This is a genomic window from Lentimicrobium sp. S6 (assembly GCF_013166635.1).
In the GTDB taxonomy this organism is placed as follows: domain Bacteria; phylum Bacteroidota; class Bacteroidia; order Bacteroidales; family UBA12170; genus UBA12170.
On the sequence record NZ_JABKBZ010000010.1, the window covers coordinates 1 to 57,671 of the forward strand.

The following is a 57,671-nucleotide window of genomic DNA, read 5'->3' on the forward strand; positions in this document are numbered from 1 at the left end:
TAAAAAAGGCTATAATTTCAATCTACACTAAATATTATGCCTTGTGAAGCAAAACATCAATTCATATTTGCTACTCTTTAATCCGAACTCTTTATTCTGATTCTCCCCATAAAAATTAACATGAGCCAGAATTAGCTCATATGACACGAATTTATGAAGAGCTATCGGGATAACTCAATGAAATTTGGGGAAAAAGAGGGGCGAATTATCGAAATCTACTAGTAGAAATGCCAATAATACATCATCTTTTACTTAATAATCCTTTGATATTGTACCCTGTAACTGCATGATTATTAACAGAAACCTAATGCGTTATAGGCTTTTGTGGCAATTGTTAATAATCGAACAAAGGTTAAAAAGTAAATATATGCTTATTTATAAATATAGTAGCGTAAAATGTATTCTTGGGCTAAAGGTATTATCAATCAAAAAAATGCCGACTAAGAACTAAATAGCAAATATCAATATCTAATTCCAATGAAGAAATGTATTAAGCTTAAAGATAAGCAATACAATATCATTTATTATCGGCATAAACCAATGTATCATGAAAAATGGCCTTTAAGGCATTTTGATGAACATTTGATAATAGGAACGGAGGTTTTATCCTTTCACCATGGCTTTTACTTCAGAAACAGCTTTGTCTAAACCTTCTGGGTTTTTACCACCAGCTGTAGCAAAGTGGTCTTGTCCGCCACCGCCACCTTGAATATGTTGTGCTGCTGTACGAATCATCTGACCGGCTTTTAATCCTGATTTTTCTAAAGCATGTTCACCTAAAGCAATAGTTAAACTTGCTTTTCCGCCTTGCCTATTACCAAAAGCTAATATTAACTCTGGATATTTCTTTGTCAACTGGAAAGCTAGGTTTTTAACGCTGCCTGCGTCTAGATCCAGCACTTGTCCCAACCATTTAACTTCCCCAAATTCCTCTATTTTATTCTCTAATTCTTTTTTCTCGTTCTGAGCTTTTTCATTCAAGAGCTCCTCCACTTGTTTTTGCATTTTCTTCTGATCATCTAAAATCATTTGAATGCCTTTAACAACGTCTTTCTGATTTTTCAACAGACCTTTTACTGCATCCACAGTTTCTACATGGCTATTCATATAGTCGAAGGCTTTTTGTCCGGTATAGGCCTCTATTCGTCTAACTCCAGATGCAATAGCGCTTTCATGAATAATCTTGAATAAACCAATCTGTCCAGTGGCTTCCACATGAGTTCCTCCACAAAGCTCAACAGAATCTCCAAATTTGACAACTCTAACCAAGTCGCCATATTTCTCACCAAACAACATCATGGCGCCTTTTTCTTCTGCTTCTTCTATGGGAACTTGTCCATTAATATCTGCTGCTGTGTTGGCTTGTATAGCTACATTTACTAATGCTTCTACCTTTGCAATCTCTTCTTTTTCCATCCTCTGAAAATGAGAAAAGTCAAAACGCAGATGAGAATCGTTTACCAAAGAGCCTTTTTGCTCCACATGAGTTCCAAGAATTTCTCTCAAAGCTTTATGCATGAGGTGAGTGGCTGTATGATTTTTAGTGATTGCTGCACGTTTGCTTGAAGAAACTACTGCTTTAAATGGCAACTTCGGATTTTTAGGTAATTGCTTTGCAATATGAATAATAAGGTTATTCTCTTTCTTGGTATCGATAATGCTAATCTTTTCAGTTTCACTCTCAATATATCCTGTATCACCCACTTGTCCACCAGCTTCAGCATAAAATGGAGTGATGTTAAATGCCAATTGGAAAAGCTCCTTATTTTTAGTGATGACTTTGCGGTATTTAGTAATATGAATAGTAGATTGTAAATGATCGTAACCAATAAACTCTTCCACATCATCCTCTTTTAAAACCACCCAATCGTCAGTTTCTGAGGTGGCAGCTTTTTTAGAACGTTGTTTTTGAGCTTCCATTTCTTCGTCAAACTCACGCTTGCTTACTACCAGTCCTTTTTCTTTAAGAATAAGTTCGGTGAGGTCGAATGGAAATCCAAAAGTATCGTATAATTCAAAAGCTTCTTGACCTTTTATGACTTTATAACCTTGCATGGTTACATTGTCAATAATTTTATCGAGCATCTGAATACCAGTACTCAAAGTTCTTAGGAAAGAATTTTCTTCTTCCATCATCACTTTTTCTATCAATTGCTTTTGTTTCGCCAATTCGGGGAAGAAATCACCCATTTCGGATACCAATATATCTACTAATTTATAGATAAAAGCATCTTTAAAACCAAGGAAACTATAACCATATCTAACGGCTCTGCGCAGTATTCTTCTAATGACATATCCAGCTCCTGTATTAGAAGGCAACTGACCATCGGCAATAGCAAAAGCAATAGCTCTAAGATGGTCAGCAATCACACGCATGGCAATATCGTGCTCTTCGTTCTGACCATAATCTTTGCCACACATATTAGCAATTTCTTGCAGTAGTGGCTGAAAGATATCAGTATCGTAATTAGACCTTTTTCCTTGAATAGCCATAGTTAACCGCTCAAATCCCATTCCTGTATCGATATGCTTGGCAGGAAGGTTTTCTAATTGCCCGCTTGCTTTTCTATTGTATTGAATAAATACTAAGTTCCAAATTTCAACAACTTGAGGATGGTCTTCATTCACCAATTTGTCTCCGCTAATTTTAGCTCGTTCTTCGTCGCTTCTCAAGTCAATGTGAATTTCAGAGCAAGGACCACATGGTCCACTATCACCCATTTCCCAGAAATTGTCTTTCTTATTTCCGTTGAGGATTCTTTCTGCGGGAACAAATTTCTTCCAAAATTCTAAAGCTTCAGTATCAAGTTCTGTTCCATCCGCTTCATCACCTTCAAAGACAGTTACATATAATCTGTCTTTATCTAGTTTTAATAGCTCAGTTAATAATTCCCAAGCCCAAGAAATGGCTTCTTCCTTGAAGTAATCACCAAAAGACCAGTTTCCTAACATCTCGAACATGGTATGGTGATAGGTATCATGACCTACTTCTTCCAAATCGTTATGTTTACCCGAAACGCGTAAACACTTTTGTGAGTTGGCAACTCTGGAACTTACGGATTTACCATGGCCCAAGAATACATCCTTAAATTGGTTCATTCCCGCATTAACAAACATTAATGTAGGGTCATTTTTCATCACCATAGGTGAGGAGGGAACAATACTATGTTGTTTTGATTCGAAAAATTCGATAAAATTTCTTCTTATTTCTGCAGCTTTCATTTTTCTAGTTTTTATTCTAAGCTAAAATAGTCCTTGATTTCAAACCAATAATGCTGGCTTTTACTCAATCGGATTTAGCTTGCAAATTTAGTTTATTTCGTTAATTTTGTGCGATAAATGCGAAAAGGATTTTTTAGCTAAAAATGGGGAAGAAATTATACTTTTTTAATCAGCAAACTTTACAATACGAAAAGGTGAAACCGACCATCAAAAATCGTTTGATGCGGTTGCTATCTGTAGTGTTTACTGGAGTTCTGTTTTCGGGAGTTGTAATTCTTATTGCTTATACTTTTTTTAATTCTCCAAAGGAATTGATGCAACAACGTGAAATAGAACAATTCAAGCTTCAAACTAAAATATTGGATGAGAAGTTGGAAATTTTGGAAAAGGTTGCTGATAATTTACAGGATAGAGACGATAATATCTACCGAGTTATTTTTGAAACTGAGCCTGTTGCTAGCGAAATTCGTCAAGCTGGTATAGGAGGAAGTGATAGATACGAAAAACTAAAAGGTTATAAGAATAGTGACTTGCTGATAAATACCACCAAGAAATTGGACAGGTTGAGTAATAGACTTTATGTACAGTCTACCTCCTATGATGAAGTTTTCGATATGGCTAAGAATATGGATCAAATGACAGCCTGTATTCCAGCTATTCAACCTATAAGTGATAAATATAAAAGGAGGATCTCTTCGTTCTATGGCTACCGTATACATCCGATTTACAAGCGTAGGATTTTTCATGATGGTTTAGATTTTTCAGCACCAACCGGAACTGAAATTTATGCTACAGGTGATGGTGTCGTAGAGTCGGCTAGCCGTTCTAGTTATGGTTACGGAAATAAAATTACCATTGATCATGGTTATGGCTATAAGACCGTATATGCTCACATGCACAAGTTTAAGGTTAGAAAAGGACAGAAGGTGAGTAGGGGGCAAGTGATTGGTTCTGTTGGGAATAGTGGTTTGTCAACTAGTCCACATTTACATTATGAAGTTCTTCGCAATGATAGGAAAGTAAATCCTATATATTATTTCTTTAACGATTTAAGCCCTCAAGAATATGAAGAGATTATTAGTTCGGCTAATAGTTCTCTTGGAGGAGGAGCATTATAATTCAATTCTTTTTCTATGGAAATAAAACATCATCAAAAGCTTTATTATAGCATAGGCGAAGTAGCAAAAATGTTCGACGTCAATACCTCGCTCATTCGTTTTTGGGAAAAGGAATTTGAAGTGATCAAGCCCAAAAAGAATAAAAAAGGTAATCGCATGTTCACCCCTAAGGATGTGGACAATTTTCACCTCATCTTTCATCTAGTTAAAGAGAAAGGCTACACTTTAAAAGGGGCTAAAGAAACCCTCATTCTAGAGAATAGAAAAGTAAAAGTAGATACTGAGGTGGAAGTGCTGAAGACCTTGAAAGACACCAAAGCCTTTTTATTAAAGCTCCGCGAACAATTATAAGCTTTAAATCAAATAAGGATTATAAGGTCAGATAATGCTTTAAGCTTTCTTAAATTCTCTTAAATGATTTATATGGTTCAATCTTGTCAAAAATAATTATTTCCCCAATTTCCATTCAATCAAAGGAGAAACATAATAACTAACATCCATACTCTTTAAATAAGGGGCTTGATTCCCCAGACGCTTCTTATAATCCTCCCAATTTCTATTTTCCTGAGTAGTCCAGCCAAGTTCAGCATATCCAATAGCTCTCGGAAAAGCCAAATATTCCAGCTCCAAAATATTACTGATGGTTTCACTCCATAGCGGTGCTTCAATTCCAAATATATTTTCCTGGGGGATGTCTTCGTAGTTTTCAGGAGACCAATTATAAGCCACATCAGTCGGGATATAGGCAGCCCAATGTAATCCATGTTTAGATAGTGAATCATATTGCATATCTAAATAGGCTTTCTTCGCAGGAGACATAATAATTTTCATGCCTTTTTTTACAGCCAATTTCGCATTGTCATTGCTACGCCAGAATTGAGAGATAGAAGAAGCATCAACATCTGTGGTAGCAATTTCATCCCATCCTATCATTTGCTTGCCGTATTTTTGGACTATCTTTTCTACTTTATTTACAAAATAGATATAATCATCTTTTTTAGTGACATGGCTTTCGTCGCCACCGATATGGAAATAAGGACTAGGAGAAAGGGCTGCAATCTCACGAATCACATCATCGATAAAAACATAAACGGTGTCTTTTCTGGTGTCGAAGGTACTGAATCCAACTCTAGTTCCAGTATAAAGCTTTAACTCTTTGCCATTACCATTTAAAAAGGGGTAAGAGACCGATGCGGCATTGGTATGGCCAGGCATATCTATTTCTGGAATAATCATCATATGATGAGCTAAAGCATAATTCACAATTTCAGTATATTGTTCTTGGGTATAGAATCCTCCTGCCTCTCCACCTACTTCTGTACTTCCACCAACTTCTGTTAGCTTGGGCCACGATTTGATCTCGATTCGCCAGCCTTGATCATCACTCAAATGCAGGTGTAAAGCATTATATTTATAATAAGCCAAGACCTCAATGAATTTTTTAACATCCTCCACACTAAAGAAATGACGTGCTACATCGAGCATGGCTCCACGATATTCGAACTGGGGATAGTCGGTAATAGTTCCTGTAGGAATGGTCCATATTTTAGTATTCGTGAGTGTGTCGTTACTTTCTCTAGGGATAATTTGACGTAAAGTCTGAATGCCTCTAAAAGCACCAGCTGCAGAATTTGATGAAAGAATCACCGAATCTGTAGTAATATGTAATTGATAAGCTTCCGGATTCTCTGGATGAAGACTAGCTTCCTTTTTTATAAAGATGACACTTTCTTGATTAAGGATAGGTGAATTGACAAGTGTTTTTAATCCAGTTATATCATTGATTCTATCGGCTAGAATCTGTGCTATTTCTTTATAATCATGGTCTTCAATGCTAACAATAGCGCTAAACTCATCCAAGGCAAAACCACCATTCGTGGAAATTATATTTAGGGGCTTAGGAATGATATTCTCTGTTGCTAGATTTGTTTTCGGGAATTTAATAATTCTTTTCTTTTCTCCTTGGCAAGAGATTAAAGTAGTGAGACTTAATAGTATTAACAGGGTCTTTAGTGCTATTGATTTTATCATGATTTTGTGTTTATGCATTTTTGATTCAAAATGAAGCTACCATTGGTTTTTAATACCTCATTATTCTCTCCAAATATAAGAGGATTTAGTTTTCAAATTTCAAACTTTTTATCATTAAAAAATCAGACTAATTATGACTAGTTTTGCACCCTATTTAAAACATAAACACATGTCAATAACAAGAATAGATTCAACTCCGCGTATGAGTAGAATTGTTGAGCATAATGGGACTATTTATCTTTGTGGACAAGTGGCAAAAGATGCTACTAAAGATATTAAAGAACAAACGATTACTACTTTAGAAAAAGTAGAAGAGCTACTTGATAAAGCAGGTTCTGATAAGAAACATATTCTTTCTGTTACCATCTATATCCGCGACATGAAAGATTTTGCAGCTATGAATGAGGTTTGGGATGCTTGGGTAGCGAATGGTTATCAACCCGCTCGCGCTTGTGTTGAAGCTCTAATGGCTCGTCCAGAACTATTGGTGGAAATGTCTGTTGTAGCTGCTAAAAAATAATGAGTAAAATGGAGGAGTTTTAATATATGAGATTCCTCTAATTTTGAGTTTTAAGTTCAACAAGAAAATCTAGTTTACTGAAGATCTATAGACAAAAATGTGGTATCGCTGGGGTTCATTTGAACCACAACTGTTGTGTCATCATGTTTTTTATTATATCTTGACCATGTCACATAAACATTATGATTGTCCTTGGATAAATAGGATTCTTTGAGCACTGTTACCGTATCATCGTTGTCTATATAATATTCGCATGTATTGTAATCTGCAGTAGGATCAAATAATTCTGATGGTATATTCTTATTTAAATCTATTATAAAACCTTTATTCCCAGTAAAGTTGTTCAAGACAACATTAAGATATGTAGCTTTTCCTAGTAGTATTGTGTCATTGTTTAGTTCTGATAGAGAACAATTGTCTAGAGGGTTTTTATAGCCGCTATTCTTTTGGATATAATCATTTTTATAGGCGAAAATAGGATGAAGCATATCCTTATCTTTATAGGGAAATGTAAGTACATATTCTCCATTATTATTAGTTATTGATCTTATGGGTTCAATATAATAATAGTAATCGATGTCATCATGATCTTCCATATATTTTGATTTTAACATAAGGATCTCCGTATTAGGAAAAACCTCATTATTGTCGCAATTCAGTACGATACCTTTAATGGTTATCATTCTTTCTTCAGGTTCTGATTTCTTACAAGAAGTCAATCCAAAAAGAATAATAAAGATTGATAAGAGGACTTTAGTTTTCATAATGATAATTATTGGTTTGTCGAGAAGGTTTATACAAAAGCTTCCATAAATTCATCCAAAGTTACATTGGCTAAATAATTACCGAGTTCTATTTGCTGTAATTGAGCTTTGATTTTCCCCAAATCGTGAGGCATTCCAATGATAAGCTTTTCTAATTCATCAATGTCATTGGTATTGAAAAAATCCCCAAATATTTTGGCATTAACGATTTCACCTTTTCTCACTTCTAGGTTTAATTCTATATGACCACCAGTGGTTTTTATACCCTTCTGGAAGTTGTATTTAGGGGAGGAGCCAAAGTTCCAATTCCAGGTGCTGTATTTCTCGTCAACGAGTTGATTGATAGCAGCAATATCAGTTTCTGTGAGTTCATATAACTCTGTGTCGTCATATATACTTCTTACATGATTGATAATATGATCTTCAAAAGCTTCTAAACTAATGTGGGTGCTTAAGTGCTCTGATATATTCGTCACCCTACTTCGAACCGATTTCACTGCTTTGTCTTGGTATTTGAGTGGGTTTATCTTTAAAGCTTGCGATAAATCAGGAAGTTTGGAACTGAAAAGCAAGGTGCCATGTTGCAGAATTTTGTTCTGATATATATGTTTGGCATTGCCCGAGAATTTTTTTCCTTTTATGGTGAGGTCGTTTCTGCCTTCAAATTTAGCATCCACACCCAAAGCATTTAATACATCTAATATAGGCTGAGTATATTTACGGAAATCAATAGGCTCATTTTTCTCTTTGGTTTTGATAAAGCTAAAATTCAAATTCCCTGGGTCATGAAAAACGGCTCCACCACCAGAAAGTCTTCTCACTACGGTGATTTCATTTTCTTTCACATAATCCACATTAATCTCCGCCAGTGAATTCTGGTGCTTACCGATTATGATAGAAGGGTTATTAATATAAAGATAAAAGCAATCTTCGTCTTTATGCTTGAGCAGGTATTCTTCAGTGGCAATGTTGAAAACTGGATTATTTGTTTTAGATCTGAGACACAGCATAGTTTAAATCTTAAATAATGGAATGATTTGGACTTATTCTGTGATGGAAGAGTAAACCATCTCACCACCAACAACAGTCATTTTAACTTTAATATAAGGGATTTCTGTGGCAGGAACTTCCAATAGGTCCTCCTTTAGAACAATGAAGTCTGCAAATTTACCGGTTTCTAAACTACCTTTTTTATGCTCGTCAAAACCAGCTTTGGCTGCCCAAATGGTAATTCCTTTTAGCGCATCTTTCCTACTTAGTGCATTCTCCATTTGAAAACCATCCTCAGGATAGTATTTATTGTCCATTCTCGCCACTGCAGCATAGAAAGTAAGGAGTGGGTCAATTTTTTCAATAGGAAAATCAGTTCCCAAAGGAATCCAATTGTTTTGTTGACGGAGTTCTTCAAAAGCATAAGCGCTTTTTATTCTTTCTGGCCCTAATCTTTCGTCGGCCCAATACATATCGCTGGTGGCATGAGTAGGCTGAACGGATGGTATAATGCTTTTATCACCAAATCTGTGAAAGTCATCTGGATGAACCACTTGTGCATGCTCAATTCTCCAACGCTTGTCATTACTATCTTCTAAATATTTAGCATAGGTTTTTAAGATGACACGGTTGGCTGAATCACCAATAGCATGTGTATTCACTTGGTAATTATATTTGTCAGCCATCATACATAAAGAATCGAAATAGGCTTGTGGGCTTAACATCATTCCTTTCCAATGGGCTTTGTCGTGATAATCGTGAAGAAGACAAGCTCCGCGGCTTCCCAAGGCACCATCGGCATATAATTTAACTGATCTTACCGTCAATCGATCAGTGATAATTTGTCCCTTGGTCATTATTTCTTCCAAAGTTTCAGTTGTTGGAGTAAGCATGGCATAAACTCTCATTTTCAATTGGCCACTATTGTGTAATTCTTGAAGCAGATTAATATCGTAATATTCTAAACCTGCATCGCATACAGTGGTTAGTCCAACAGCAAAACATCCTTTTTCAGATTCTTTAATTGCCCTGATTCTGAGTTCTTTACTGGTGCTTGGCATCACTTCTCTTACCATCTCCATAGCATTATCTATCAATACTCCAGTGAGCTCACCATCCTTTATAATGAATTCACCACCATGAATTTGAGTTTCATTATTTATGCCCGCTAATTCCAATGCCTTTGAATTGGCAATAGCTGCATGACCATCAATTCGAGTTAAATAAACTGCTTTATTGGGCCAGAGCTCGTCCAACTTTTCTTTGCTAGGAAATTCTTGTACTTCCCAATCATTCTGGTCCCAACCTCTGCCGATTAACCATTCAGCAGGAAATTCTTTCTCAAAAACCTGAAGATTTTCAATAGCCTCCTCAAAACTTTTTGTTCCCACCAAATTAGCTCTTGAAACTAAGCTTTGTCCATAAGAGATAAAATGGGAATGTGCATCAATAAATCCAGGGTATACATATTGATTATTGAGGTTTAAAGATTCTTCTGCCCAATAGTGTGATTGTATTTCTTCATTGCTTCCGATAGCGATGATTTTGCCATCTTTAATAGCCATGGCTTCAGCCATCTCGAAATTTTCGTTTATGGTATAGATTTTAGCATCTTGAACCATCATATCCACTTCGATAGGGGTTTGACAGGAGCTTAAAAAGAGGATAAAACTGAATAAATAGAGGATGTTTTTCATGCGATCTTATTGTATTTTTAAAAAATGGAGTAATTCTTGAATATTCTGAGTAGAATGGGTTTTTTGCTTTCCTTCAAAGATATGATATCCATCATCACAAACAATATGTTTATCGGATGGTCCAGTTGGGGATACTTCATTTCTAATCAGGGCTTTTCTAAGCCAAGTGGCTTTCGTGCTTTTTCCTATTACTTCAATACTGAATTTAGGTTTAAATTGCTTTTCAAAATGACCAGATTCAATATTAAAAGCCATCTCATTGTTTTTGAACACATTGAGGATTTGTCCTTCAATCACTAAGTCTTCTGGTATTCCGCTAATCATTTTCTGGTGTTCCGGAAATAACCATATTTGATCCGCAGTTTTTAAAGCCAGTTCAATATCATGAGTGGAAAGGATGATGCCCATTTGTTTCTGACGGGCTAGTTTCCTAAGCATGATTAAAAGACTCGACTTGGTAGGGAAATCAAGAAAAGCGGTAGGCTCATCTAGAAGCATCAATGGAGTTTGTTGAGCAAGAGCTTTGGCTATCATTACTTTTTGCTTCTCACCATCACTCAATTCTACATAGCTACGATTTAAAAGATGTGCTATTCCAACATTTTGAGCTGTTTCAATAACGATATTCAAATCTTTTTTCTGTAGATTCCCCCAAAAGCCAGTATATGGATATCTTCCCAAGGAAATCACATCCTGGGCACTCATTTGTGGAATGTCTAATTGCTCTGTAAGTACCAGAGCTAATTTCCTTGAAAATTCTTGCTGATTGAATTTAGAGATTGGAGTGTCGCCAATGATCATTTCGCCAGAAAGCTCAGCTTGGATTCTACCCAATGTTTTTAAAAAAGTTGATTTTCCGACTCCATTAGGACCAATTAAGCAAATTAATTCTCCAGCATATAGGCTTAGATTCAGATGGCTTTGTATGACTTTCTTTTGGTCCTTTATTTGATAGCCGATCTCCAGATCTTTTATTTCCAAGAGTTTCTTTTTCATGAAGTCGACATGTTAATTCTGTTATTTTTTATCAAAAACCATATTACCAATGGCGCTCCAAATAAGGAGGTTACCGTGTTTATCGGAATGGCTTGTTCAAGCGATGGTAGTCGAGCAATTAGGTTGCAAGATAGGGCTATGGCCATTCCTGTGAGGATAATTCCAGGTAATAATATTTTATGTTCTGAAGTTTTAAAAAGCATTCTACTCAAATGTGGAACTGCCAGCCCAATAAAAGCAATGGGTCCGGTATAAGCGGTAGCTACCGCCGTTAACAATCCTGCAATTACGATCAGGCTGACTCTTAGTTTTTTTACATTTACGCCTAGATTTGTGGCGTAATGTTCCCCTAGTAGCATGAGGTTTAATGGCTTAACAAAGAAGAAGCTTGCCACAATTCCCGACAATATCAAACTAGCAAATAATGTCATTTGATGCATGCTCACTTGACTAAAACTTCCCAATCCCCAAATCACAAAAGAGTGAACTTCTTGTTCATGGCTAATGAATTGAAGGAACCCAATGAATGAAGATGCCGCATAACCTATCATGAGTCCTATTATAAGTAGTGAGACGTTGCTTTTAACAAATCGTGCAAAGAGAAGCACGAGCCCGAGAGTTAAAAAAGCACCCACAAAGGCTGCAATCACTATGCTGAATTGTTGCAAATAACTAGAAATAAGAACTAAACTACCAGCTCCACCCAATAATGTTAAAATAGCAACACCCATACTGGCTCCTGCACTAATTCCTAATATGCCTGGCCCTGCCAAAGGGTTTCTAAATAATGTTTGCATTAAAAGCCCAGCCACCGATAAAGCTGCTCCTGTTAGAAGTGCTGTAATAGCCTGTGGTAATCGAGAAGTTAATATAATTAATTGGGAAATTCTCTCGGTTTCTGCTGATGGGAAGAGTAGTGTTTCTAAAATCTCAGAAAAAGGAATATGAATAGATCCAAATACCAGATTAGCAAAGAAGAGTATCAGGTTTAGTACAATTAGGGCAATGATAAGCCGAATTGATTTGCCTTTAAAAGTTTTTACACTTTGATTATTAGGATTATCCCGTAATGTCATTGTCTTTTTGATACCTTTAAATTGTTTTCGTTCAAATTTTGTGCTAAATTAGCTTAAAATATTTAATATGATACTCATTGCAGATAGCGGATCAACAAAAACTGATTGGGTACTTTGGATACCAAAGACTAATGAAGTTTTCAAATATAAAACCAAAGGGCTCAATCCATACTTTACCAAATCATCAGAAATTACAGAGGAGATGCGAGAACATTTTGCCTCTGATGATTTAATTCAGCTTAAAGAAATTTTCTTCTATGGTTCTGGTTGTGGAAGCATAGATTCAAAATCAATTGTTTTTGAGGGTCTTACTAATGCTTGTAAGAATGCGAAAATTCATATTGAGCATGATTTAATGGCGTCGGCGCGCTCTTTACTCGGAAACGAAAAAGGCATAGCTTGTATTCTTGGAACGGGCTCTAATGCTTGTTTGTATGATGGTAAGGTAATTATAGGTGAAGCGGTTTCGTTTGGTTACATCATGGGTGATGAAGGCTCTGGTAATCATATAGGTAGAATGCTGTTGAAAGCCATTTTCAATGGTAAAGCTCCAAAAGAATTGGTAATGGACTTTAATGATAAATATCCTCATCTTGATCTATCTCGTTTACTGGACCAACTTTATAACCTTCCAAATCCAAATCGTTTTTTAGCAAGCTTTAGCCCTTTTGTTCTTTCAAATCAGGACAAGAAATTTGTCAGGGCTCTGATAGAATCCTCCTTTAATCAGTTTCTTGATGAATTTGTTGTTGATTTAAGTATGGATAAATCTTTACCTGTTAGTTTTCAGGGTTCTATAGCATGGTCTTATAAAGCTATTTTGAAAAAGGTTTTGGGGGATAGAGGATTTAAAATGGGTAATATTATAAAGCAACCAATAGATACTCTTTTAGAATTTCATAAGAACAATAAAATTTAAGATGATTTAATAGGGGAGGCTAAAATAGAATTCAGATCCTTTTCCTTCTTCTGACTTCATCCAAATATCGCCTTTTAGATGTTCTATTAAACCTTTGGAAATACTCAAACCTAATCCAGTCCCACCATAATCGGTATGTGTCATGGTATGTGCTTGACGGAACCTGTCGAATACAAATTCTTGTTCTGCTTTGGGAATACCTATTCCTGAGTCTTTAACATAAAACATAACATGTTTCTTTTGAGGAACATGTTTACAGCCGAACTCAATTACGCCATTTTTAGGAGTGAATTTTAAAGCATTGCTTAAAAAATTAACCATCACTTGATTCAAGCGATAAGTGTCTGATTTAAGCGAGTTCATTTCTTTATCTTCACTATAATTGAATATTAAGTGAATACTTTTCTTTTTAGCTTCTATTTCGAAAGAATCATAAAGGTTTGATAGGAATTTCTTTATGTTTATGGTCTCCGAAATAAACCGTATTTGGTTGGCTTCTATTTTAGAAATATCTATAATATCATTAATCAGGTTTAATAAGTTTTGTCCATTATTTTTAATTCTACTGATAAATCCTGATTTTTCATTCTGATCAATATCGTCTTCTTCCAATAGGCTAGAAAAACCAATAATAGCATTCATGGGTGTTCTTATTTCATGAGACATATTGGCTAAGAATGATGATTTTAGTTGGTCACTTTCTTCAGCTTTTTGTTTTGCATCTATCAGTTGTTTTTCAGCTCTTTTTATGTCAGTGATATCTCTTATGATGACTAAAATATGCTTTTCATGATTATAAGTAATGTATCGCAGTTTGGCGTTAATATTAAAAGGTGAACCATCTTTTCTAATATCCTCAGATTCCGCAATTAGGATTTTGTTAGTTTCTAAGAAATCTTTAACAAAATAGATGTTAATATCACTAGCGATTTTTATTTTATTAGAGTCCCTATGCATCAATTCCTGATAGGTGTATCCATACATATTACAGGTGACTTCATTGACTTCGACAATATCCCCTTGTTCATTTAATATGATCAGGCCATCCAAATTAGAATTGAAAATAGTTCTATATCTTTCTTCGCTTTCTTTGATGAGTTCAATAGATTTCTTTTTTTCTGAAACATCTATCAATAAACCATTTAGATGCGTTATTTCACCTTGGATATTTCGAATGATTTCAGTTTGATCTTCCACCCAAGCATAATCTCCATTTTTGCTTTTCAACCTATAGTATTCATGACTATAGTTTTTAAAAGCAGAATTATTGACATAATAATTTACTTCATTGAGTACTCGGGGTAAATCGTCTGGGTGAATCAAATCCGGATATTCAACTTGATTCTCAATAAGTTCTTCTGGTGTATAGCCAATTAATTTACTAATGTTAGGGGATACATATTCAATGGGATGTACGTGTTTGTCTTTTTGATACTTCCATAGTATGGCGACCACTTTTGTTTGATTTAAGATTTTTAGGGTATTCATCCTATCGGTGATGTCTTCTCCTGAGCTCAATAAACCTTTTATGACTCCCAATTGATCAATAATTGGAGAGCTTTGCCAATGAACTCGTCTTATTTTCTTGTCATTAGTGATGATATCATTTTCTGAAGATGAAATTAATTGAGCACCATTTAATATTTGTTTAAACTCTTGTTTGGTTTTAATAATGATTTCTGTGGGTAAGAAATTCTCAAACCAATTTTTTCCAATAATTTCTTTTTCTTTATAACCAAGTATTTCGCAAGCCCTTTCATTAACCATTTCCACATTCCCATTTATATCTAAAGCAATGAGAATATGAGGAGCTATGTTTAAATACTGCTGTAGTTTTTGTTGCTCATTAAATGCTTTATCTATAGCCTCTTTTCTCTTGGTAATATCCAAAAGTTGTGCAATAGTAAAAATACGACCTGCTTTGTCTTTATGGATGGATGAGCTGATTTCTATATCTTTGATGGTTCCATTGCTTTGAAGAAGCTTAAATTCATAATTATATGGAACTTTAATTCCCTTTTGTCTTTTTGAATAACGTTCTTTAACTAAATTGATACTTGATGGGTGTATCCATTTCTCGAACTTTTGGCCTATTAATTCTTCAGCTGTATCACCAAAAATTTCTTCAGATTTTGGATTTGCATAATTGAAAACTTCATTATTATCTATGATAACTATAGCAGCATGAGAGTTTTCTACTATACTTCTAAACTTATTTTCGCTCTCAATGATGTCACGTTTCATATTTGCTATATCTTCAATATTTTTGCTAATATTGATAATATGTGGTACCTCATTGAACTCTATAATTGCGGCTGATAATAAAGTTTGAATAAGCTGTCCATCTTTAACTTGAATGGTAGTTTCTAAATTGAAGATTTCTCCTTTTTGTTTTAATTGTTGGATATAAAATTCGGCATCTTTATCATTAGTCCAAAAATTAAAATCAAGTAAAGATTTTCCAATGAGTTCTTCTTTTTTATATTGTGTGATAGTTTGAAAAGATTGATTTACATCTACAAAATTATAATTATCAGCTTTGATAATATTTATAGCATCGGGGCTGGCGTTAAAAATCATTCTAAATTTCTCTTCACTGATCTTGATTGATTTTTTAAGCTTTATAAAATGGTCAAGGTTTTTTTGTAAAACCAATAAATGAGGAACATTATCTACTTCTATGGTCTTAGCAGAAACTAAACCTTCGATAATATTGCCATTGGGATGGCGATATTTGGCTTGATAATTTTCTATATATCCTTGCTTTTTTATGGTTTCAATATAGGTTTGCCTTTGGTCTTTATCGGCCCATAAATTCAATTCAAAACCACTTTTGCCAATGTAGTCAGAATAGGATGCACCGAGGTTTTTTATAAAAGCATCATTGATATCGGTAAACGCATATGTTTCATCAAGTTTATTAATACTTGTGGGATCTGGTAAGGCATTAAAAATAGTTCGGAATTTTTTCTCACTTGATTGCAATGCTCTTTGAGTTTGTGTTAATGAACTGGTATCACCAATAATGACCAAAATATAATCTGTGTCGTTATAATTAAATACCTTAGCAGAAATAATTGCTGTATAAACTTTCCCTTTACTGTTTGTGAAATGTGCAGAAAATTCATTTACATAACCTTGGCTCTGCAGTAGTTTGGTATATTCTGAATGTTCCTCTTTATGATACCAAAAACCGAGATCTTCTACGGTCTTGTTGATGATCTCACTTTCTTGCAAGCCGGCGTATTTCTCGAATTTATTATTGACAGCAATAAACCTTTCGGTGTTTAGATCATGTATGCTAATGGCTTCAGAAACAGATTGAAATATTAATTCAAAAAGCGGATGATGTGATCTTCTTTTCGACAAATGTGAAATAGATTCTTGTTGTTGCAATAGAAGTGTAAAGTTTTCTATGCTCAGACTTAAGATGATTTTTTGTGTAGCGTCTAAAATCATGGTGTCTACACTAAACAAGCCAAAAAAAATGGGATCAGTTGTATTTGGAATTCGTTGTATATATGAAGAATAAAGAGGGTGGGTGGGTATGATGCTATATTTATCTAAATCAGAAAACAGTTGAGAGTCTTTGTCCTCTTCTATCATTCTTTGCATAAGTTCAAACATCAAATTATCAAAGTGATGATTCGTATCGTGCTGAAAATGTGATTTTAAGATTGTTGGCTTGTCTTGTAGAAAGCTAACGATATATACTGAATGTCCATGTAATTGTTCAGATATTACTCTTAATCCTTCTTGAAGATGTTGGTTAATCTTTGCTTGGTTAGTTATCGGTTTCATAAAATATTAATATTCATTTTGGCTGTCCACCAAAATCCCCCTAGAAATAAAATATACTAAAACAGGATAAAATCCCTTAATACTGCAATTTACACATTTTTTAGGTTCTACAATCAAATAATTTTCATATTTATGATCACTAATATTTAATAAGATAAGCTGGTATATTTTTCATAAATTTGCCATCAATTTTTCAATGAAATGGCACTACCTTCAGTATATATTAAGAATAAAAGAGCATCTTACGAATACTTTTTAGAAGAGAAATTTGTTGCTGGAATTCAATTAACAGGAACAGAAATTAAATCGATAAGATATGGGAAAGCAACGCTAACAGATGCATATTGTAGCTTTTTTGGTTTGGAACTTTTTGTAAGAGCCATGCACATTAGTGAGTATAAATTAGGCACGCATTATAATCACGAACCTAAGCGTGACCGTAAACTTTTGTTAACAAAGCGTGAATTAAAGAAGCTAAAGGTGAAAATTAATGAAAAAGGATATACTTTAGTGCCTGTATCTCTTTTTATAAATGATAAAGGCTTAGCCAAACTCCAATTTGCCTTGGCAAAAGGAAAACATACCTACGATAAAAGAGCTAGTCTAAAAGAAAAGGATATTAAAAGAGATATTGAAAGAGAAAAGTATTAGCCTAAATAAAAAAAACAAAAGAATGAGAAAACAACTATTTTTACTTGCCTTAATTATTGGAATGAGTACAAGTATATTACAAGCTCAAGACAAGGAAGAAATAACATGGTATACTTTTGAGGAAGCCATAGCTTTAAATACTGAAAATCCGAAACTGGTTTTCATTGATGTATATACAGATTGGTGTGGATGGTGTAAAAAAATGGATGCCTCAACTTTTGTAGATCCCATCATTGTGAAATATATGAATGAGCATTATTATTGTGTGAAATTAGATGCCGAACAAACTGAGGCTATACAATTTATGGGGAAAGAATTTGTAAATCCTAATCCTGAAGGAAGACGATCCACACATCAATTAGCAGCCTTATTATTGAATAATAAAATGAGCTATCCCAGTTATGCTTTCATGAATGGAGAGAATAAAATGTTGACGGTTGTTAATGGATATATGAACACAGAGAAGTTTAATCCCATCATCCATTGGTTTGGAGAAGGAGCCTATATAAATCAATCTTATCAAGATTATTCTGCTTCATTTTCTACTGAAAAATAGAACTATAAAAACAGCGAGCTTAGAAGGATTACTGTACCTAAGAATAATAGTAGATTAATTATTGTTTTATTTTCTATATAATAAGTCATGGCACGAATAAACCTATATTCGTGCCATGATTTTAATTGTTTGTTATATAGTATCTTACCTTAAGTTTTTGACTTAGGGGATTCTCATTCTGACAAACCTTTCTCTTTCAGAAGAGATTATTTTTTATTGTCAAAATCTGTTCGACTACTGAGTGTTATAATTGAAAGATTCTTCTTTTTCAATTTCTTGTTGAGCTTGTTTAGCTCATTATTCTCGTAATCCTCAAGTTCTTCTTGCATAATTTGAATATCCATTTTCAAATCAGCTAGACGAGAAATCTGAGTAGCGGAGGGTTTTCCTTGAAAAGACATTACTCCACTATAAATATCGGCAATTCGATCTCTTAATCTGACCTCCCCAGTAATTCTTCCATATTTTGTTGCGGAAATACTTTGATGCCAACTGTCCATTTCTTTTTCGAGTTCGGTTAATTCCTCTTTCAGTTTGCCTTGACTTTCACTTTGGTTTATTGCAGCTTGGTCTCTAATCTCTAAAATATGATGGTCCATAAAGGCTAAGTCTTCTAATAGGTCATAAGCTTCTATTAGTGTTTTATACCTTAAGTCTCTGTCTGCTGGGCTGTGATTAGAATTGGGATCGTATTTAATCTCAAATTGATGTTCGTAGATTTTATCTTTTTTATAAAGCTTTACATGGTATGTGCCCGGAGGATAGCTAGGTCCTACGAATGCTGCATTAAGCATCTGTGATGACTTGGGTACCTTGGGGGCTTTCATGCGCATATTCCACGGGACTCTATTGATTCCTTTTCCTTTACCTGCAGCCAATTCGCTTAGTAGTTCTCCATTCTCATCGAATATTTCCATATACATATCGCCAAACATATGCCGTTTCTTGAGGTAATAGGTTATCATAGGACTGCTCGAAGGATTAGAAGCCGAATAATCATTGTCTCCTTGTTGATCTATAGACCAACCCAGATAAGATATTAATGTAGGACGTGAATCTAGAAAAACAAGATCTTCGTTTAGTTTTTCTTTTTTCATACTTTGAAGAGGAGTGAGGTCGTCAATAATAAATATACCTCTACCATGAGTAGCGATAACTAAATCATTTTCTCTTTTTTGAAAAACCATGTCACGGACGGAAGCTTTAGGAATTCCACCATTAAACGGAACCCATTGCTTTCCTGCATCAATACTGATATACATTCCAAATTCAGTTCCAAGAAATAGTAAGTTTGGATTGCTAAAATCTTCCTTTATAATATGACAATAAATAGGGAGGTCATTAGTGATTAGACTAGTCCATGATTTCCCATAATCCGTGGTTTTAAACACATAAGCTTTTGAGTCACCACTTTTATGACCATCAAAAGTAGCATAGGCAGTACCAGGAAAATGAGAGGAGGCTTCCACATGAGAAACCCAAGTATGTTTTGGAAGTTCAGCAATATTATTACTTAAGTTTTCCCAGGTTTTTCCAGCATCACGAGTCAATTGGAGTTGGCCATCATCGCTGCCTACCCAAATTTCGTTTTTATCTAAAGGAGATTCTGTAATACAGAAAAGGGTACAATGGTTTTCTGCAGATGAATTGTCCACAGTGAGTCCTCCGGTTTCTTCTTGTTGTAATTTCTTCGGGTCATTAGTGCTCAAATCAGGACTAATGCTCGTCCAGCTCTCTCCTTGATCTGTGCTCAAATGCAAATACTGTGAACCCACATACATTCTTTTTCCATCTGGACTAAAACTCATCGGAGCATTCCAATTGAACCTTAATTCTTCTTGGCCCTCCTCAGCTTGCGGCTTAATGGTTTTCTGTTCTCCAGAATTCAAATATTTCTTAGAATAATTTCCACCTTGATATTGCCAATATACCAAATTAGGATCCACTTGATCTCTAAATACATTAAAGCCATCTCCATAGCCTAAAAATTGCCAATCTTTATTAGAAATCCCACCAGGACTTTTAGAGGGCGCATACCAAGAGCCATTGTCTTGTAAACCTCCATATACATGATAGGGGATGTCATTATCAACCGATACATGATAGAATTGTGATAAGGGTAAGTTACGAACCATCCGCCAAGTATTTCCTTTATCTACAGAGATATACATTCCTCCATCGCTACCTAAATATAGTATTCTATTGTCTTGCGGGCTGATCCATAAGGCATGTATATCACTATGTACATTTCCTCCACCAACAAATGGACTTTCAAAATTCTCACCTGCATTATCACTAACCACCATACTAAAACCGGGTTTATAAATTCTAGCGCTGTCTACAGGATCTGCCTTCATATATTGAAAGTAGAAAGGTCGTTCTCCCATTTGTGAATTAGAATTGACCATTTTCCAAGATTTACCAGAATCATCAGAACGATATAAAGCCGATTTCTTGGATTCTACTAGACCGTATATTCTCTGAGGATAAGCAGGGGAGACTTCAAGTGCAATTCTTCCTAGTTTACCTTCAGGAAGTCCTTTCGAGATTTTTTTCCATGATTCACCACCGTCGAAACTTTCAAATACTCCACTACTTTCTCCTCCTGAATGGAAGAAATAGGCTGTTCGTCTGAAATTCCACATACCTGCTATGAGGTGCTTGGAATCCAAAGGATCAATAATTAAACTACTACAACCAGTATTCTCGTCAACGAAAAGAACCTGATTCCAAGTTTTACCACCATCATTGGTTTTATAGACTCCTCTAGCGCTATCGGCTCTCCAAAGAGGACCCAAAGCTGCAGCATAAACAATATTACCATCTTCAGGATCAATCTGGATTTGACCTATTCGCTCTGTATCTTTTAATCCTAGGTTTTTCCATTTTTCACCACCATCGGTTGATTTATAAATTCCATCTCCAACAGAAGTACTATTTCTTACCCATACTTCGCCAGTTCCTACCCAAATGGTTTCTGGATTTTTTTGGTCTATAGTAATACAACCAATACTTTGGATGTGTTTGTCGAAAATAGATTTAAATGAAGTTCCTCCATTAGTACTTTTCCACACTCCTCCAGAGGCTGCTCCAACATATATTATATTGTGATTGGACTCTAAAGCATCGATAGCCGAAATCCTCCCACTCATGACAGCTGGACCGATTTCGCGTGCTTTATATTCTCCAAATGTATATTTACTTAATTTGATTTCTTTTTTTTGAGAGAAAGCAGAAAAACTCATGGATATGGCAAGAAAGAGGTAGAAAAATCTTTTCATGATAAGCTTTTTAGTGATCTAATGGTTGAATGATTGAATGGTTGAATGATTGAATGATTGAATGATTGAATGGTTTTTGAGTGATTAGTGAAAAATTCATAGTTAATTTTCAAGACTAAGGATTTATCTAACACTCAAAAACCACCTTATTAAAAATAGTCCTTTGAATTGTAAATTGCTCTATGCATGATATTTATTTGCCCGATTCAGGCTTGGTAAACATCTTATCGTCTATTTTTTTATCAAACTCCATACTTTCAATAGTAACAGAATTAGCCACTTGTCCATTCATCCTATTTTCGATATAAAAAGGCATCACCATACCATCTACTTCGTCGTAATTGCTAAAGAAAGACTCACTTAATACCTCAGCACCTTGCATTTGTATCTTTGCTGTCATTTTTATCATCAAGAATGAATCTGCGTCTAAATAAAATATTTTTTCGTTTCCTTCTTTATTGATGAGCTTTAAAAGTATGACTTCTGTTCCTTCAAAATCTTCTGTTCCTTCTAAGCTTAATTGAGAGCCTTTTTCTTTCCAATTCCATAATTCTCCATCCATGTCGGCTTGTTCTGCCATTTGCTGAGCTTCAGTTTCGCCTACTTCTTGCGCTTCAACTGAACCTGTCCATGGAGCCACGATATAACCTTTTTCACCATCATAAACTTGAATCATTTTTTGTCCTTGTATATCTACTTCCATGCGACTTTTCCCAGGTCTAACTTGCCATAATTCAAAATTAAAACTTTGACCCATTCTACCAGATTTTCCAATCATATGAATGGTTTTAATATTAGAAACAGCTTCTTGATTAATCGCTTCAAAGTGAGAATCTAGGACTTCTTGTAAATCTTGAGCGCTAGTTTGGCCTATAAAAGCAGCCATAATAGTAAGTAAAATAATTTTCATTGATTTCATTTTGTGAGGGTATTAGTTTATAATTATTGGTCTAAATTACTGATATTCTAAAATCTGTAATCATTTTATTCTTTAACAAAAATATAATATCGATTTTATGAATCAAATATTTCTTTTAATAATCTTAAAAAAAGAGTGTTTAAAACTCTGATATTGATTGAGAAAATCTAGCATCTATATGATGCTATTTTAATAAATGGTTACAATGATTCAATGATAAAAAACCTAATTGCTATATTAAGTGATTCTTGTGTCCTGTATTGTTTTGGATATTTGCTTATTATGGGGGGTGAGCTCCTTTTGGGATAGAGCTATATGTTCTAATACCTAAATAAGCATACTATTTAGGGAATAGCTCAATAGAAGAGCTATGATATTAGCAATATAATGCTTTTAGAATGATGGAAAACCTAATGATTAAGGCGAGAGGATGAATGAACTATAATCTTGTAAAAATACATCTAACTACAATAATATTAACCAAATACTCTTTTGAGGATGGCATCGATTCTAGCTGCGGGGTCTTTTCTTATTTTAGCCTCCTCTTTTTTTACTTCATCAAATAAAGCAGAAAGAGCTTTTTGAGTCACATAGTCTTCCAAGTCTGTATTTACAGCATTCCAAGCAGGTACAAACTGGGCCACTTGGTTATAAGCACCTGTTAATTCATTCCAACTCTTTTGAGTGCTAACTCCTTGATAAATAGGTTGGTTTAGGGTGTTGCCTACTTCTGGTTTAAACTGAGTGTATAATTGCTGATAGGTTTTTTTACGAAGATAGTTGGTGGCAGCAGTATCTCCACCATTTAATATACCAAAAGCATCTTGAATACTCATATTAGTAATGGCATTTACAAAAATAGGCTTGGCTTTTATCACTGCTTTTTCAGCTGCTTTATTCATGCTCTTTTCGGCATCTGTAATCAACTTGTCAATTCCAACAGCTTTTAGCATGGGATTGTCTTTATGTTGTGTGATGGCTTGTGCTTCTTTAGGAAGTAGGATTTTATAAGCAGCATTACCATAAAAGGCATTTGTAATACCAAGGTCTTTTACAGCAGACTCTGCTCCAATACTTAAGGCTCTTTTAAGACCTTTTACCACTTCACTTTCTGTTAATGCACTTGTGCCTGAATTGCTATTTTCATAGTCGGTCATTACTTGTTGCGCCACATCGCAAGAATTTAAAAAGAATATGAAGCTGATGCTTATAATGAGGTATTTTATTGTTTTCATTTATTTTGTTTTTGATTCGTGCAAAATTAGGCTTTTAATTTCAGAATTGAAATACCACTTTCTGTTTTGAGCTATTAATAGGATTTTTTAAGAGTTTTATTTAGAATGATGTTAAATTAAGAAGATTAACAAAATTCTATATTGATTATCAATTATATTTCAGACTTTTGTATTTATATATGAAACAATCGAATAGACATATCGGAATTTACCTCATCATCGCATTTTCTATTGCGTGGGTAAGTTTTGCATCCATCTTGAGTTTTCATATGCACAAAATCTATGGAGAAGATTTAATCGGTCAGCTTCATTACCTTAAAAGTGATCAAAAGCTTTCTCTAAAAAAAGATAATTCGACCACTTTTAAGATAGATTTTAATAATGGAAATTTGATTATTCAACAGAGTGAGTTAAGTTTCAATCATTATTTTCAAGTTGTTTCTTTGAGCCCTCAGCTCATTCAAAATGTTTTACAGGATTGTTATTTAACTCCGGTTCTTAGAGGACCTCCCTCGATTTCTTAGACTAATTCTTGTTTTTATTTTAAAAATAGATCGTTGATCTAAATAATTGGTATTGAACCAGTTTTTAAGGTATTGTTTTTATAAACACATTATTATAATAATTAGTTTTTCTAAGTTTTATTTTCTCCAAATTTAATTCAAATAGACAACAATTATTACCAATATAAAAGCAAGTTTTTTTAAGTTTAAATTCTCCAGGCGAAGTCAATGACTTCGCCTAACTTGTTTTAGATAAAACCTGAATTCTATTTATAAAGCTTAAGTAAATAATTTAAACTGGCTGAAGCATCAAAATAGAAGCCTTCTACTTGGAATTCATTGGGCAAAATCAACAAGTAATCATATTTCTCTTCCACTAAGCTTTGTTCTCCACTAAACTTAAATCCTAGGAAGTCAATCAAATCGTACTCGTGAGCGATATAAAGAATTTGGAAGGCACTTTCTTTGGCCAATCCATCGCCACTACTTAAAATGGCATCGTAAATCATCATGATTTGGTTTTGCACCTTGAGCTCATTTTCTTTATCAAAAAGGCTATAGTATGCAAACGCTTTAGCTTGCAAACTCTTGATCTCAAAAGGAAGAGTAATCAATATGGAATCTGAATATTGTATGATTTTTAAAAAATCATCTTTGACAAGTTCACTTTTACTATAATACTGTGAAATGCTATCCATATAGATGGGATGGGAATAGGGATTGTAGGATTCTTGAAAGATAAATCCATAATAAAGATGCCGTTTTTCTTGTAGGCTCAAATTGCTATCCCCCTCTAAAAATGCTGACCAAAGTTTAGGATAATAAAATGAGGAGTCTGCAAATTTTATTTGTGCTTCAATTTCTTGATAATGGACTCCTCTAAATAAATTATTTTGGGCATTAATAGTAGGTTTGAGAAGAAATAAGTTGACGAGTACGAAATAGGTTATTAGCTTGAATATCATTGTTTTCTTCTTTGTTTTTTTAGAAAGTATGCCTTAATTCTCTTTTGAGCATTCTTTTCTAAATTCCTATAAAAGAACTGATAATCGTTGGCATGATAAACGCCTTTAGGAAAAAAAGATTTTCCTTCCGTATAAAAATCATCAGGGTTAGGAGTGGATACAACTAGTGCTCCTGTTGATAGGTCAATTTGAGCATTGGTATACTCAACTTGATCAGGTAGTGCTTTATGGTTTGTATCGAAGAATACTGCTCCTAGGTTTTTACTTGACGGCGCTAGGGAATTATCAGTTGTCCACGTTAAAGGGTTCACACAAGCTGCTGTTGCCAATAAGACAGGAGAACCTGTAGTATTTGGAGCTTGCGTATTATAAGTGATGATTACCCCATTATCTGTTTCCCCTTGAGCGATTTTGAGTTGAGGATAATTTGCTAAATCTTCTGCTGTAATTGAATATCCAATTAAATATGCCGCAATGAGTTGTTCTTGTAATTCCTGATCATTGAATAATTCTTTCATTAAATCGATGCCTAAAATGCTTCCTTGGCTATGACCAGCCAGAATAAAAGGTCTGCCGTGATTGAGGTTTTTTAGATAATACAATAGGGCTTTCTTTATTTCAGAATAGGCGATGCTATAATATTTATCATGTTCTTCTTTAGGCAAAGTAAGGCAAGCAATGCTCATCTGAGGATAATAAGGAGCAAACATATTGGCTGAGTTAAAAAATACGCTAGCTTGCTCTAGATATACTCCTTTAGCTTTTTCTCTCAGTTCGACATCGTTAAGTTTCATGTTATCTGGTGTAGATGAGAAATATACGGTGGGATAGATATAAAAAACATCTGCTTGATATTGTAGTTTTTGTTCTGCTTTTACAATCCAGTTTTTGTCTTGCTCATAAACGCAAGTTTCTTGGGCATTTGAATTGTAGAGGATGGATAATAATATGCTTAGGGCGAGAATAGATTTGGATGATTTTGTAGAAAAGGATTTCATTTTATATGCTGTTAATTGATTATAGTCAAATTATTCTTTTGAGAACTAAATGGAAATTAATTGATTTCCCTAAAGCGCTAATACGATAAAGGTAAGAAATCTGTTAAAACAGAGGACCCTTTTGGTTTAAAAAATATAAAATTATGGTTTAAGAGAGCAATAATGAAAATTTGTTAAGTTAGACTCAATTTTTTAAGTTTTGAAGCATGGTATCTAGTTCGATGCTGTTTAGTTGAAGGTTTAAATGAGCGATGATAGCTTCATTAGTGGAGCAGTATTTGTAATTGGGGTTATTAAGTCTATCTATATAAAGGTGAATAACAACTATAGTTTGAGGATATTCAACTAAATAGCCTAGCTTATAATCATGCAGCTTTTCATTATTTCGGGCTTTCATTAACTCGTCTACCAGGCTGCTTCCTCTAGGATGTGAAAGGTTTCTGATGTCGATTAGAATTTTTGAACATCCAGACCATTTAGGATGGTTTTGAATTATTTCTTGGCTATCCAAGTATTCCTGTATTGTAAATTCATCTTTATACTGTATAATTAGAAGTTGTGGGTCTTCAAAGTATTGATAATTATATTCCATGATGTGGGAGTTTTTATTGAGCGTTAAACAATTTCACAATTGTTTGTCTTGAGAATAAAACACAAAACAGGTAAAATATTTGATGGTTACTACAAAAGTAATCAAACTTATTAAAAGACTAGTTTGTAATTAGTTAATAGATTGTTATTAACAAGGCTGATTAAAATGTTTCTCCAATTTTAAAATAGACTCCCCAATCACCATCGCCAATAGCGATGTCCATACCCACATTCATCTTGTTTTTTGGGAAAACCATATAGCGGAAACCCAAACCTGCACCAGGTAGTATTTTACCCTCGTCTGACTCATTGACAGCATTAAAAACCGTAGCTAAACCTGCAAAACCAACAAAGCCTAATTTCTTCCAGGGGTTTAATCTGTATTCTCCCTGTAAGGCTAACATTTGATTTCCTCTATATTTTCCTTGGGTGTATCCTCTAATATCATTTCTGCCCACCACAAATTGTTGGTTGAAGTTTAAATCGCCTATTCCAAAACCACCATAGAGGCGTAATCCAATCACATCTTTTTCATTTTTCATGGAAATAAAATGGTTATAATCAAATTCTATCTTATCAGAAACGAATTTGTTATCTAATAAAGAAGGAAAGGTGGAGTATTTGATATTTACAATCAGACCCTTAAGTGGATAATATACATTGTCTCTTCTGTCATAGGAAATAATTCCTCCTAAGCCATTAAAAAAGGTGGTTTCTTTGATGCCTTCACCAATATCAAAATTAGTTTCCATTTTCATATAGGTATAATTAAAACCCAAATAAAGGCCATGAACTATTTTTCTTTGCAATTCTACCTTGAAAATATCTGCAACAGTATTGTAATCAATATATCCAGGGGATAAGGGATTATCCCAGAAGAATTGAAAATTGATATTACCTCTACCACCAAAAAGAGAAGCTCTCCATCTATCTTGATTAAAATAGAACTTATTGAAGACCATGGCAAACCAAGTCTTTTCAGTGGAATAAATTCCAATAGCACCACTTATGGAAGAAGGAGAAATAGTATCTTTCTTATTAAGCTTATACATCATCATGGGTAGGGCTCCAAAAGAGAAGCCCATGCTACGATCGTAGTTGAGATAGGGGATGGGAACAAAATTAATATTCTTTTCTGTGGAGTCTGCAACTATGATATCAGTCTGAGCCTTTGAAATTGGAATCTCAATAAGGATTAAAAGAAGAACGAGTAAACAGAGTAATTTTGAATTCATTTTTGCGTTTTGGGTTCATGAAATAAAATTAAGAAAAAAAATTCTATTTCAAAGAATAATTATCCTTTAGCAAGGTTTTTTGATGAGTATTGCCTTCAAAATCAATAAATTCAAGTTCTATAGTATCCTCTTTTTTGGTGTAGTGTATGTATTGACAGAAATCAGATTCTTCATTAAAACTGATTTCTCCAATTTTCAAAATCTTCATTTTAGGTTCTATTCCCGCCGCTTCAGCAGGACTTCCTTGTATAATGGTTTGGACATAAGCGCCTAGCTTCTCTGAATATCCAATGCCAAGTCCAAATGTGTACTGATCAATCTTTTGTTCTTCTTGGGCTCGAAAATAAAGTAGCTGATCTTCCCAATCAATGGTAACTATCCAATTGGAGAATATCTTACTTCCTAAAAGTCCATTTCCACCCGATTCCAATAAAACATTTCTAAATTTCAAATTTTCATGATATAGGCTGTCCACAATGGTGATTTCATCTTTCTTTACTAAAGTCTTACCCACAATACCCGATTGTGAAAATCCAGTTTCAAAAGTGGTTTTCTCTATGAGTTCGTATTCTTTTAGTTTTTCAAAAGCACTATTAGGTATTGATAAAGAACCATTTGAACCATAATCAACTTTGATGTGATTGATACTCTTGTCACCGATTTTTAAATCGATAAATTGACTGTATTGCTTATCTGTTTCAAATGGAATGGTAAAAGTTTCTTTATCAGCCTCCTCTATTTTTTCATTACTTAAGGTGATTTCTTCTTTTTTATAATCGATGGTCCAATTGCAAAAATGCATCACATTACTTCCTAAGATTCCATCAAGTTTCATACATCTTAATACTGGATTGGCATTAAAATCACCTACAAAGCTGGTTTGATTATAAAACTCAATTCCGTTTATGGAAAGGGTATCCACATTCACATATTTTACTTTGGTTCTATTATTATCAGAATCTTTGAGGTGACCCGTACTCACTTGTTTGAAATCCAATTCTTCTTGCATTTCTTCGGAGATGCTATTAATGGCTCCAGTATCAAATAAAAAGCGATAGGTTTTTCCATTTATTTCTACGGGAATGATGATAACGCCCTTTATCAATTCCATATTAATGGTCTCTGTAAAGTCTTGCTTTGTGATACTTCCTGATTGAAAAGTCTCCGACCAAGAAGGTGCACAGGAGTTAAGAACGGATAAACCTAAGACAATAGAAATTAAAAATGATAAAGATTGTAATGATTTCATATGGAGTTATTTATTAAGATTACTTGAATAAATACTTTTAGCTTTGTCCCTAAGGTTATAAAAAGAAGATAGTACTTCTCCATAAGCTCCAGTACTTCGAATAGCCATCAGATCACCTCGTTTAGTTTTTGGCAAAACAATGGCTTTACCGAAGCAATCAGATGATTCACAAATGGGACCGACTACATCATACTTTTCTGTTTCGGTTTCAAAAGTTGTGATATTTTCCACTTTATGATAAGCCTGATAAAGTGCAGGTCGAATGAGTTCTGTCATACCTGCATCAATAATTGCGAAGTTGGTTTTTATGCCTTTCTTAATGTAGAGTACTTTAGAAATGAGTGTTCCACACTGTGCAGTGATTGCTCTACCTAATTCAAAGTGTAATTCTTGCTTTGGGCGAAGTTCTAGCAGTTCGTGAAAGAGTTGGAAAAAGCTCTGGAAATCAGGAATGGCATTTTCATCAGGATTCTCATAATCAATTCCCAATCCTCCTCCTACATTGATGTGGTCCACTATAATGTGATTAGAGTAAAACCATTGCTGAATCTCATTAACCCGTAAACACAAGCTTCTAAAGGCACTTAGATCTCTGATTTGAGATCCTATGTGAAAATGCAAGCCAATTAGCTTTAAATGCTTCAAGTCTTTTAATCTTAAAATAACATCCTCTAATTCCCAACGATTGATTCCGAATTTATTTTCCTCTAAACCAGTGGTGATATAATGATGGGTCTTGGCATTTACATTTGGGTTGATTCTTAGGGCTATAGATGCAATTTTGTTTTTCTTCTCAGCCAATTCATTAATCACTTCCATTTCGGGTAAAGATTCACAATTGAAGCAAAATATATCATGATCGAGAGCAGTATTGATCTCTGCATCCGATTTTCCAACTCCAGCAAAAGCAATTTTAGAGGAGGGGAAGTTTGTAGCAATAGCCTTTGAAACCTCATTTCCACTCACACAATCAGCTCCAAAACCATAACTTTGTATGAGTTCTAAGATTTCATTATTGGTATTTGCTTTAAAAGCATAATGCACATGATAATTATGTTTTTGAGAAGCTTCTTTTAGGGATTCCAAGGTTTGTTTGAGCAATTCCATGTCATAATAGTAAAATGGAGTAGCTTGGTCTTTAAATAATTGTAGTTCTTGTATAGTAAACATCTTAGAATAATTTTTGGTGGAGTGAGACCAATGAATCTGTTTTATGAGTAGTTTGTACCAATAGCGATACATTATGACGACTTCCACCATAGGAAATCATACGGATAGGGATATGTCTTAGGGCATCGAAGATTCTGACGGCATATCCTTTGCTTTCAGCTATAAAATCGCCTACTACACAAATAATACTTAGGTCGGTTTCTACTTCTACCATTCCATATTTCTCTAACTCTTTTACTATTTCTTTTATTTTTGAGATATCATCAATGGTTACGGAAACAGCTACTTCCGAAGTGGTAATCATATCGATAGGTGTCTTGTAAGTCTCAAAAATCTCAAATACTTTTCTTAGGAAACCATAAGCCAAAAGCATTCTGCCACTTTTGATCTTAATGGCTGTAATACCATCTTTAGCAGCTATTGATTTAATGCCCTCCCCAGTGATATTGCTGGAGATTAGAGTGCCATGAGCTTTGGGTTCCATGGTGTTTTTTAGTCGGACGGGAATATTCGCTTTCTTAGCTGGAAGTACAGACGATGGGTGTAATATTTTAGCTCCAAAATAAGCCAATTCCGCTGCTTCATCAAAGGATAAGTGGGTGAGGGCTTGTGTGTTTTCAACATATCTAGGATCGTTATTGTGCATGCCATCAATATCGGTCCAAATTTGAATCTCATCGGCACCTATAGCAGCTCCAATTAAGGATGCTGAATAATCGCTTCCTCCTCTTTTTAGATTATCAATTTCTCCATAGGTATTTCTACAGATATATCCTTGGGTGATGATAATATCATGATGACCATAGCTGTTTAACATCTGTTGAAGGTTTTCTTTTATATAATTCAAATCTGGTTCACCTTCTTTATTAATGCGCATGAAATCTAAAGCAGACAACAAGTGACTACCTATATTTTGTTCTTTTAAGTAGAAGTATAAAAGAGAAGTAGATAATAATTCCCCTTGGGCTAAAACGGATTTTTCTTCAAAGAGGGTAAACATATCTTCAGTAAACGAACGAAGGTGCTTAAAATGAGATTTTAATAGTTCTTGACCAATTTCATGGTATTCTTTACTAGAAAAGAGTTCTATTACATGTTTCTTGTATTGATCTTCAAGAGCAGAAATCTGTTTATTTGCCTGTTTATGGTCCTTTTTATACAAGGATTTAATAATTTCGACTAAGCTATTAGTTGTGCCCGACATGGCAGACAAAACAATGATTTTCTTTCCAGGAATCTGAATTAAAGAAGCAAGCTCTTTTATTCGTTCTGGTGAACCTACAGAGGTTCCTCCAAATTTTAATACAATCATGTTTATGTTGTTTTTTGTTGTTTTAGTTCTGACAGAAATCTGATTTAGCATGAAGCAAGAAGATAAATTCTCCTAAATTTAAGTTTCAGGCTTCTCAAAATAGATTTTTGAATTAATGAACTTCATTATACATCAGGCCATTGTCATACATGTTCACTAATAATGGATAGATGAATTTGCAAAGATAATTTTTTAAGAATTTTGAGAAAGAAACCGAGGTTAATATTATGTTATAATTGTCATTGTGAAACAAAAACAAGGTCTATCTCCTCGGTTTTCGTTTTTTGTTATACTTTGTGTTAACGCATGGCATATATTTAGTCATGGGAAGTTTCAGTAGTTCTGAAAGTTTTTTGATTTCTCTACTGGCTTGTTCGCGTTCTGTAATTCTTTTAATGGTAAGCCTTTCTCTATGGTTGCCATTTAATAAACAGATATCGTAATAGGTGGTGGAGCCCGTAATAGATCTTCTATTGGACCTACTTAAAGTGGCGCTTTCCTCATGGTTTTGCATTAATGTAATATAGGAGTAGGGTTCTAGCGATTTCCATTTTCCTTGACGGATACCAAAGAAACAATTATAATCCCGGTAAGTGTTTTCTTCAAGGTTGATTTGGACCCCACTTCTTGTAAAGGCAATAAATATTCCAGCCAAAATAAACAAAGCACCTATGTATATATTACTATATGCTCCAACAATACCAACAAATAGAAACACATAACCTGAGAAGCTAAGACTAGGAGGGAATGATTTCCCAAAGGAGTGTGTGAGAATCTGCGACATCATTGGTGTTGTTTTTACACCTCAAAGATAAGCATTATTCTCCTCGTAAGAATTTAAAATATTCTTTTAAAACGATGTCGTTCAGTTCTCTTGGAGTGAAGATTTCGAGCAATTGTGAATTGGGTGAGTTAACGAGCTCTACCAAAGAAGGAGATAAATCGTCTTTTTCAGTGCAAAGTCGATATTCCAATCCTGATTCCATTGCTAGTGTTCGGGCTACTCGACCATGAGGAGTCTCAAATAAATCAATTTGGCCACTTTTCAAGGGTCCATCTATAAAACGGAAGATACCACCGCCTCCATTATTGATGAGGATGATTTTGAAATTGGAATTAAGGTAATTATTCCAGAGGGCGTTATTGTCGTAGAAGAAGCTAAGGTCACCAGTGATGAGTATCGTTTGCCCTTTGTATTTTTGACTCTGTCCTAAAGCGGTAGAAACGCTACCATCTATTCCACTTACGCCTCGATTACAGTCTATTACCATCTCTTTAGTGAATTTGAAGAATTGAGAATAACGAATAGGAGTGCTGTTGGCAAAGTGTAAATAAGCTTTCTTTGGTAATGACTTTTGTAACTCAGCATAAACTAATAAATCGGAGAATGGTATATTGCTCAAGTAATACCTATGTAATTTTTGGGCTTGTTTTACTATTTTGCTCCAAGAGGTCTGATATTTTGAAGCCTTTTCATCCTCATTTAAGAAAAGGCTTAAAACGGTGGCCTCCTCAGATTGAATATGTTCCTTTAAATGAAAAAAGGTATTTGGAGCTTTTGTATCTAAGCTGATATGCCAATGTTCGTATTCCGTTTCTTTGCGGAGCCAAGCTTTTATCTTTTTACTCACGATATGTCCACCTATACTAATCGCTAAATCTGGAAAAAAGCGTGATTCGTTTTTATTGTTTATTTGAGTGAGTACCTGATCTATATGACTAACAAAATCGGAGGAATGCATGTTTGAAGTGCTCTCTGTCATGATAACAGCACCTTGTGAAGCTAGTTTCTTTAGTAGTTGCTTGAGCTCTGGATCAGGGAGGTGTTGTCCGATAATGATTAATTTCTTTTCAGCTTGATTCCATTTGTTGAGAAGATTTAGTTTTTTATCATTTGATAATGCTGTATCTATCTTTGATTTCTTAAATGGGATAAGAGCATGCTTCTCTTTTTCTTTTAAATCGTAAATGGGTTCATCAAGAGGAACGTTAATATGTACCGGCCCTTGAACTGGATTTTGACCCGCTTCTATGGTTTCAAAAACTAATCTTTGAAAGTCTTCTTCATCCTTTTTAGATTGAATATCTTCAGGCAGCTGCACAGATTTTCTAATGAAATTATGATACACGTTTTGCTGAACAATAGCTTGGCCATCGCCTTGATCTATTAGATATTCGGGTCGGTCTGCCGATAGAACAATTAGAGGAATCTGCTGATAATAAGCCTCAGCTATAGCTGGAGCATAATTGAGTAGGGCAGTGCCAGAGGTACAATTGAGCACCACGGGACAACGAGATTTTTGAGCCAAACCCAAAGCAAAAAAACCAGCGCTTCTTTCATCAATAATGCTATGGATATTAAATTCGGGATATTCCGGAAAGGTGAGCATCATGGGAGCGTTTCTACTGCCAGGAGAAATCACTATGTCTTTAATGCCCTCTTGAATAAATATCTGTACCAAAAGTTCCAGGCCGGGTTTATTAGAAATCATAGGCAAATTTCTGTTTTTTTACTTGATGATGCAAGGATTTTTTTGACAGGAAGTTTGAAGGTTGAATCTCGAAGCGATCGAAGAGTCAAAAGCCGAATTCCAAAATTCTATTCTTTCACAAATTTTATAATCTGTTCATTATCAATTTTAGAAAAATAAACACCTGGTTCAAGACTTTCTACATTTATTTGGATCTTTGAAGAAGAATGCCTGCTTTGTATTAATTCTCTGCCTGAAATATCAAAGATTTGAACAAGTTCGATATCTTGAGAGCAGCGCAAGTTAAGTAGTTCTGAGCAGGGGATAGGGAAGACCTCTATTTGATGGTGGCTGTTGTTGTATTCTGAAATGGCCAAAGGTTCTCCAATAGTCCAGTTACTTCCAAAGTGATTGTCTAAAGAATCAGCAATTAAACTGATATAATCATCAGCTTCTAATAGCACAGGCCAAGGCTGTTCTGGTAAAAATTTAATATGATCAATTATTATCCCATGTTGGTTTAAGAGAACTACCTTTTCTCCTTCGTTGGAGAGCTTTCCTGAAGTCCATTCAAATAGTTGTCCCGGAACATGGCTAAATAAGCTTTTATCCTTAGCTATTAGTATTTTTTCGTTGGCTTCTAATTGGGTTCCATTTGGAAAGGTAAACTCAATCCCAATAGATAACTGATAATTACTGATATCGATAGTAATATCTGAGGAGTTATGAATTCTGATAAATTCTTTATCTACATTCCAAGGGTGAAAATAATAAAGGTCGGAGATATGGACTTTCTTCTCCTTATTTAAAGCAGAATAAGGAGCGCCCAGATCTTCTCCATCTAGGCCAGCATTAATAGCTCCAGAACCAGAAAGTAATTGGAAATTATAGAAATCAGGGTTGCTAAATTGAGGATTCATCCACTGGTTACTAGCTCCTAACATGGCATCATTATCGTAAATATTTTGTTCGCTTAAAGCTATGGAAACATCATCCACTTTTATTGGGCTTTTGCTGGAATTGGAAAGAATAGAATTTTTGATATCTAAGAATCCCCCTCCCGCACCAATGTTTTTTTCAAAAACAGATGCTGCATGAACATTGGCATAGAAGGTATTATGATTAACGATTCCTTCTCCTAGATCTTTAATTCCAATTCCTAAGTTACAGTAAGTTATGGTATTGTTTAGCATTATTGCAGTTGAAGATTGTCCTATGGAAATCCCCTTATCTGTGATTTCATCGATATGACAATTTTCAATCAGGATGTCTTTACTTTCTTCTCCCAAATCTATTCCATCGCTATTAGAACCGTAAAATTTTTCAATAGTTGAGTTTCTTATGATACCATTGGTAACCCCATCATAGTCAATGGCATCTGTATCAACTTGTTCGTTCCCAATAAAGTGACAGTTATCGATGATACAATCTCCATATTTAACATTGATTAAATCTCCTGTAACTTTTGAATGAAGTAGGCTATTGTTCAGACTAATATTGGATTGATGAGCATAAATTGGGCTATCAAAATTATCATCTAGGAGCAGATGATCCATAATGACCTCACTATTAAAAATGGAAATGGCCGCCTTATGGAAAACGGGATGGAGGCCTGTGGATGCGTCTCTTATTTCTAGGTGTGTCAAATGACTGGGACTACTGGCATTGTCAAACAATAGAATGTTCCAAGAGTCTGCACCATATTCTTGATTGGCTTTGAAAATTACGGGTTGTGATTCGCTTCCATTTACTTGTAGATCTCCTTGAACCCTCATGCCTGCGTTTTCTGGAAACCAGATTTCCACACCTGGATCAATGCTTAAAGATATATTTGGCATGATATTTAAATCCCCAGAAGCCAAATATGGAGAGCAGTCTATACTTAAAGAGGTATTCTCAGTAATTTCTAAAGGCAACAGGCAAGCATCGGTACTTTGGTAATTGGCGATAAAGCCAGAGTCAGATTCTAGGCTAATATCTAGAATTTCTTCTGTGGAAATAAAAGCATTGGAGATGCCACTAACCGTAAAAGACAAATCAAAGCTGATATCACCACTTTTGTGACTGATTTGATGGATTTCAACAGCAATCACATTTTGGCTTTCTAAGCTCATATCTTCAAATGTATATTCAATTAAATCATCTTCATCAGAGCCTAAAATGTTTTCCAGAGCTCTGGTTCTGTAATTAATATCGCCTTCGGGCATATTGTTTCTAATGATTTCCGTTCCATTGAGGTATACAATAATCCCATCGTCTCTTCTTAGTTTTATATGACCGGTGATGGATTCAGCAATTTCTTGATATTCAAATGATTTTCGGAAATAGCTGGTAATATATTTGTCATCTTCATCACCACCATAGGAAATTATTGTGTTTTCGTCTTCATCACCGTAACCTAATTCTGCTTGACCTATAGACCAAGACGAGTCATCAAAATCGCTTTCCTTCCAGGTGCTTCCTAAGTCTTCACCTAAATCGTGATATTTCCAATCGTCTTCCAAATTAATTAGGGAAGTATTAAATATGGCATTCCATCCTTGAAATTCAAATCCTGGATTTGTTTCTGCTTTAAGTTGAAAAGTCATATCCTGAAAATATGGGCCTTGCCAAGGTTGAGAAGGGATTGTGAAGTCGTCGATGTAAATATTTCCAGCATTATTAGGAATGCAGTTGGTTTGGAGCTGGTGAATAGGACCCATCCCAAAAAAGTCTTGCAGGTCTTCCATCATAAACTCATGGCGCTCTAAGGCAAATTCTTTAATAACTTCTACTTCTTCTTCCCAGAATTCTACACTTTCAATGCCATCCCCATAAACAGAAGTAGTTCCAGAATATTTATCCACATGATAAGGGATTTCTTGGTCTATAGTGGCTGCAAATTCATCTATAAGAGGCAATAAGCGTTGAGGATGGTAGGAGGTGAAAATATGGTCGTTAAATCTTTGTACAAAGAATTGAGCATATTCCTCATTTTGAAAGATGCTCTCGAACCAATATTGGGCAAAGTCATAATAATTGTCTTCCGAAGGAACTGCAAACTCAGTAATGGAGTAATTCGATTCAATAAATGCACGATCTAAATCAGCAAATATAAACTGCCATTTCCCTCCTTCTTTAGGTTTCCAATAATTAATATTATGTCCCCAGCTGTAATTGGCTGACCATATTTGAGTGATCCAATAATTGGTGAAATTTTCCAGATCTACTTTATTTGATAGGGATTGAAAATTACTTTCTATGCTAAGGTCATTATTAAATAATGTCTCCATTTCTAAGTATTGTTCATCACTGCCTTCCTCAATTTCTCCTTCATTTTTAATTAAATCATAGCTACCGGATTCCATATCATAGGTGGTTTCAATAAAACCATCATCAATTCTTGAACGAATATTATGGATTCCTAAATATTCTCCATTTATAAAAACTATACTAGGCCTAAAACCTTGGTGAGGAATATGGGTGTTTTCTTGGGCCATCTCCTGTGCTAATCCATCTCTAAATATCGTTTCGGACCAATCGCTACCACTTGCGCGTAGTATGATTTCATTATATGAATTCCTTTCTCTATCATCAAAAACAGGATAGTCTAAACTATTATTTCCATATTCTTTTCTAAAATAGATGCCCAGCATTTTCTGGGGCAGTTGCCAACTAAACTTCCCATTTACTTTAACGCCTGCTATTTCATTAAAGACAGAGCGGTTGTTATCATTGTTTTCAAAGAGTTCTATGTTTATCGGATATTCCCATTCAGGTTTGAAGTCTTGGACATAAATACCATTATCATCATCCCAAAAATATTCATCATCACAAACCAAAGACACTATGGGTAGTTCTCTATCCAGTAAGCTATCGTCGAAGAAGTAGGAATGGGTGATAATAGGCCCCGGAATGTGCTGCGATTGGAATACCCGAGCACGAAGAAAAGTAGTATGGCTAATGGGGATGGCTTGAGAATATAATGGGTCGTCGATAGCAGGAGTGGAGCCGTCAGTGGTATAATGGATTTCCCCGCTGATACTACTTAACTCTACCCATTGTTCGGTCTGGTAAAATCCACCCTTAATGGAGAACTTGGGCTCGTAATAGGTGATGCCAATAAATGGAGTGGAGGCATTATTTGAAGAAGCAGGACTAGGACTACTAAACCAATATAAAGAAGAAGCACCATCTATATGACGGCCATAACTGATATTTGTTTTTTGGGCTGGAAAAACAAGGCTGTCTACCATGTTTTGATTTTCGTCGAATAAGCCAATTTCTTCTCCATCGCTACTTAATTTAAATGAAGTATGAAGGCCTGTGTCTTGGCCATCTGCCCAAATTATCAAAAATCCGTGAGCGGGAATAGTAGTTCCTGATGGAAAAGACCATTTGCCGGGTTCATCTAGGTTATCTGTAAGTGAATAATTGGAAAGGTTCACTTCGCCAGATGAGTTGTTATAGATTTCTACCCAATCGGAACTTTCGTCAAAGTCAGGGTCATAAATAATAGAAGAATTCGCCGCCATTAATTCATTAATGGTAAGTTGGGCTTTGATAGGTTGGTAAATGAAAATAACTAGTAGGATTAAAATAATTTTAAGTATTCTCATAGCTGGCAAATATATGAAATAATCTTTTTAGGCTTGTAATGTAACATGTCAGTAAGAAATTCTATTGAATTGCTTTGAACAGCTACTCATTAGCCCAGGGCAAACTCATACTTTCAGTTTTAATTAAAAAATCAACGATTAAATTAAAAAAAGAAAAAGCTGTCCACTAATTCCACTAATTTTCACGGATTACTTCTACAAACAGAGTACAATAAAGCTGAACTTTGTTTGCAATCTGTGTTAATTTGCGGAAATCTGTGGACAAATTAAAAGTATGCGTTTGCCCTGCTAATTAGCCTGCCTTATGCACTTTGATTAAACCCATCGATTAATTTAAAAGCTTTTTCTTTATCTGATTCTAAGTTTTTTAACTTTTAATGTGGCAAAGCCGCCGGAAGAAACTTGCCAAGGAGCAATCGTTCCCATCAATTGATCTTTTAAATTAGCGATAATTCCATTATCGATAAAAATCTGGTTTACCAGTTCTGCCTCCATTGGTTTTCCTTCAAATACTGTAATTAATTTTGAGTCCATATATTTCTTGTTTTTTCTATAGATAGTTTCTTTAGTAGTTGCTTGAACTCTGGATCAGGGAGGTGTTGTCCGATAATGATTAATTTTTTTCAGCTTGATTCCATTTGTTGAGAAGATCTAGTTTTTTCTCTTTTGATAATGCTGAATCTATCTTTGATTTCTTAAATGGGATAAGAGCATGCTTCTCTTTTTCTTTTAAATCGTAAATGAGTTAATCAGGAGGAACGTTAATATGTACAGGCCCTTGAACTGGGTTTTGACCCGCTTCATGGTTTCAAAAACTAATCTTTGATAGTTTTTTTCATCCTTTTTAGATTGAATATCTTCAGGTAGTTGTACAGATTTTCTAATGAAATTTTGATAAACGTTTTGCTGAACAATAGCTTGGCCATCTCCTTGATCTATTAGATATTCGGGTCGGTCTGCCCATAGAACAATTTATTCGATTTTATATGTTCCACCAATTCAAAATCTTGACCATTTCTATATTTTATTTTAACCAAGCCTAAGCCTCGATGCATATAGGTTTCAGCTACTGTTTCTTGCATTGGATATGTGGTGTATTTATATACATCTTTTATATATTGACCATTTATAGACAATGAATCTAGATGAATTGCTTCTTCTAAATTAAATATTCTATCTGTATTACTTCCCGTTCCTAAGAAGTAATAACAAACTGAACCAAAAAAGATATTAAAATCAAATCCATTCATGGTTTTAACCATCTCGAAAGTGAATTCATTCTCTTCATCAGGAAATTCACCGCGCGTACGAACATTAAACATATAAAAACATGAACTTTCGCAATAGGGAGAAGAATCGTCTGAGATTGTACTTTTTCCATTCTTAGCATAACTTATATTATAAGTGGTAGTAGAAGAAGAATTCACTTCAACCATATTAATCTTATCACCTTCAGAATAGGGAAGCCACTGTATATCTCTATCGGCAAATGGATTGGGGCACTCGGCTTTTTCACATGGATCACAAGAGAACAAGACGAACAATGATATAAAATAAAGGTAGTTAAAGTATTTCATGAATGAGGCAATTTTTATTTGGGATTTAAACCGTAAATATATTGAAAATAGTTTTTCTTTTACGTCAGGGGTAGATTTTTTAGAATAAAAAAAGAGGATATCAAATTAATGACATCCTCCAAAATATTTTTAAAAGCTTAAGGCTTAAATATGAATCACTTCACCATAAGCATCCGCAACCGCTTCCATAATAGCTTCTGACATAGTAGGATGGGGGTGAACTGCTTCAATGATTTCACGTCCTGTAGTTTCTAGTTTACGAGCTACTACAGCTTCCGCAATCATCTCAGTAACGTGATCACCAATCATGTGGCAACCTAACCACTCACCATATTTGGCATCGAAGATTACTTTTACAAAACCGTCTTTATGTCCAGCAGCACTGGCTTTTCCACTAGCAGAGAATGGGAATTTACCCACTTTGATTTCGTGTCCGGCTTCTTTGGCTTGTGCTTCTGTTAAACCAACACTGGCGATTTCTGGCTGAGTATAGGTACAACCTGGATTATTTCCATAATCTAATGGTGTGGGATGATGACCTGCGATTTTTTCAACGCAGATGATTCCTTCGTGACTTGCAGTATGAGCCAAAGCAGGACCAGGAACGATATCGCCAATGGCATAATATCCTTCTACATTGGTCTTGTAAAACTCGTCAACCAATACTTTACCGCGATCTACATCAATTCCAACCTCCTCTAATCCGATTCCTTCAATATTGGTTTGAATTCCAACAGCAGAAAGAACGATATCAGCTTCAACAGTTTCTTCACCTTTTTTGGTCTTAATTAAAACCTGGCATTTGTCACCAGTAGTATCTACGCTTAAAACTTCACTTTTCACCATCACTTTAATACCGGCTTTTTTGAAGCTTCTGCCCAATTGCTTACTCACGTCTATATCTTCCACTGGAACGATATTGTCCATAAACTCAACTAAAGTAACCTTGGTACCTATGCTATTATAAAAATGAGCAAATTCAGAACCAATGGCTCCAGAACCCACAACAACCATAGATTCTGGTTTTTTGTCTAAAGTCATGGCTTTTCTATAACCGATAATCTTATTTCCATCTTGAGGAAGGTTTGGTAATTCGCGTGAACGAGCACCAGTGGCAATGATGATGTTTTCGGCACTGTATTCAGTGACTTTTCCATCCGCATCGGTTACTTCTATTTTTTTACCTGGTTTTAGTTTTCCAAAACCAGAAATTAAATCTACTTTATTCTTTTTGAAAAGAAATTGAATTCCCTTACTCATGCCTTCAGCAACGCCACGGCTTCTTTTTACTATGGCATCAAAATCAGCTTCAATCTCACCTGAAACCTTTACGCCATAATCACCAGCATGCTTGGCATAATTATAAACCTCAGCACTTTTTAATAAGGCTTTAGTTGGAATACATCCCCAGTTGAGGCATATTCCACCTAATTCGGCTTTTTCAATAACAGCTACTTTTTTTCCTAATTGAGTAGCTCTGATGGCAGCAACGTATCCGCCAGGACCACTACCTAAAACTATAATATCGTAATTCATAATAATTCTAAATTAGCATTTTTGCAAAAGTACCAATTTTTATTGGAAGGCTTTATTTTTTAAGGAATATTTGGAGTTTTTTAAACAATTGGATGGTGAGTTGATTTAATTCCTGATTTTTAGAGGTAAATAATAAAGCCCTATGGATTATCCTAAGCTAAGTTTGCAAAATATTATATTTACGAAAAACAAAGGATGGACGAATTGAGGATTAGTCTTCTCTAAGAAAATAAGCAGAGCAAGCCCATCAGATAAACCAAGGTTGCATATATAGAAAAACAACAAAATTTGATCTTAAAACTCAAGCATAAAGGTAAATACGGGTAGCTAAAAGTTAATAAAAGTAAGAGCTTGACTTCGTGTTCTTTGAGTTGACTTTTAAGCCCTTAGTGGTAAAACTAGGGCATGTTTGCTTAGAAAAGTTTGAAAATTCCATGAAATTCATTTTTAGGTTCACGTAAGAGGAATAGATACTTATTGCTAAATACAAATTTTTAAAGATCAGTATTTCAGTTGGTTGGAATTAAAAAAAAGCTTGAATGTGTGTGCCCAAAGAAGTTAAGGGTTTCAATGCTCGAAAGCTAATTCTTTATTTATCTTTGAATATGGAAAAGAAAATAACCATTGGAACGGTATGTTTCCTAATTGATCAAGTAAAAGATAGCATATTGCTTTTGGAGCGTTCTAGAGAGCCCATGAAATCTATGTATACTGGAGTTGGTGGGAAGACTCATTTTGAGGAGGATATCAAAGAATCATGCATCAGAGAAATTAAAGAAGAAACAGGATATCGAGCAAATAACTTGCAGCTCAAAGGAGTAGTTAAAACCTTACTTCAAGGCAAAAATTCCTCTTGGATTTTATTCGTTTATACTTGTAGTGATTTTAATGGACAGGAGATTTCTTGTGACGAAGGTGAATTGCATTGGGTAAAGACTTCTGATGTTTATAAAATCAATCTTATAGGCTTTATTAGAGAAATATTGCCAGAGGTGCTATCGGAGGATGGTTTTATTGAAACCACATTAATTCATAATGAAAATGGTGAGATATTAGATAATAATTAATTTTGTCAGTTTTAAGATACTCAATTATTATATTAAAAACCTTTGAATGAAAAGTATATTAATCTCACTATTATTTACATTGTCTATTGCATCACTGTATAGTCAATCAGCTAACCTCACCATTATAGTAAACGGCATTCAAAATGCAAAAGGAACCATGAACTTTGCTGTTTATGATAACGCAGAGAATTATGATAAGAGTAAAGATTATTTTATTGGAGAAAGTATACCTGTGGAATCTATGAAGTTTGAGTTTGTTTTCTACGATCTGCCTTATGGTAAATATGCCATATCATTATTTCATGACGAAGATGAAGACGGAGATTTGGACACCAATTGGATTGGAATGCCCAAAGAATTATTTGGATTTTCTAATAATGCCAAAGCTAAAATGGGTCCTCCAGATTTTGAAGATGCTTGTTTTGAAATTAATGGAGACATGGAGTTAGTAATTAATCTTGTGGACTTGTTTTAATTTGATTTTTTTTAAATAAAAATGGGATGAAAAGAAGCTGAAATATTTGTAATTTAATTTACCTTAGTGGCATTAATTTTTATCCTTAAATCAACATGAAGAGCAAAAAACTATCCACGGTATACGACGCCCAGAAATTTAAAGAATTTGGTCACGAATTAGTAGATCTCTTAAGTGAACATTTAGAGGAGGCTAATAAAGAAGAAACACTAGTACAGCATTGGAAATCTCCAGCCGAAAGATTAGAGTTTTGGCAGCAATATGAGATGGACAAGAATTCACCAAAGGCATTCTTTCAGGATATTTTAGAGGGTTCGGTAAATATTCACCATGCCAATTATATGGGGCATCAGGTATCGCCACCTGCACCTTTAGGAGCCTTGGCTAGTTTTACGAGTTCCTTGCTCAATAATGGAATGGCCATTTATGAAATGGGAGCCGCTGGTACCGCCATAGAAAAAGTAGTGATAGATGATTTAAATCAAAGAATAGGCTATGATGACAATTCCGATGGATATATTACTCATGGCGGAACATTAGCTAATCTTACTGCTTTACTTTCAGCTAGAAAAGCCATGGTTGAAAAAGATGTTTGGGAAGAAGGAAGCTCAGAAAAATTAGGAATTATGGTTTCTTCTGAAGCCCATTATTGTGTGGATAGAGCTGTGAGAATCATGGGTATGGGTGCTGCTGGAATGATAAAGATTCCTGTGGATAAGAATTATGCCATGAAAACAGAATTGTTGGAGGAGCATTACCAGAAAGCCAAGTCAGATGGCATAAGGGTGATGGCAGTAGTGGGAAGCGCTCCTTCTACTTCCACAGGTATGTATGACGATTTGGAAGCTATCGCCGACTTTTGTGAAGCCAAGAAGCTTTGGTTTCATGTGGATGGAGCCCATGGAGGAGCAGCTATATTCTCAAAAAAATATAAGCATTATCTAAAAGGAATTCACCGTGCTGATTCGGTGGTGATAGATGGGCATAAAATGCTGATGACGCCTACTATTATGACTTTTCTTTTATTTAAAAATAAAAACCATTCCTATGCTACTTTTAGTCAGAAGGCAGTGTATTTATTAAGTAAGAAAGAAGAAGAACAATGGTATAATATAGCCATTAAATCCTTTGAATGCACCAAAAGGATGATGAGCATTCAGTTTTATATTTTGTTCAAATTCTATGGTGAAGAAATATTCGATGAATATGTGACCACCTTATACGATTTGGGTAAAGAATTAGCTGGTATAATATCAACACGATTAAATTTTGAATTGGCAATCGAACCAGATACCAATATCGTTTGTTTCCGCTATCATCCTCAAGGGAAATCTAAAGAGGAGCTTAATAGTATAAACGCACAACTTCGTCAGCAATTATTGGAGCAGGGGAAGTTTTATATTGTACAGACTAGTTTGAAAGGTGAGGTTTTTATGAGAACTACCATCATGAATCCTAAAACGACTACGAAGAATTTTGAATTATTATTGGATGAAATTGAAGCCTTGGCCGGTTGAGAAATATTAGCTTTTATTTCAATGAGAACCCGTTTTTTAGATTAAAATTTAACTATATCTTTGAATGATTAATAAAAAGATGCATTTATTTCATGATTAAAGTCAATCATCTAGAGCTCAGTTTTGCTGAGAAACTAATATTTAAGGATTTATCCTTTTCCATTGAACCAGGAGAAAAAGTTTGTATTAGTGGAGCTTCAGGAAAAGGAAAATCCACCATTTTGAAGATGCTGATGGCTTATGTGATTCCCAATCAAGGAACAATAGAAATCAATAAGCTTCAAATAAATCCAGAAAATATTAAGGTTATTCGTAATCAGATGATATGGATTCCTCAAAACATTAATTTGCCGGTAAATAATGGCTTAGAACTAATGGATTTGATGGAATGGTCAGGACAAAAAAATAAGGTAGAGGAATTACTATTAGAATTAGGCCTAGCAGTATCAATACTGAGCTCAGACTTTTCTAAAATCAGTGGTGGACAAAAGCAAAGAATCATCATAGCCATATGTTTAAGTATGGATAAAGACATCATTTTAATGGATGAACCCACAGCATCTCTTGATGAGGATTCTATAGACCAACTCATATCTTGTTTATCCAAATTTGAGAATAAAACTATGGTGTCTGCTTCTCACCACTCAAAGTGGATAAATAGTTGGGATAAAAATATAGCCTTATGAATTCAGCCACAGATATTAGTATTTGGGAATTAGCCAGCGGTTTATTACTATTTATCATCCCCATCACTTTATTCTATATCTATAAAATTTGGATTATCAAAGATGTCCTTATTGGTCTTATTCGAATGCTTATTCAACTTTCTTTGGTGGCTTTATACCTAGAATGGATATTCGAACTCAATAATGCATGGTTAAATAGCCTTTGGGTGATGGTCATGATTATGGTCGGAATCTTCACCACCATCAGGAGAGTCGCCTTAAATTGGAGGATGTTTTTATTACCACTTCTGCTGGCCAGTTTAACCTCAGTATTCATTGTTGACTTATTCTTTTTAGGTTGGGTATTAAAACTCGATTATTTTTTCGAAGCCAGATATTTTATTCCTATTACAGGTATGGTCTTAGGTAATGCATTGAATCATAATATAGTGGGATTAACTACTTATTTTAAAGGTTTAACTGATAAATCTGACTTGTATATGTTTTTACTATCCAATACAGGGAGTAAGAAATTGGCATTAAGACCATTTATAAATGATGCTATTAAACAAGGATTGAATCCAATGATAGCGACCATGTCTGTTATTGGACTCATATCTTTACCAGGTATGATGACTGGGCAGATTCTTGGAGGAAGTTCACCAGTGACAGCTATTAAATACCAGATCATGATTATGATCGCTATTTTTGTGGGTTGTACCATCAATTTGTTTTTGAGCATCCTTTTCTCTAATCGGTTTATTTTTGATGCTTATTCTAATTTGAAAGCCAATATCTTAAAGAAAATGTAAATTATTACTTGTTATAATTTCTCAAATAGTAGTAATTCCTAATGATTTTAATTATATTTGATAAAGAGCTATTCTGTTTTTAATGAAATGATTTATAGTCTCGTTTCTTCTTATTAATGCCCTTTTAGCGCTCTCATTAAAACAATAATATGGATATCGTCAATATATATCAGGTGGCTGTTTTAGCTGTACAAGGGCTATTGGTCTCAACATTGATTCTTTTTTTATTTAGGATGCGTTCCGTTTTAGGTATCGGTTTTCTATATGCTGCTATTGGAATGTTTCAATTTTTGCAGGTATATTTAGCTAGTACAGTACAAATTAATATTACTGATAGTATCATTGTTTCTCCGGGCTCCACTGTATTATTTATGGTGAGCCTTTTTGCCATTCTCTTGATTTATATTAAAGAAGACGCTGCAGAAACCCGTAAAATTATTTATGCGCTTTTGGCTACGAATATTGCTATGGTTATTCTGTTGCAGTCTTTTAAGTGGAGTGTAGATAGTGAAAGTGGTGAACAATTATTCAAAGTGAGTACACAGCTATTCGATACCAATATTTTAGTTTTATTAGTTGGAACCGTGACCCTATTTGTGGATTCTTTTTTATTAATCATTTTATATGAATTCATATCTAAAAGAGTAAAATGGATTTTTTTTAAAGTTCTTCTCACGACTTTAATAGTTGCATCTTTTGATACTATTTGTTTTTCTTTATTAGCATTTGGGAGTTCGGAATATTTAAGCAGCATCATTTATTCAAACTTGATATCCAAGAGTGTGGCAACTTTATTCTATAGCATTATATTTTCTGTGTATTTATTCTATATAGAAAGAGGAGTTGATGATAATCCTGATTATAAATTTAATGATATCTTTCATACATTAAGCTATAGGCAGAAGTTTGAAATTGAAAAAACACAAAAAGATAATATCAAAAAGAATGCAGAACAAGCTATAAGGATGAGTAAGGTGAGATATGAGACTTTAGCTAGAATTTCGCCTGTTGGAATATTCTTAAGTGATATCGAAGGTAAAACGGTATACGTTAATCCCAAATGGTGTTCAATATCTGGTATACTTGAAGAAGATGCATTGGGGGATGGTTGGTTGAAAACAGTACATCCTGCAGATATTGGAATGATTAATGACAATTGGAACGCTGCTCAGGATTTAAATGTGAATTCACATATTGAATACCGATTTATTCATGAGGATGGTTCTGTAGTTTGGGTATTAGGACAGGCGGTACCTGAGTTAGATGCAGATAATAATAAGATTGGTTATATAGGAACCATAACGAATATCACAAAACTTAAACAATATGAAAAGGAGCAAATTCTACTCAAAGAAAAAGCCCAAGAAAGTGATCGTTTGAAGTCCGCATTCTTAGCCAATATGAGTCATGAAATAAGAACTCCCATGAATGGAATTTTAGGCTTTTCCGAATTGTTGAAAGAACCAGATCTAGAAGAGCTTGAGCGTAAAGAGTATATCAGTGTTATTGAAAGAAGTGGTATGAGAATGCTCAATATTATTAATGATATTGTGGACATCTCGAAAATAGAATCTGGCCTGATGAAGGTATATCTAGAAGAGGTAAATATTAACGAAATTGTTCAATTTATTTATGATTTCTTCAAACCAGAAACGGAACGAAAGAATGTTGCTTTAGAACTTTATAAACCTTTACATGACAGTGAGGTCATAATTCCTACGGATAAAGAGAAAGTAATCGGTATTCTAACAAACTTAGTTAAAAATGCTATTAAACATACTCAAGAAGGAAGTATAGAATTTGGCTATGTCAGGAAAGAAATAGGGGAGTCGAGCTTTATGGAGTTTTTTGTAAAAGATACCGGTAGTGGAGTTCCAGATGATAAGCGTGAAGCTATTTTCGATCGTTTTATTCAGGCCGAAATGGAGAATAATAGAACTATAGAAGGCACAGGATTAGGCTTACCCATTTCTAAAGCTTATGTTGAAATGTTAGGAGGAAAAATATGGCTCGATGATATACAAACAGATAAAACAGTATTCTATTTCACCTTGCCTTTTCAAATCTAATATTCTTAACTTATTCGGGAGGAAGCATAGCGCGCACTGTTTCTTTTAATTCACGGTAATTGGTTTTTCCACTTCCTAGCATAGGAATTTCTTCCACCTTTTCTATATTTCTAATGCGAGCTATAGAAGCAACACCACGACTTCTCAAATACTTGTTTACCTCAGTTAACTTTAGATCTTTCACTGAAAATAAAGTGACCACAGGGTCTTTTGCTCTGTCGCATCCTTCTACAGCAATAACATGAGCGCCTTCTTCTCCATATTCCTCCTCTAAAATTTTCTCAATAAATGGCATGCTGATCATCTCACCACCAATTTTGATAAATCGTTTCAATCGTCCGGTAATAAATACAAATCCATCCTCATCAATATGTCCTAAATCACCAGTTTTATAGTATTTCTTACCCTCAATTTCCACAAATGGACTTTCAATTTTACTATCCATATATCCGCCAAAAATACTTGGGCCATTGACTACTATCATTCCTTCTTTTCCAACTTCTATTGGTTGTTCTGTCTCTAAATCCATAATATGGGCATCTAACCCCACAATGAATTTCCCAACGCTATTGAGCTTCTGTGCGTCTTTAGGGTTTAAACATACTATAGGGCCACATTCCGTAACTCCATAACCTTCTATAATCAATGATTTACCTTCGGTGAGTCTTTCGAAATTGGCTTTTACATCTTTATGTAAACTTTCGGCACCAGAAATGACCAGTTCTACAGATGCTAAGTCTTCTTTTGAAGAACGTGACATGATCATCTTTAACAGCGTAGGAGTCACCATAATATTATTGGCATGAGTATGTTTTAAAACCTCAATTACTTCTTTAATATTGGTCGGGTTTGGGGTATAGGCTGCTTTTACTCCTGTTATCAATGGAAGTACTGATAATACCGTAAATCCAAAGCTATGAAAAGGAGGGAGGAAGCTCAAGAAAATACCATTTACTCTAATATCGAATAATTGTAGGGCTCCCCATAAATCAGTTATCACATTCTCATGGGAAAGTTGAACTGCTTTAGGCAAAGTCTCACTACCAGAAGTAAATAATACAACCGCAATTTTATCAATTTTCGTATTGATCATCAGCTTTGGAAGTTTGGCCATTAAAGCCCCTTTTAATTTCATTCCCAAACTGATATTACTTACTTCTTTATCCAACAACATTAATTTACTGGTGATGTCTGCTGGAAGTTGATCTTTAATTTTATCATTAAAGGCAGTTGCTGTAACAATAACTTCTAATTCCGTAAGCTGAGCACAATAACTTAATACTTTGTGTCCAACGGTCCAATTCAACATTACTGGGACTTTTCCTGCCATATATGAGGCTATGGTAAGTAATGTAGTAGACTGAAGAGCAGGTAAAAGAATCCCCACGTACTTTCCTTTAATCCTCGCTTTGAGTAATTGGGATACCACAGCAGCTTTTAAAAAGAATTCTTTTCTAGTACTAGTTCCTGAATTAGCATCCCAAGCGAAATATTCATTTGGGTTTTTACTGAATTCAGTAATAAAGTTCTCGAGAATGTTTTTGGAAGTATCAGGCATGACATTATAATCAGCCGTATTAGCAATGTGGAGTAATGATTCCTTCATGTAATTAGTTTTGTGAAGCGCCAAAAGTAGGGAAAAAATTGGAATTAGGGCTTTCTCTGTTTAGAAATTGATAATGACATATTCGAAAATCCAATATTCTGACTAAGAAAATGTTACTTATACTATAATAATCTCTTATTTGCCTTCAATATAATCTATTAACTCAGCTTTTACTTGTCCAACCTTTATTGGGGCTTCAACCTTAACGGGAATATTCCTACCATCATCGCTTACCCAAATTTTAATGGTTTGATTGCTTTTGAAGATGGTTCCCTCAATCACTTTTGTACTGATTCTATAACAATTAAAACTCAATTGCTCATTCAACTCAATAAACTCTTTGCCTTCATATCTAATGGGGATGGTATACAGTTGGCCATCAATAATTATTTTAAACTCATAGCCTTCACCCATCATGGCATTTTCGAAATTGAGTAGACGAGCATAATAGCAAGCCGTTTGCAAATCGAAGACATCCGCTTGCCAGTCCATTGTTTTTTCTCTAGACTCTTGCTCGGTATTACTCAATTCCATTATGATTTTACCCTCCTCAGCTTGGAAATAGGTTTCATTAAATACAGAATAAGAACCTTCACTGGTATTTCTTTTATAATAGATAGGCTGAAAGTTTTCTTTCAGAACGTTACTTTGGAAAGTATCTCTAATTTTATAAATCCAATCGTATTTGGGGAGACTATTACCATAGCTTTTAAAATGGAAAATATCTTCTTTATTATTTTTTGAAGCTAATACTTCAAATTTTACTTCTCCACCTTGTATCTCTAGAAAGCCTAACTCATAAATAGCTATATAAGTTCCTATTTCACCCTCAGCATAAGGATATTCTTCTAACAAAGTTATCTGTGAGAAAATAGGATTTAAAAGAAGACAGAAAATAAAAATCAGGATTTGCTTCATTATAGAATTATTGCGGCAAATATATGTAAAATGGTGATGGTTATTTCGTGTTATGCCTTGCGAATTAGCTAAAATGTTAAACAAAAAATAATGATTGCATAATTCACTAAAACGATTTAGTTTTGTCAAGGTGAAAAAGAAAAAAATAACATTATCTGTGATTGCTGAGGAACTAAAGGTTTCTAAAACTCTGGTATCCTTGGTTTTGAATGGTAAAGGAGATGCCTCTGCTATCAATAAAGCCACCCAAGAGAAGGTAATTAGCAAAGCACGAGAATTGAATTATAAACCCAATCAAGTGGCTCGTGGGCTTCGGATGGGAACAACAAAAACCATAGGACTTCTTGTTGCGGACATTTCAAATCCATTTTATGCACGAATTACTCGCACCATTGAGCATTATGCCGAAGAGGAAGGTTATAGTCTAATTGTTTGTAGTTCCGATGAAGAACAAGAACGCGAGAAGAGGTTAGTAAGGATGTTGTTAGACAGACAGGTCGATGGTATCATCATGACCACTACATTAAGTCAAGAAGATGAATTAGATTCTCTTTTTCCGAATCAATATCCTTTAGTTTTATTGGATAGATATTTAGATGATTCCAATAAGAATTTTGTAGGTGTTGATAATATATCTGCTAGCAAAGAGGCCATCAATCATTTTATTAATAATGGCCATCAAAACATTGGATTCCTCACTCTTACACCTAGTTATATTAGTACGCTTCGCGATAGAAGAGCTGGTTATATTGAGGCATTAAAAGAAAATCATATTGGAATTAATGAAGATTATATCATTGAAATAGATTATAATTTAATCAAAGCCAAAGAATATGCTCAGATTAAAGACTTCGTTAACAGGAATAGAGAAATTACGGCTATTTTTACTACCAATAACCATTTAGCCGTTGCTTGTCTAGAGGCCATTAAAGAATTGGATTTGAAAATTCCAGAGGATATTTCGATAATAACTTTTGATGATGTTGAATTGTTTCAATATACTTCACCAGCTTTATCGACCATAGCACAACCATTGGCTGATATTGGTCATCAAGCTGTTTCCATATTGATGAATGAAATTAAAGACTCCTCTGTAAGCCAAAGGACAGAAATATTACAAACCAAATTAATCATACGAGAATCTTAATAATATGATGTTTAAAAGAGTATTCATTATCACCCTATTTCTTTGGAGCTTTCTGGCAAATGCTCAAGTAGAAGTATCTGGTATCGTCATTTCTGATGAGGATCAAAAACCAGTACCATTTGTGAATATTATTGGTCTGCAATCTCGATTAGGAGGCAGTTCTGATATCGATGGTCAATTCTCTATAAGCGTAAGTGATTCAGATACACATCTTATATTTTCTGCCATAGGTTTTCAGCAAGATACCATAATCCTTACTGCTAGTCCAATGAATATTAGTCTTCATTCCATGTCTTTGAATTTAGATGAAGTGGTGGTAACAGCATTAGGCATAAAAAGAGATAAGAAATCCTTGGGCTATGCCATGACAGAAGTAAAAGGAGAAGATTTGGTAAAATCCAATGATGTGAGTGTGATTAATAAGTTAAGTGGAAAAGTAGCTGGGCTTAAAATTACATCAACAAATGGTGGAGCAGGAACTTCAAGTCGTATTATACTTCGTGGAAATAATTCTATTACTGGTGATAATCAAGCATTAATTGTAGTGGACGGTGTACCTATTAATAATAGTACCAATAGTAATTCAGGAGCAGAATGGGGAGGTCGAGATTATGGAAACGGAGTTTCAGATATTAATGCCGATGATATTGAAAGCATTTCTGTATTAAAAGGAGCTAGTGCTTCAGCACTCTATGGTTCACAAGCCATGGATGGTGTGATTTTGATTACCACTAAAAAAGGAAAAGCAGGCAAAAAAATAGGAGTGAGCTTTAGTAGTAACACTTCAATAGACCAAGCTTATATTCTTTACGATTTGCAAAACACTTACGGTGCTGGTAGAAATGGGAAATTCGAAGGTGCTTGGGATATTAATGCCAATGGTACTCCTGTATTTAATCCAAGCTACGATTTTAGCAAAGGTAGCTGGGGACCCAAAATGGAAGGTCAAACCATTGTAGATTGGGATGGTAATGAAAAATCTTTCTCGCCCCAAGAGGATAATTACAAAAATTATTTTGAACCCGGTGTGACTACTAATAATTCAATTGGGATTGATGGTGGATTTAAAAATATGACTTATCGTTTTTCTGTAGCAAATATCGCCACAAAAGATATTATTCCTGGTTTAACTTATAATAGAACCAATGTGGGACTGAATATTTCAGCTAGCATCCTCAAGAAAATCAAATTGAATAGTTATTTCAATTATGTAAACAGTAAAGTGAATGATAGGCCAGGTTTATCAGATGCCCACGACAATCCAAATAGGAACTATATTCATATGCCTCGACATATTAGTTCTTCATCTTTGAGTGATCATTATATTAATCCGGATGGTACTGAAAATACTTGGTATCAAAATTGGTCTTGGATGACCAACCCATATTGGAATAAGCAATATCAGAAAAATGAAGATGTTAGAAATCGTTATTTTGGTCATATTTCATTGCAATATGATTTTAATGAAAACTTAAAACTGATGGTCCGTGCAGCACCTGATGTTTCCAAAACGAAATATTCTTCTATTGATGCACAAAAAGGTTTAATATATGGTTTGGGAAGATATAGTGAATCTAATAATGACCAATATTTAATCAATAGCGACTTCTTAGCCACTTATTCCAACGATTGGAAAGAAACCATTATGTATTCAGTGAATATTGGTGGTAACGCTATGTATTATAAAGCTGAAAATGAATCAGCAAATACCGAAGGTGGTTTGGTCGAAGCTTATGTTTATACTTTAGAAAATAGTTTGAACCCTATTTATTATAGAAATTACCTCACCGAGGCAGCAAAAAACTCCCTTTATGCTTTTGCTCAAATAAACTATAAACACTTTTTGTATTTAGATATTACAGCTCGTAATGATTGGTCTTCTACCTTACCAAAGAACGACAATTCATTCTTTTACCCATCTATAAGTCTTGGTTTTGTATTCTCTGAATTATTGAATGAAGACAAAATCAATAAGGATATTTTTAGCTTCGGTAAGCTAAGAGCAAGTTATGCTGGTGTAGGAAATGATGCAGATCCTTATCAATTGGAAACTACCTATGAAATTATTGACAATGAAGGATATGACGATATGGCTTTTATTGACCGTACTGTTCCTAATCTTGGTCTTTTGCCTGAGCTTGTAAACTCTTTAGAAGCAGGTTTAGAACTGAAATTCTTCATGAACAGATTGGGTTTAGATGCTACTTACTATAATACTCGTTCCCACAACCAAATCACTAACATGCCAGTATCGGCTGCTTCTGGTTACTATACTGCAATTGTAAATTCAGGAATTATTGAAAACAAAGGCTGGGAAGTTCAATTAAATGCCTCCCCAGTTAAAAATAATAAGTTTCAGTGGGATTTGAATTTTGCTTACTCAAAAAATAATTCACAAATCATTGAATTAGCTCCAAATGTGGAAAGAGCTACCTTATATGAGCATTGGAGATTAACAGTTGAAGCCAGGCCCGATAACCCTTATGGAGATATTGTTGGCTATGGTTACAAAAGAGATGAAAGCGGTATTGTTTTAATAGATAAGAATGGTATGGTAGTTAGAGATGAAACACCTAAGGTATTGGGGAATTTTACTCCTGACTTTGGGCTTTCTTTAAGCAGTACTTTTCGTTTTCAAAATTGGAGTTTATCTTTCTTAATTGATAGCCAGATTGGTGGTGATATGTTCTCAGGTACCAACATGTATGGATATGGTTACTCAGGAAACTTTGAGGAGACTTTAGAGGGGAGAGAGGCTTGGTATCAATCGGAGGCTGCTAGAGAAGAAGCTGGAGTTTCTTCTGAAGATTGGACAGCAACAGGAGGATATTTAGTAGAAGGAGTTTACGAGCCAGGAACCATTATCAATGGAGAAGATATGAGTGGTAAAACTAATTCTACCTATATCGATCCCTATCAATATTATCAAAAAGTAAGCATGTGGCAAGAGGAAATCCATGAGTCATTTATTTATGATGCCAGCTTTGTGAAACTTAGAGAGCTGAGCATTAGCTATTCTATTCCAAAGGATAAACTAGAGAAAGTTTGGATAAAGGGATTAACCGCTGGCGTTTTTGCTAATAATGTTTGGTTGATTTATAGCGAAGTGCCAAATGTGGATCCAGAATCCATGTTAACCAATGGAAATGGACAAGGATATGAATTATACTCTTATCCAAATAAAAGAAGTATTGGTGTATCCATCTCAGTAAATTTTTAAGAAATGAACAGAAAGAATATTTATATATACTTGATATTAAGTTTGGTTTTTCTGCAAACATCTTGCATTAAAGATTTGACAGAGCTTAATAAAGACCCTAATAATTCAACAGAAGTCGATACTGAATTATTATTTAAATATGCGGTAAAAAGAGGCAATGGTGATTATTTAACCTCCTCTCATTTAGAATATAATGGATTGCAGCAATGGGTGATGTATATGGCCACCAGAGGAGGAGTAGAATCCGGAAATGAATATCCTTCCCCAGCTGGAGGAGACGGATTCTGGAACAGTTCTTATATTGATGCCATGAATAATGCCCAAGTAGTTATTCGATTAACCGACGGAGATTCTGAATTGTCGAATTTAAATGCGGCCGCTCTTATATGGAAGGTTTTTATCATGCATAGAATTACTGACCTTTGGGGTGATACTCCTTATTCTGAAGCTTTGCAAGGGAATCCAGATATTGAGTTTACTCCAACTTATGATACCCAAGAAGCTATATATAGTCAAATGTTAAGTCAATTGGAGACTGCCGTAAATAGTATTGATGCTTCTAAACCATTTGTTTCAGAAAGTGCTGATTTAATTTATGGTGGAGAAATAGAAAACTGGAAAAGATTTGCTAATGCCTTAAGATTTAGGCTTGCTATGCGGATTTCTTCTATCAATGCTTCTTTGTCTGAATCTACTATTCGTGAACTTCAGTCGGAAATATTAATAGAAAACGAAAGTCAAACGGCCAGCTTCCTCTATAATAGCGTTTATAATAAACCGCTTTATGAAGCTACAGTCATTCGTTATCAAGAAGGTGCTCAGTATATTAACCCCAGTAAATTTCTAGTAGATTTATTGGTAAATACAAATGATCCTAGAATAAAAAACATCCTCAAGAAAACCACATTGTCTGATACTTATCCATTTATTGATGAGTATAGGGGAGTCCCCAATCTTCTTCCATATAATAGTGAAGAATGGGAAAACTATAATTTAGATGCTGCTTTGGGTGATCCTTTAGGAGAGTGGGGAGATGTTTCTAGAGTAGGTCAATGGTTTTTAAATAATGACAGGCCCGTTCAGCTTCTAGGCTATAGTGAAATGTGTTTCTTAAAAGCAGAAGCTGCCCTAAAGGGATGGTGGACAGCGGATGCTGGTGATTTATTTAAAGAAGGTATTGCTTCTCATATTGCTTATATGAACGAGTATTCAACAGAAGTAAATATTACAGATATTGAAATATTAAATTATAGTAATCAATTTCAAGATATTGATTTAGCAGATGTGATTACTCAAAAATATATTTTATTTACCTATGAAAATGTTTTTGAAGCTTATGCCGATTATCGAAGAACAGGATATCCTGTTTTATTAGATTATTTTGAGGAGGGTATCAATTTAGATATTTTTCCGAGAAGATTAAGGTATCCTTATTCAGAATATACTTTGAATAGAGATAACTATTTGCAAGCTGTGGAAAATCAAGGAAGTGATACGCAGTTGACGAGAGTTTGGTGGGATATAGAAAGATAAATAATTAAAAATTATAGATATGACTAGAAAATTATTAGCATTGGCCATATTCGTGTTTTTGGGTGGATTCATTCAAGCCCAATCTCTCGATAATAGATGCTGGTCCATTGATTATGAAACTTGGAATACCACTGGGACTCCAAGTTTATATATCGATTGTGGTAACGATGAGGCCTTTAATGGTGGGGAAGAGCTCACCTTGGAAGTTTGGGCAAGGGCATACACTTTTGCTGAAAACAGAAAAATAATGGGGAAAATAGAATATAATGAACCCATAGATAATGGATATGTTTTGGGATTTGAAAACCTACATGTTTATGCTGAGTATTTTAATCCATCTATACAAGTGGTGCCTCGCCCTGGTGATGGCCCAATGGCTCCCGATTCTTCTTTTACGCATTTGGTAACTACTTACTCAGTGAGTTCTGGTAAGATCCAGAGTTATGTCAATGGAATACTTTCAGGAGAAACAACCATGTTTCCTTCAACAGCACTTGTAGATAATGATCGTCCCTTTATCATTGGAAATGCACCTTGGGATTTATTATCATATCAATTTTATGGTGATTTAGATGAAGTGAGAGTATGGAATAAAGCCTTAAGCCAAGAGGAGATTCAAAGCCGTATGCATACTCAATTAATGGGTGACGAGACAGAATTA

At 34.6% G+C, this 57,671-nt stretch carries 43 protein-coding genes (1 of these 43 running past the window's edge); 17 read left to right on the forward strand and 26 right to left on the reverse strand.

Annotation, left to right across the window (positions count from 1 at the left end; translation table 11 throughout):
• Window positions 1–603 precede the first annotated feature (603 nt).
• Window positions 604–3,222 (reverse strand): alanine--tRNA ligase, encoded by a 2,619-nt coding sequence (gene alaS, locus HNS40_RS05515; protein ID WP_172278505.1) that lies wholly within the window; start codon window positions 3,220–3,222, stop codon window positions 604–606.
• 143 nt (window positions 3,223–3,365) lie between these two features.
• On the opposite strand from alaS, the gene HNS40_RS05520 reads away from it, so the two are divergent.
• Together HNS40_RS05520 and HNS40_RS05525 are read left to right on the forward strand one after the other, a co-directional pair.
• Window positions 3,366–4,340: a M23 family metallopeptidase gene (locus tag HNS40_RS05520; RefSeq protein ID WP_172278507.1), complete on the forward strand. Its 975-nt coding sequence runs from the start codon at window positions 3,366–3,368 to the stop codon at window positions 4,338–4,340.
• Window positions 4,341–4,355: 15 nt separating this feature from the next.
• Window positions 4,356–4,691 (forward strand): MerR family transcriptional regulator, encoded by a 336-nt coding sequence (locus HNS40_RS05525; RefSeq protein WP_172278509.1) that lies wholly within the window; start codon window positions 4,356–4,358, stop codon window positions 4,689–4,691.
• Between the two features lie 96 nt (window positions 4,692–4,787).
• Here the strand turns inward: HNS40_RS05525 and HNS40_RS05530 are convergent, their stop codons facing one another.
• Entirely contained in the window at window positions 4,788–6,371 is a 1,584-nt protein-coding gene (locus HNS40_RS05530; RefSeq protein ID WP_172278511.1) for a beta-N-acetylhexosaminidase, read from the reverse strand.
• Between the two features lie 169 nt (window positions 6,372–6,540).
• Between HNS40_RS05530 and HNS40_RS05535 the strand changes: the two genes are divergently transcribed.
• Window positions 6,541–6,891 (forward strand): RidA family protein, encoded by a 351-nt coding sequence (locus HNS40_RS05535; protein WP_172278513.1) that lies wholly within the window; start codon window positions 6,541–6,543, stop codon window positions 6,889–6,891.
• Window positions 6,892–6,965: 74 nt separating this feature from the next.
• On the opposite strand, the gene HNS40_RS05540 is transcribed toward HNS40_RS05535, so the two are convergent.
• From HNS40_RS05540 to HNS40_RS05560, 5 genes are read right to left on the reverse strand one after another with little or no spacing between them, the layout of a single operon-like run.
• Window positions 6,966–7,655 carry a hypothetical protein gene (locus HNS40_RS05540; protein WP_172278515.1) on the reverse strand — a complete coding sequence of 230 codons (690 nt, stop codon included), beginning with the start codon at window positions 7,653–7,655 and terminating at the stop codon, window positions 6,966–6,968.
• A 29-nt stretch (window positions 7,656–7,684) separates the two neighbouring features.
• Window positions 7,685–8,665 carry a lipoate--protein ligase gene (locus HNS40_RS05545; RefSeq protein WP_172278517.1) on the reverse strand — a complete coding sequence of 327 codons (981 nt, stop codon included), beginning with the start codon at window positions 8,663–8,665 and terminating at the stop codon, window positions 7,685–7,687.
• A gap of 33 nt (window positions 8,666–8,698) precedes the next feature.
• Entirely contained in the window at window positions 8,699–10,342 is a 1,644-nt protein-coding gene (locus tag HNS40_RS05550; protein WP_172278519.1) for an amidohydrolase, read from the reverse strand.
• Between the two features lie 6 nt (window positions 10,343–10,348).
• Window positions 10,349–11,338 carry an ABC transporter ATP-binding protein gene (locus tag HNS40_RS05555; protein WP_172278521.1) on the reverse strand — a complete coding sequence of 330 codons (990 nt, stop codon included), beginning with the start codon at window positions 11,336–11,338 and terminating at the stop codon, window positions 10,349–10,351.
• Window positions 11,335–12,414: an iron ABC transporter permease gene (locus HNS40_RS05560; RefSeq protein WP_172278523.1), complete on the reverse strand. Its 1,080-nt coding sequence runs from the start codon at window positions 12,412–12,414 to the stop codon at window positions 11,335–11,337. The genes HNS40_RS05555 and HNS40_RS05560 overlap by 4 nt, the downstream gene beginning before the upstream one ends.
• Window positions 12,415–12,481: 67 nt before the next feature.
• Between HNS40_RS05560 and HNS40_RS05565 the strand changes: the two genes are divergently transcribed.
• On the forward strand, window positions 12,482–13,333 hold the full coding sequence (locus HNS40_RS05565) for an N-acetylglucosamine kinase (RefSeq protein WP_172278525.1): 852 nt from the start codon (window positions 12,482–12,484) through the stop codon (window positions 13,331–13,333).
• 6 nt (window positions 13,334–13,339) lie between these two features.
• On the opposite strand, the gene HNS40_RS05570 is transcribed toward HNS40_RS05565, so the two are convergent.
• Window positions 13,340–17,134 (reverse strand): PAS domain S-box protein, encoded by a 3,795-nt coding sequence (locus HNS40_RS05570; RefSeq protein WP_172278527.1) that lies wholly within the window; start codon window positions 17,132–17,134, stop codon window positions 13,340–13,342.
• A 201-nt stretch (window positions 17,135–17,335) separates the two neighbouring features.
• Here HNS40_RS05570 and smpB point away from each other — a divergent pair, with 201 nt between their 5' ends.
• Together smpB and HNS40_RS05580 are read left to right on the forward strand one after the other, a co-directional pair.
• Window positions 17,336–17,785, forward strand: coding sequence for an SsrA-binding protein SmpB (smpB, locus tag HNS40_RS05575; RefSeq protein WP_172278529.1), 450 nt, complete (start codon window positions 17,336–17,338; stop codon window positions 17,783–17,785).
• A 22-nt stretch (window positions 17,786–17,807) separates the two neighbouring features.
• The gene (locus HNS40_RS05580; RefSeq protein WP_172278531.1) at window positions 17,808–18,341 is read left to right on the forward strand and encodes a DUF255 domain-containing protein; all 534 of its coding nucleotides are present in this window, start codon (window positions 17,808–17,810) and stop codon (window positions 18,339–18,341) included.
• A gap of 206 nt (window positions 18,342–18,547) precedes the next feature.
• Here HNS40_RS05580 and HNS40_RS05585 read toward each other — a convergent pair whose 3' ends face one another.
• The 3 genes from HNS40_RS05585 to HNS40_RS05595 all read right to left on the reverse strand — a co-directional run bounded on the left by HNS40_RS05585 (window position 18,548) and on the right by HNS40_RS05595 (window position 23,776).
• Window positions 18,548–21,622 carry a glycosyl hydrolase gene (locus HNS40_RS05585; RefSeq protein ID WP_172278533.1) on the reverse strand — a complete coding sequence of 1,025 codons (3,075 nt, stop codon included), beginning with the start codon at window positions 21,620–21,622 and terminating at the stop codon, window positions 18,548–18,550.
• A 193-nt stretch (window positions 21,623–21,815) separates the two neighbouring features.
• The gene (locus tag HNS40_RS05590; protein WP_172278535.1) at window positions 21,816–22,532 is read right to left on the reverse strand and encodes a hypothetical protein; all 717 of its coding nucleotides are present in this window, start codon (window positions 22,530–22,532) and stop codon (window positions 21,816–21,818) included.
• A 485-nt stretch (window positions 22,533–23,017) separates the two neighbouring features.
• Complete coding sequence (locus HNS40_RS05595) at window positions 23,018–23,776, reverse strand: DUF4197 domain-containing protein (RefSeq protein ID WP_172278537.1); 759 nt, start codon at window positions 23,774–23,776, stop codon at window positions 23,018–23,020.
• A gap of 179 nt (window positions 23,777–23,955) precedes the next feature.
• Here HNS40_RS05595 and HNS40_RS05600 point away from each other — a divergent pair, with 179 nt between their 5' ends.
• On the forward strand, window positions 23,956–24,300 hold the full coding sequence (locus tag HNS40_RS05600; RefSeq protein ID WP_172278539.1) for a hypothetical protein: 345 nt from the start codon (window positions 23,956–23,958) through the stop codon (window positions 24,298–24,300).
• Window positions 24,301–24,545: 245 nt separating this feature from the next.
• Here the strand turns inward: HNS40_RS05600 and HNS40_RS05605 are convergent, their stop codons facing one another.
• The 13 genes from HNS40_RS05605 to lpdA form a co-directional block, all read right to left on the reverse strand.
• Entirely contained in the window at window positions 24,546–25,244 is a 699-nt protein-coding gene (locus HNS40_RS05605) for a DUF4919 domain-containing protein (RefSeq protein ID WP_172278541.1), read from the reverse strand.
• Window positions 25,241–26,242, reverse strand: a complete 1,002-nt coding sequence (locus tag HNS40_RS05610) for a DUF3089 domain-containing protein (RefSeq protein ID WP_172278543.1) — start codon at window positions 26,240–26,242, stop codon at window positions 25,241–25,243. Before HNS40_RS05610 ends, HNS40_RS05605 begins: the two co-directional genes overlap by 4 nt.
• Window positions 26,243–26,426: 184 nt before the next feature.
• Window positions 26,427–26,834, reverse strand: a complete 408-nt coding sequence (locus HNS40_RS05615; protein ID WP_172278545.1) for a hypothetical protein — start codon at window positions 26,832–26,834, stop codon at window positions 26,427–26,429.
• Window positions 26,835–26,994: 160 nt separating this feature from the next.
• On the reverse strand, window positions 26,995–28,068 hold the full coding sequence (locus tag HNS40_RS05620) for a BamA/TamA family outer membrane protein (RefSeq protein ID WP_172278547.1): 1,074 nt from the start codon (window positions 28,066–28,068) through the stop codon (window positions 26,995–26,997).
• Window positions 28,069–28,111: 43 nt separating this feature from the next.
• Window positions 28,112–29,317, reverse strand: coding sequence for an aspartyl protease family protein (locus HNS40_RS05625; protein WP_172278549.1), 1,206 nt, complete (start codon window positions 29,315–29,317; stop codon window positions 28,112–28,114).
• A 6-nt stretch (window positions 29,318–29,323) separates the two neighbouring features.
• Window positions 29,324–30,487, reverse strand: coding sequence for a diaminopimelate decarboxylase (lysA, locus tag HNS40_RS05630; protein ID WP_172278551.1), 1,164 nt, complete (start codon window positions 30,485–30,487; stop codon window positions 29,324–29,326).
• A gap of 1 nt (window position 30,488) precedes the next feature.
• Window positions 30,489–31,799, reverse strand: a complete 1,311-nt coding sequence (locus HNS40_RS05635; RefSeq protein WP_172278553.1) for an aspartate kinase — start codon at window positions 31,797–31,799, stop codon at window positions 30,489–30,491.
• A gap of 262 nt (window positions 31,800–32,061) precedes the next feature.
• A complete protein-coding gene (locus tag HNS40_RS05640) occupies window positions 32,062–32,586 on the reverse strand; it encodes a hypothetical protein (protein WP_172278555.1) in 525 nt (174 codons plus the stop codon).
• Between the two features lie 31 nt (window positions 32,587–32,617).
• Complete coding sequence (gene menD / locus HNS40_RS05645; RefSeq protein WP_172278557.1) at window positions 32,618–34,291, reverse strand: 2-succinyl-5-enolpyruvyl-6-hydroxy-3-cyclohexene-1-carboxylic-acid synthase; 1,674 nt, start codon at window positions 34,289–34,291, stop codon at window positions 32,618–32,620.
• A 107-nt stretch (window positions 34,292–34,398) separates the two neighbouring features.
• Window positions 34,399–38,868: a lamin tail domain-containing protein gene (locus tag HNS40_RS05650; RefSeq protein ID WP_172278559.1), complete on the reverse strand. Its 4,470-nt coding sequence runs from the start codon at window positions 38,866–38,868 to the stop codon at window positions 34,399–34,401.
• A gap of 348 nt (window positions 38,869–39,216) precedes the next feature.
• A complete protein-coding gene (locus HNS40_RS05655) occupies window positions 39,217–39,402 on the reverse strand; it encodes a hypothetical protein (protein WP_172278561.1) in 186 nt (61 codons plus the stop codon).
• Window positions 39,403–39,806: 404 nt separating this feature from the next.
• Entirely contained in the window at window positions 39,807–40,445 is a 639-nt protein-coding gene (locus HNS40_RS05660; RefSeq protein ID WP_172278563.1) for a hypothetical protein, read from the reverse strand.
• A gap of 144 nt (window positions 40,446–40,589) precedes the next feature.
• Window positions 40,590–41,981, reverse strand: coding sequence for a dihydrolipoyl dehydrogenase (gene lpdA, locus HNS40_RS05665; protein WP_172278566.1), 1,392 nt, complete (start codon window positions 41,979–41,981; stop codon window positions 40,590–40,592).
• Between the two features lie 605 nt (window positions 41,982–42,586).
• Here lpdA and HNS40_RS05670 point away from each other — a divergent pair.
• The 6 genes from HNS40_RS05670 to HNS40_RS05695 all read left to right on the forward strand — a co-directional run bounded on the left by HNS40_RS05670 (window position 42,587) and on the right by HNS40_RS05695 (window position 48,586).
• A complete protein-coding gene (locus tag HNS40_RS05670; protein ID WP_172278568.1) occupies window positions 42,587–43,048 on the forward strand; it encodes an NUDIX domain-containing protein in 462 nt (153 codons plus the stop codon).
• A 46-nt stretch (window positions 43,049–43,094) separates the two neighbouring features.
• The gene (locus HNS40_RS05675) at window positions 43,095–43,523 is read left to right on the forward strand and encodes a DUF2141 domain-containing protein (protein ID WP_172278570.1); all 429 of its coding nucleotides are present in this window, start codon (window positions 43,095–43,097) and stop codon (window positions 43,521–43,523) included.
• 95 nt (window positions 43,524–43,618) lie between these two features.
• On the forward strand, window positions 43,619–45,040 hold the full coding sequence (locus HNS40_RS05680) for a pyridoxal-dependent decarboxylase (protein WP_172278572.1): 1,422 nt from the start codon (window positions 43,619–43,621) through the stop codon (window positions 45,038–45,040).
• 92 nt (window positions 45,041–45,132) lie between these two features.
• A complete protein-coding gene (locus HNS40_RS05685) occupies window positions 45,133–45,726 on the forward strand; it encodes an ATP-binding cassette domain-containing protein (protein ID WP_216664156.1) in 594 nt (197 codons plus the stop codon).
• A complete protein-coding gene (locus HNS40_RS05690; protein ID WP_172278574.1) occupies window positions 45,723–46,517 on the forward strand; it encodes an ABC transporter permease in 795 nt (264 codons plus the stop codon). The genes HNS40_RS05685 and HNS40_RS05690 overlap by 4 nt, the downstream gene beginning before the upstream one ends.
• 149 nt (window positions 46,518–46,666) lie before the next feature.
• Window positions 46,667–48,586, forward strand: coding sequence for a histidine kinase dimerization/phospho-acceptor domain-containing protein (locus HNS40_RS05695; protein WP_172278576.1), 1,920 nt, complete (start codon window positions 46,667–46,669; stop codon window positions 48,584–48,586).
• Between the two features lie 10 nt (window positions 48,587–48,596).
• On the opposite strand, the gene HNS40_RS05700 is transcribed toward HNS40_RS05695, so the two are convergent.
• Window positions 48,597–50,192, reverse strand: coding sequence for an AMP-binding protein (locus HNS40_RS05700; RefSeq protein ID WP_172278578.1), 1,596 nt, complete (start codon window positions 50,190–50,192; stop codon window positions 48,597–48,599).
• Window positions 50,193–50,327: 135 nt separating this feature from the next.
• Window positions 50,328–51,110, reverse strand: coding sequence for a DUF3108 domain-containing protein (locus HNS40_RS05705; protein ID WP_172278580.1), 783 nt, complete (start codon window positions 51,108–51,110; stop codon window positions 50,328–50,330).
• A gap of 94 nt (window positions 51,111–51,204) precedes the next feature.
• On the opposite strand from HNS40_RS05705, the gene HNS40_RS05710 reads away from it, so the two are divergent.
• The 4 genes in view from HNS40_RS05710 to HNS40_RS05725 are tightly spaced (at most 19 nt apart) and all read left to right on the forward strand, a layout consistent with a single transcriptional unit that may run on beyond the window.
• Window positions 51,205–52,257, forward strand: coding sequence for a LacI family DNA-binding transcriptional regulator (locus HNS40_RS05710; protein WP_172278582.1), 1,053 nt, complete (start codon window positions 51,205–51,207; stop codon window positions 52,255–52,257).
• Window positions 52,258–52,261: 4 nt separating this feature from the next.
• Window positions 52,262–55,477 carry a SusC/RagA family TonB-linked outer membrane protein gene (locus tag HNS40_RS05715; RefSeq protein ID WP_172278584.1) on the forward strand — a complete coding sequence of 1,072 codons (3,216 nt, stop codon included), beginning with the start codon at window positions 52,262–52,264 and terminating at the stop codon, window positions 55,475–55,477.
• A gap of 3 nt (window positions 55,478–55,480) precedes the next feature.
• On the forward strand, window positions 55,481–57,010 hold the full coding sequence (locus HNS40_RS05720) for a SusD/RagB family nutrient-binding outer membrane lipoprotein (RefSeq protein ID WP_172278586.1): 1,530 nt from the start codon (window positions 55,481–55,483) through the stop codon (window positions 57,008–57,010).
• 19 nt (window positions 57,011–57,029) lie between these two features.
• Window positions 57,030–57,671 carry the 5' end (the start) of a LamG-like jellyroll fold domain-containing protein gene (locus HNS40_RS05725; RefSeq protein WP_172278588.1) on the forward strand. 867 nt of this gene lie beyond the right edge of the window, so 642 of the gene's 1,509 nt are visible here — the first part of the coding sequence; its start codon is at window positions 57,030–57,032; its stop codon lies off the right edge, out of view.

Excerpts from the sequence above, each read along its gene's own strand:
- HNS40_RS05560 (WP_172278523.1), bottom strand. The coding sequence starts at position 12,414 with ATGACATTACGGGATAATCCTAATAATCAAAGTGTAAAAACTTTTAAA.
- HNS40_RS05640 (WP_172278555.1), bottom strand. The coding sequence starts at position 32,586 with ATGATGTCGCAGATTCTCACACACTCCTTTGGGAAATCATTCCCTCCT.
- HNS40_RS05670 (WP_172278568.1), top strand. The coding sequence starts at position 42,587 with ATGGAAAAGAAAATAACCATTGGAACGGTATGTTTCCTAATTGATCAA.
- smpB (WP_172278529.1), top strand. The coding sequence starts at position 17,336 with ATGGCACTACCTTCAGTATATATTAAGAATAAAAGAGCATCTTACGAA.
- HNS40_RS05705 (WP_172278580.1), bottom strand. The coding sequence starts at position 51,110 with ATGAAGCAAATCCTGATTTTTATTTTCTGTCTTCTTTTAAATCCTATT.
- HNS40_RS05525 (WP_172278509.1), top strand. The coding sequence starts at position 4,356 with ATGGAAATAAAACATCATCAAAAGCTTTATTATAGCATAGGCGAAGTA.
- alaS (WP_172278505.1), bottom strand. The coding sequence starts at position 3,222 with ATGAAAGCTGCAGAAATAAGAAGAAATTTTATCGAATTTTTCGAATCA.
- HNS40_RS05585 (WP_172278533.1), bottom strand. The coding sequence starts at position 21,622 with ATGAAAAGATTTTTCTACCTCTTTCTTGCCATATCCATGAGTTTTTCT.
- HNS40_RS05540 (WP_172278515.1), bottom strand. The coding sequence starts at position 7,655 with ATGAAAACTAAAGTCCTCTTATCAATCTTTATTATTCTTTTTGGATTG.
- HNS40_RS05675 (WP_172278570.1), top strand. The coding sequence starts at position 43,095 with ATGAAAAGTATATTAATCTCACTATTATTTACATTGTCTATTGCATCA.
- lysA (WP_172278551.1), bottom strand. The coding sequence starts at position 30,487 with ATGTTTACTATACAAGAACTACAATTATTTAAAGACCAAGCTACTCCA.
- HNS40_RS05700 (WP_172278578.1), bottom strand. The coding sequence starts at position 50,192 with ATGAAGGAATCATTACTCCACATTGCTAATACGGCTGATTATAATGTC.
- HNS40_RS05545 (WP_172278517.1), bottom strand. The coding sequence starts at position 8,665 with ATGCTGTGTCTCAGATCTAAAACAAATAATCCAGTTTTCAACATTGCC.
- HNS40_RS05535 (WP_172278513.1), top strand. The coding sequence starts at position 6,541 with ATGTCAATAACAAGAATAGATTCAACTCCGCGTATGAGTAGAATTGTT.
- HNS40_RS05590 (WP_172278535.1), bottom strand. The coding sequence starts at position 22,532 with ATGAAAATTATTTTACTTACTATTATGGCTGCTTTTATAGGCCAAACT.
- HNS40_RS05565 (WP_172278525.1), top strand. The coding sequence starts at position 12,482 with ATGATACTCATTGCAGATAGCGGATCAACAAAAACTGATTGGGTACTT.
- HNS40_RS05550 (WP_172278519.1), bottom strand. The coding sequence starts at position 10,342 with ATGAAAAACATCCTCTATTTATTCAGTTTTATCCTCTTTTTAAGCTCC.
- HNS40_RS05715 (WP_172278584.1), top strand. The coding sequence starts at position 52,262 with ATGATGTTTAAAAGAGTATTCATTATCACCCTATTTCTTTGGAGCTTT.
- HNS40_RS05605 (WP_172278541.1), bottom strand. The coding sequence starts at position 25,244 with ATGATATTCAAGCTAATAACCTATTTCGTACTCGTCAACTTATTTCTT.
- HNS40_RS05520 (WP_172278507.1), top strand. The coding sequence starts at position 3,366 with ATGGGGAAGAAATTATACTTTTTTAATCAGCAAACTTTACAATACGAA.
- HNS40_RS05680 (WP_172278572.1), top strand. The coding sequence starts at position 43,619 with ATGAAGAGCAAAAAACTATCCACGGTATACGACGCCCAGAAATTTAAA.
- HNS40_RS05685 (WP_216664156.1), top strand. The coding sequence starts at position 45,133 with ATGATTAAAGTCAATCATCTAGAGCTCAGTTTTGCTGAGAAACTAATA.
- HNS40_RS05690 (WP_172278574.1), top strand. The coding sequence starts at position 45,723 with ATGAATTCAGCCACAGATATTAGTATTTGGGAATTAGCCAGCGGTTTA.
- HNS40_RS05720 (WP_172278586.1), top strand. The coding sequence starts at position 55,481 with ATGAACAGAAAGAATATTTATATATACTTGATATTAAGTTTGGTTTTT.
- HNS40_RS05655 (WP_172278561.1), bottom strand. The coding sequence starts at position 39,402 with ATGGACTCAAAATTAATTACAGTATTTGAAGGAAAACCAATGGAGGCA.
- HNS40_RS05530 (WP_172278511.1), bottom strand. The coding sequence starts at position 6,371 with ATGATAAAATCAATAGCACTAAAGACCCTGTTAATACTATTAAGTCTC.
- lpdA (WP_172278566.1), bottom strand. The coding sequence starts at position 41,981 with ATGAATTACGATATTATAGTTTTAGGTAGTGGTCCTGGCGGATACGTT.
- HNS40_RS05570 (WP_172278527.1), bottom strand. The coding sequence starts at position 17,134 with ATGAAACCGATAACTAACCAAGCAAAGATTAACCAACATCTTCAAGAA.
- HNS40_RS05610 (WP_172278543.1), bottom strand. The coding sequence starts at position 26,242 with ATGAAATCCTTTTCTACAAAATCATCCAAATCTATTCTCGCCCTAAGC.
- HNS40_RS05615 (WP_172278545.1), bottom strand. The coding sequence starts at position 26,834 with ATGGAATATAATTATCAATACTTTGAAGACCCACAACTTCTAATTATA.
- HNS40_RS05555 (WP_172278521.1), bottom strand. The coding sequence starts at position 11,338 with ATGAAAAAGAAACTCTTGGAAATAAAAGATCTGGAGATCGGCTATCAA.
- menD (WP_172278557.1), bottom strand. The coding sequence starts at position 34,291 with ATGATTTCTAATAAACCCGGCCTGGAACTTTTGGTACAGATATTTATT.
- HNS40_RS05650 (WP_172278559.1), bottom strand. The coding sequence starts at position 38,868 with ATGAGAATACTTAAAATTATTTTAATCCTACTAGTTATTTTCATTTAC.
- HNS40_RS05580 (WP_172278531.1), top strand. The coding sequence starts at position 17,808 with ATGAGAAAACAACTATTTTTACTTGCCTTAATTATTGGAATGAGTACA.
- HNS40_RS05635 (WP_172278553.1), bottom strand. The coding sequence starts at position 31,799 with ATGATTGTATTAAAATTTGGAGGAACCTCTGTAGGTTCACCAGAACGA.
- HNS40_RS05600 (WP_172278539.1), top strand. The coding sequence starts at position 23,956 with ATGAAACAATCGAATAGACATATCGGAATTTACCTCATCATCGCATTT.
- HNS40_RS05625 (WP_172278549.1), bottom strand. The coding sequence starts at position 29,317 with ATGAAATCATTACAATCTTTATCATTTTTAATTTCTATTGTCTTAGGT.
- HNS40_RS05695 (WP_172278576.1), top strand. The coding sequence starts at position 46,667 with ATGGATATCGTCAATATATATCAGGTGGCTGTTTTAGCTGTACAAGGG.
- HNS40_RS05620 (WP_172278547.1), bottom strand. The coding sequence starts at position 28,068 with ATGAATTCAAAATTACTCTGTTTACTCGTTCTTCTTTTAATCCTTATT.
- HNS40_RS05660 (WP_172278563.1), bottom strand. The coding sequence starts at position 40,445 with ATGAAATACTTTAACTACCTTTATTTTATATCATTGTTCGTCTTGTTC.
- HNS40_RS05595 (WP_172278537.1), bottom strand. The coding sequence starts at position 23,776 with ATGAAAACAATAAAATACCTCATTATAAGCATCAGCTTCATATTCTTT.